The following is a 43707-nucleotide window of genomic DNA, read 5'->3' on the forward strand; positions in this document are numbered from 1 at the left end:
AGGCGTATTCACCTTTGCTCAGCGACAACGGTGCGCCGGTGGGATCCAGCAGCCTACGACGGCGGCACTCGAGCTGCCAGCCCCCGAATCGGTAGCCGCCCCGTTCGGGGACGCGCACACGCGCGACGCGCCCCATTTCCTGTCGCCTCCACACAGCCCGCACCCGCGCCAGCACTTCTCTCAAGCTGAAAGGCTTGAGGATGTAATCGTCCGCTCCGAGTTCGAGACCCGTGATGCGATCCATTTCATCTAGGTGGCCATCCGCTGTGATGATCACGGGAACGTCGGAGTGCGAGCGGATGGCCCTAAGGAGATCGAGGCCATCATCCTGTCCGAGCCTCCTGGCCAGTATGATCAGGCTAGGATCGGAGCGGGTACAATGTCGGTTCAGTTCCGTGCGATTCGATGCAGAGTAAGTGGGGACGCCGTGATCCGCGAAATAGCCGGCCACCATCTGCCGCATCACCGCGTCATCATTGGCCACAAGGATATAGCCCGACTTACAGATGTCGTCACTAAAGTCATCACCGCCCCTTGCACACAAGCTGAGAGCAGCACTCCTCCGTCCGGCCAAGTCGCCGAGGTTGTTGAACTGATCTTTCATGCTGGGTCCAGTTCGATCTTACAGTTCTCGTCCTAGGTGCTTTCCCGCACGCAGATCGCAAATGCGGCCGGATTGTCCAGCGCCCTTTCGCCGGTGGCTTATAAAGCAATGATTCCAAGCGACGGACGGCCGGAAGCTGACCGACTGCTGAGGCAAGCGGCGTACGATGGTGATTTGTGGGCAATTTGTCGCGGTGTCTATCGTTTGACCTGCGGGCCGGCAAAGCCATTCCCGCGGCGGCGAGCGACGCCACCGCGGGAATCCCGATCTACTCGACGATCAACTTTGGTCGGAGCGTGACGGGCTTGGTAAGGTTGTAGAAATTCGGCGAGGTCGCCATCACAGCCTCATGAACTTCTGCAAACTGCTCCGGCGTGCCATCACCCTTGACGCGAACGATGTAGTCGATGTTCTCGTATCCGGCGCGAACTGCAGGATCCACGCCCAGGAAGCCGCGCAGATCGATCTCGCCACGGGTCTCGATCTCGAGACTTTCCAACTTGATCCTGCGGATCGAACACTGTGCGACATAGTCGATCATCATGCAGGCGTTCAACGCGGCCAGGAGATGATCTTGCGGATTGGCGTGATCGTCCGCACCCAACAATTCCGGCGGCTCGTCGATATCGATCGAAAAGCCGCGTTTGGACGACTTGCCGCCCATCGAGAAGCTGTCCACTTTAGCGTGGATATGGGCTTGGCCTTCCCAGCTGCTGGTGACCTGCCATTTGGTGATCGCGGCCGTCGGGTCGGCCTTGGCTCGATTGATCAGGCTCTCGAGGCCTCCCACATCGAGCCCGTTGACGATCTCAAGGTTGGGGATATTGCGCGCAACAGTCATACCTTCTTCTCCGTTTCTGAAATAACGCTGCTGTGATCGGAAGACATTCCGTCCTTCGGGGCAATGCGATCCCAAGAGAGGAACATCGCGCCTTCTTGATCAACAGAGCGTGGGGGGAGATTGATATGCCGCAGCCATTGCACGATCTATGATTGGTCCACCCGATCTCATGATTGAGACGCCAAATCCGCCGACGATGATTGAAGGAGCCTGTGATGGAGGAGTTGCCCGACATCGTGCCTTTGTCGAAAATCACTGGCGCGATCTATCTTCATGCGCAATTCAACGCGCCTTGGTGCTTGACTTCGCAGGTGCTGCCCGAAATCTGCGCACCTTTGCTCGGTGCGAACTCATATCTCATTCCGTATCATTATATCATGGAGGGCAGCGTACGCTTTCGCATTGACGACGATGCGCAACACGAGGTGTTTCTGAGGCAAGGCGACGTCATCATGCTTCCGCACAATCAGCTGCATCGGATGGGGAGTGATCTCGATCTCCCGCCGGTGGCGGTTCGCGATATCATCGAGGCTTCGCCCGGTAAACGCTCGTTTTCGATTAGGCATGGTGGGCAGGGCGCAACCGCGCGAATGGTATGCGGCTTCCTAGGCTGTGCTGACGTTCATAGTAATCCCCTCATATCGTTGCTACCTTCATATTTGAAGCTCAACTTCAACGACAGCGGCAGAGCGGATTGGATACGTTCAACGTTCGAATATGCCGCAGACGAGGTTGATGCGGGGCGGCTAGGCACAAGAACCATGCTGACGAAGCTGTCCGAACTGTTGTTCAGCGAGGCGCTCCGACAGTATGCTGGGAACTATCAGGAGGGGCGCGGATGGGTCGCCGCTCTGCGCGATCCTTATATCGCGAGATCACTGGCTATGTTTCATTCCAATGTGGCGCACCCCTGGACCGTCGAAAAGCTCGCACGAGGAGTCGGTCTTTCGCGGTCGGCGGTAGCGGGCCGCTTCGTGCGACTCATTGGCATGGCACCGATGCGTTACCTTGCATACTGTCGCATGCAAGTTGCTGCTGGCAAACTGGCCGAGGGTCGAGACTCGCTTTCGCAAATCGCCGACGCCGTCGGCTACGGATCCGAAGCTGCTTTCTCGCGCGCATTCAAGAGCGCCTTCGGATCAGCGCCAGCGAGGTGGCGGCAGAGGTCGGCCAGCATCAGCGTCGAGAATACCCATCCTCGGTTCGCGGGCTAGACGTACCTTCTTTGCTTCGTAACGCGATCAGCGCGGTCGCAGACGCCAATTCTCCGCGTTGTCGCCGGGCAGGCCTAGGCACTGTCACGGTAAAGCATATGGGGACTCCGATCCGGGAAGTACGAACGACCGGGCTCCCGCCTTAGGAAGCAAGGGAGATGAACTTGGTAGACGCTTTCGGTGCCGCGCCCAGTTGAGCCGAATTCATTCTTTCAATATTCGGCGATAACCACCATTTCTTCAGCGCGTCTATTGCACGACACGTGAGGAGAGTTGGGGTCGGCTCGGTGTCACCGCAAGGTAGCTCAACGTTTAACGTTTCCAGTGCGGCGGCAGCAGACGTAATCTGCCGTGAAATCGCTTTTAAGCTACAGCGGAAATATTCCGATAGAAATTGTTTTGCTATCACGCATCCCCGGCCTATCGTCGAGAGCACCTAAGAGCGCTTAGGCCCGCGCCAGGGCGAGGAGTTTTGGTTTATGGGGCGTCAGAACAAAATCGTCGTTAGAGCGGGGCAACACATTGCGCCGGTGGAGGTGGAGAATGCGCTCATAGCCGCCAGTCCTGCCGTCCTGCGGGCTGCAGTTGTAGGTTTGCCAGATGGCGCGATGGGACATCGCGTCGTCGGCTTTCTTCAGCTTGCGTACTGGCAAAGTGAAGAGCTTCTCGTTTTCATTCTCTCGACAATCGCCAATAATCTTGCAGACTACAAAGTCCCGGAAAGGCTGATCGTCATCGATGCTTTGCCTCTCGATGCGCTCGGAAACGTCGACCGCGAGGCGCTCGCTCATATTGCGTTGGAAGACAATTCAACCGGCTTATATGCCATCAACAAATCGTCGCGGTCGCGCCCGTCTTCATACAGGAAGGGATCTCACTTCTTGCCGCGCTCACAGCAACCACCTCGCCGGGCCTGAGCAGAAATGATGATCGCGGAAAATCAATCCTCAGGACGATGTGTTGCAGAGATCCTGCAAGAGACAGATCGCCTACTATATTGACCGACCAATTGCTGCGCTGTTTACCGCCAAATATTCTGCTATCCGGTCCTACCGTGTGATCAATGCAGGCTACTGCGCACGACAAGTGGTTACGTCTCATGAAGATTACCCTCTATCATTACCCTGGGACCAGAAGCGCCCGTGTCGCCTGGTTGCTCTACGAGCTCGGGGCGGATGTCGATCCCGAGGTCGTGCGGGTCGACCTCTATCGGGGAGATCAGTATCACGCCGATTACATAGCGCGCTCTCCTCTTCACGCCGTGCCTGCTGTTGAGGTCGTGATGGATAACGGATCTAAACTCTCGATGACAGAAAGTGGCGCGATCATTGTGATGCTTGCCGATGCGTTCCCATCCGCAGATCTAGCACCGCCCCCGGCGCCGCTTACGCCGGCACGCGCAGATTATCTTTCGGTAATCCACGCATGTGGAGCATCGTTTGACATGATGCTTTGGCAAATCCGCATTCATAAGCACGTTCTCAATGCGGATCAGCGCGATGTACGCACAATCGAGCGATATCGTAAGAAGTTCGCCACGGAAGCACTGCCAATGATCGCGCGACGGCTCGCGGAACAGCCATTCATATGCGGTAGCCGCTTCACTGCTGCTGACTGCATGGTTGCGCATGCTCTCCTTTGGGCGCGTAGCTATGGCCTGGATGATAACCAGAGCGTCAAAGCATATCTTTCCCGCATAGCGCAGCGGCCGGCCTTCCAGAGGGCCTTCGCTGATGCGCAACAGTTCGAGCCGCTCGTCCCTCAAGACTCCCTGGCGAGGGTGCTATTTACCGGGTAACTGCTCAGTTCAAGGGATCAGACAGCCGCGTCAGCGCCTGAAAAACGAGCTCAGATAGTTTTGTGTTTTTGGAGCACTTCCGAAGCCTTATCCCGGCATGAACATCGGTCGCGCGGTGCCGATCTTCCAGAACATGCGGGCACTATCGGCTCCTGGCTTGGCCGCCGTGGGCAAGCTGCCCTCCGCGTTTGCAGCCGGATTACCCGGTCGATACCACGATCACATCCGCGGGCCGCAGCTTACCGTCCGAGGTGACGATGCCATTTCGGGTAAAATGGTCGATCGGATCGGTGACAGTTCGACATGGGCTTGGTCAGGGCCTTGAACCAGCCATTGTCGAGCAGGATGCGCTTGCCACAGGGCGGGTAGCTCGGAACGCATTTTTCGATTGAGTTGGGCCGGTCCTTCAATTCGGACTGGATGAACTCCGTAAGTTCCAGACGATGCCGGTCATTGCTCTTGCTGACGGCGCGATCGGGGTGCGGCCAGTTAGGGTCCTTGCGTAGGAACGGCAGCACCTCTGTATCCCTCCATTGAAGGCCGCCTTGTTTGATGAACGGGATCGCTGCAGGTCCTAGGGGTAATCCCAGGAGAAGCGCTATGACGATTTCGAGGACGGAGGTAATCACATTGGTCGAGCGGCGGTGCCGGTGGTCGCAGGACGAGAAAGAACGGCTTGTTGCAGCATCGCTCGAGCCCGGCGCCAGTGTTTCCGAGGTGGCTCGCGCGGCCGGGCTTCATGTGAGCCAGCTGTTCAGGTGGCGCAAAGGAGCTTTGCACGGCGAAGCGAGCATGGCTCCGTTTGTCTCGGTGGAGATTGGGCCGCCTGCGTCGCCGCGGGAGCTGGCCGGAGCGCCGTTGACGACGATGGCGCGGCGACGCAAGAGCGATGGCATCATCGAGATCGATCTTGGTAGCGGGCATCGCATCCGGGTCGATGGCGACGTTGATGGAGCCGCGCTACGTCGCGTTCTCGATGCTTTGGCCTACCGATGATTCCGGTTTCAACGGGCGCGCGAGTGTGGCTCGCGACAGGCCGCACGGATATGCGCCGGGGCTTTCCGTCGTTAGGACTCCAGGTGCAGGAGGTGCTGCGCAAGGATCCGCTCAGCGGTCATTTGTTTGTCTTCCGGGGTCGCCGCAGCGATCTTGTGAAGGTGATCTGGCACGATGGCCAGGGGCAATGCCTGTTCACCAAGAGACTGGAGAGAGGAAGGTTCATATGGCCATCGCCCTCGGCAATGGCCGAAGACAGATCGAGCTTTTTGCGCGGCGTCTCGATGTTCATGATTCTTGCGCTCCCGGCACTTCCCGCATTCCGCCATAAGCGTCCCAGGTTGAGCCTGCGATAAAGCCGGCATCGACCGGCAGATTGATCCCGGTTACGCCGCTGCTCAGCGGTCCGAGCAGCCACGCAATCGCCTGGGCGACTTCGGATGGTTCGACCAGACGGTTCATCGCGGTGTTGCGGGAGAGCCGGTCCTTGTCCAGCGCGCCCGATGCTATTCCAGCCTCCAGCGCGACGGTGCGGGTAAAGCCGGGAGACACGGCATTGACCCGCACTCCGGCGCGGCCCCATTCGGCGGCGAGGGTCTGGGTGATCTGGATGACGCCGGCCTTGGCCGCGGTATAAGCGTGGATCGGGCCGGAGGTCATGCCCGCGACGGAGGCGACATTGACGATGGAGCCCTGCCGCCGTTTTGTCATTTGCACGCCGATGCTGCGCGCAACGAGAAATGTGCCGCGCAAATCGATGTTAATTTCGCGATCCCAATTGTCCATTCGCACGCGCTCGGCCGCATGCATCTTGCCGAATACCCCGGCCGCATTGACCAGTCCCGATATCGGTCCATGGGCGGCTTCGATGGCAGCGATGCCGCTGATAACAGCATTGTCGCTGGCGACATCGAATGGATCGGGCCATAATATCGCCTGCGTTCCCGGCATGGCGTCGGGCGCGATGTCGACAACGACCACGCGCTGGCCCTGCTCGGCGAGCAGCGTCGCGGTCGCGGCCCCGATGCCACGGCAGCCGCCGGTCACCAGCACAATGCCGTCATGCGCGGTCATGGTCGCTTGTCCCGTTGCCAAGAGTCTGACTCAATTTTCAAGCCCACCGGTGACGTAAACGATACCAGCGATCCGGCGGCCAGAAATTGCAAGCTGCAGGCCAAGGCAATTCTAAGCCGAAATTGGCGCGTGGACGAGATAACTCCTGACAATCTAAACATTCTCAGCGGTTCCAAGCTTGCTATCATCTATCAAGATTGTTCGCGTCATCTAGCCACTAGTCGATGACGCAAAGAGCTGCAAAATTCGAACTCAACGTCCCGATCATTGGACGATGGTGCCCTAAGCCGGACTATCCGAACAGCCGGCGCTCGTGTCAAAGAGGCGGCGGGTCGAAGTTCCTTGATGGTTGGTGCTTTATCCAACTGAAGTATTGGGACTCTACGCCGCCCAACGCTGATGATCACGTCCGGCATGGCGGCGAGATTGTCCTCGACTTTGCGCTGGCCACGCTGCCTTTGCCGCGGATCAGACATTTGCCCGAAAATGTTTATCGGGCGGCGCTTGCGATGGTTCTCGCATCGTCACGAACTCCTCGGCGGAGCTAGGATGAATGCCGACGGTGCGGTCGAACTGCGTCTTCGTGGCGCCGCACTCAAGCGCGATTGCCAGCCCTTGCATGATCTCCGCCGCATCCGCACCGACCATATGGCAACCCAGGACCATGTCGCTTGCCCGGTCAACCACCAGCTTCATCATCACGCGGCGGTTGCTGCCGCTCAGCGTGTGCTTCAGCGGGCGGAAGCAGTTGTGGTAGACGTCGATCGCATGGCCCCGCTGCCGTGATTCCGTCTCGCTCAGGCCCACCGTGGCGACCGGCGGCATGCTGAACACAGCGGTAGGCGCGCGTGACGGATCAAAACGTGTCGGATTGTCGTTGAATGCGGTTTCCGCGAAGGCGCGGGCCTCCGCGATCGCGACGGGCGTGAGGTTCTTCCGGTTCGTGACGTCGCCGACCGCGTAGATGCCATCGACGTTCGTGCGCGACCATTCATCGACGGCGACCGCGTCAAGCGGCCCGAGTTCGACTCCGACATCTCGCAGACCGAGCCCACCGGTGTTGGGGATGCGGCCCACCGCGTACAGGATATGGTCCGCCTCGAGAACCTTCACCGAATTGTGGAGATGGGCGCGGATATCGGTGCCGGCTCTCTCGATCCTATCGACCGCGGCGCCGGCGAGAATGGTCATGCCGGATCGGACCATCTCCTGTGTCAGATGCGAGCGGACGTCATGATCGAAGCCCTTCAGCACGGCATCGCCGCGAATGACGAGCGTCACCTTGCCGCCGAGCGCCTGGAAGATGCCCGCGAACTCGACGGCGATGTACCCTCCACCGACGATGACGAGCCGCTTCGGCAGCGCCGGGAGGTTAAGCGCCTCTTCCGAAGTGATCGCGTGCTCGATGCCAGGTATCGGTGGCAGGACGGGCCGGCTGCCAGTCGCGATCAGGATGCGTTGGGCGGTGACGATGCGGTCGCCGACCTGAACGGCGTGGGGGCCGACCATCCGGCCACGACCCTCCAAAAGCTCCACGCCGGCACCATCCAACATCTGAAGATAGATGGCGTTCAGCCGATCGATCTCTCGGTTCTTCGCCGCGATGAGGTCCGGCCATGAGAAAGTCGGCACGGGAATCGTCCAGCCGAAACCGGCGGCTTCCTCGATCTCCTCGGCGACGTGCGCGCCATGCACGAGTAGCTTCTTGGGGATGCATCCGCGGATCACGCAGGTTCCGCCCACCCGGCTGTTCTCACAGATGCCGACCCGGCCGCCGTAGGAGGCAGCACGCCTCGAACCCGCTATGCCACCCGATCCCGCACCGATCGTGAAGAGATCGAATTCGAATTGCTGTGCCATCGTTCAACCACTCTCGGGAGAATAGGAGATCGCGAGGACCGATCGGCGGGTGCGCCGTCGCCGACAGGGGAGGGCGGCCGGGCGAGGTCCGACCGATACGTTCAGCCAATCATGCAAATACGTTGGTATCCGCCATTGACGGATAGTCGATGTAACCTTCCGCCCCCTGAGTGTAGAGCGTGTCGTTCTGCACTTCGTTGAGTGGCAAGTTTCCAATCAATCGCTCGACAAGATCCGGATTCGCTAAGAAGGGACGCCCGAAGCTGATCGCATCAGCAAGCCCGCTGTCGAGATCGACCTGCGCGCGTGCAAGGTCATAGTCGCTGTTGAGGATCATCGGGCCCGCGAAATGGGCTCGCATCATAGGCGACTGTCGTGGGACGTCAGTCGAAATAAACGTCCCGTTGGGGCTGGCCTCCTTTAATTCCAGAAACGCAATTCCGATGTCGTTAAGCACGCGGGCCGCGGCGATGAACAGCGGCGTTGGATCGCTGTCGTCGACGCCGTAGGTTTCGCCGTTGGGAGACAGGCGGACCGACGTGCGATCCGCGCCCACCGCGTCTGCAACCGCGCGTGTCACCTGCTGCAGTAGACGCAAGCGATTGCCGATGCTGCCACCATACTCGTCCGTTCGCGCGTTGCCGTTGTTCCGGAGGAATTGGTCGATCAACTGGCCGTTTCCCGCGTGAATCTGAACTCCATCAAATCCTGCGGTGATCGCATTACGCGCGGCCCTAACGTAATGCGAAATGACGCCGGGTATCTCACCGACCTCCAGCGGACGAGCAACTTCATAAGGCTGCTTGCCGTCATAGGTGTGTGCCTCTCCTGGTGTAGCAGTCGCGCTGGAGGATACCGGCTGCTCGCCGGTCAAAGACGAGTGCGCCATCCGCCCCATATGCCATAGCTGCGCTACGATTAAGCCGCCTTTTTGATGCACGTCTCGCGTGACAGGCCTCCACGCCTCAACTTGCTCGTCCGACCAAAGCCCCGGCGCATATGGCCAGCCTAGTCCTTGACGCGAAATTCCAACTGCCTCGCTGATGATAAGTCCAGCCGCAGCGCGCTGCGCGTAGTAGTCAGCCATCATCGCGGTCGGAATGTGGTCACGCGTAGCACGTCCCCTGGTCATCGGCGCCATTAGAACGCGGTTGGTGAGGTTCATCGCACCAAGAGTTAGCGGATTGAAAAGCGTCGGCATGGAACCTCCTTAGTCACTAGTCAGCGTTGCGGCTTGCATGGCGATGTAACTAAGGGGGGCCTACTGCCTGTTAAACAAGCTCTTCTTCCGAACATTGCGGACGAAACAGAATTCATGTGTGCAAAGAAGCAACCACGGGTTCGATGAGGCTACTCGAAGCAATACGGACGGCGGTGTTGCATGTCGCAGCCGCGAGCGACGTCCCCAGTTCTGCAGTAGTACAGGACAGATTCCCGATCAGGCCGACGGACAATCGGTTGCTCCGAGCCGTGCTTCTCACAACGCTTAAAGCGGCCCATTGAAGGTCGGTCAGCCGTCCAATGCCAAAGAGTGCAGGACCCGCGTGGAGCGGTGCTCGCATAACGAAAGGTTGAGAGGTCGCGAAGGTATCAAGTCGGCGCAAGAAACGTATGTGGGGTATGTGAATGTGCGGCGCCGAACCGCCTGTATAAAGCGGGATACACAGCACAGGTTATAAACGTAGCAAGTTACCAACGTAACAGGGAGAAAACGCGGCATTCGTATTGCGACGACGGATGGCGGAATAGAGTTGAAAATGAGTGAGATATCGACAAGCCAGCGGGTAACGTTCAAATTTGGACCCTACCGGCTGTCGCCCGAACAACGGCGCCTCTGGCGAGGCAACGACGAGGTGAAGCTGGTGGGCCGCGCGTTCGACGTATTAGTCGCGCTCGTCAAAAATGCCGGCAGCGTCGTGACGCATAAACAGCTGATGGATCTGGCGTGGCCGGGAGTTTATATTGACGATAGCAATCTGAGGGTGCAAGTCGCGGCATTGCGGAATCTGCTGGGGGATTGTAACCGCAACCAGACTTACATTAGGACCGTTCCGCGACGTGGTTATTGCTTTGTTGCGCCGGTCGAGGCGGAAGAAGTGTTCGACAAAGAGCCCCCCTCTCTGCCTGCCGAACCGAAATCGTTGGTCGCTTCGTCCCTTCCTCCAAAACTACGGAGAATGATTGGGCGAGCCGACGACGTGAAATGTATATGCAAAGCACTTTATGACACGCGTTTCGTAAGCATCGTAGGAGATGGCGGAGTTGGCAAGACTGTCGTTGCGTTAGCCGTCGCTCACGCGGTTATGGAAAAACTCGATGGGGTGGCTACGTTCGTCGATCTTAGTGCAGTGATTAGCGGGGAGCAGGTTGACGCTGCAGTGGCGACGGCGATGGGTCTCGCGCCGCAATCGGAAAATGACATTTCCGATGTGTTGGACTATGCCCGGGACTGCCGAGGATTGATCATCTTGGACAATTGTGAGCACGTCATCGAAGCCGCGTCGGCAGTGGCCGAACGGCTTTCCGTGGTCGCGCCAGGCATGTTCATTCTCACGACGAGTCGTGAAGCATTGCGAGCGGAGGGCGAGAACGTATACCTGCTTCCCGGGCTTGCCACGCCTCCGTCTGAAGCGTGTCTGAGTGCCGAAGAAGCACTGACATGGGCCTCCGTAGAACTCTTCATGGAACGCGCGGCCGCCAACGGTCATCGGGTTCCGCTTCTCGACGATCAAGTCCCAACGGTTGTGTCGATCTGCCAACGACTCGATGGAATAGCGATGGCCATAGAGCTTGCTGCTGGCCGAGTCGTCGCTCACGGCATCGACGGAACCAATGAACTCCTGAACCACAGGTTGAAGTTGATGTGGCAGGGGCGTCGGGGGGCCGACCGGCGACAGCAGACGATGAACGCGATGTTGGACTGGAGCTACAATCTTCTTGGCGATCTTGAAAAAAAAGTCCTCGTGCGCTTATCCGTGTTTGTCGGTACGTTTTCAGTAGTGGCGGCGGAAGAAGTTGTCGGGGACAGCCTTGTCGATCCATCACAGGTGGCTGGCTTGCTGTCGGGTCTCGTGGAAAAGTCCTTAGTTCGAACCGAGGTGAATCAGGGGACGGTACTCTTCCGGGTCCTCGATATGACAAGAACGTATGCCGCGGCAAAGCTTGAGGAAAGCGGCGAAAATACTGACGTTGCCAGACGTCATGCCCGGTACGTCGCGGCCTGTCTCGTCGCCGCCGTACGGTCGGCCCGATCCCCAGCAGAAGCGATGCACGAGACGGCCGCCGGCTTGGTGGGTAACTTGCGCGCAGCTCTCCAATGGAGCGCTTCAAGCGAAGCAGATTCCGGTAAATTTGTCGAACTTGTTGGCTATTCTGTCCCTTTGATGCTGAGTCTTTCCCTTCTAAGGGAATGCGGTCGGTGGTGTGAACTGGCGCTAGCCGAACTTGATCCCTCGCAACACGGTTCAGAAGTAGAACTGATCCTGTGGGAGGGGCTTGCTGCGTCAACGATGTTTACTCGCGGGAATCGCCACGAAGCCGAGTCTTCGATCGAGCGCGGCCTGTCGCTTGCCAAGGCGTTGGGAAGCGACGAGCAGGAAATCCGTCTGTTGTCGGCGCTCCACATCTTCAAGGCGCGTATTTGTGACATCCACGGAATGTCGGAAGTGTCGCGTCGAGCGACGGAACTGGCCGCCCGTACGTCCCGCGACGATCTGCTCGCCATGACCGAATGGATGCAGGCTACGACATACCACCTTGGCGGCGATCAACTGAGTGCGCAGAGGTCTTGCGAGTCGGCTCTGGAGCGTGCTGCGCGAGTAGAGCCGTCCCGCTTTAATGCATTCGGTTACGATCATCGGGTACGCGGCAATATTGTACTAATGCGAGCGCTTTGGCTGCGCGGATTGTTCGACCAAGCTGCGCATCTCGCCGAGGAAGTATTGGTGGATGCTGCGAACAAGCGTCAGCCGGTGGCTCTATGCATCGCCTTGATTTATACGAGCACGATTGCCATTTGGTCGCACGACATCAAGACAGCGGAAAATCGCATTGCCCGTCTAATGTCTTACGCGACGGAGCACTCGCTTGAGCCGTATTCTGCCGTGGCCGTTGCGATGCGAGGTCAAACAGCAGTGCTGCGCGGCGACTTAGCCAGCGGGATTTCGGATATCCGATCGGCTACGGCAGAGCTTCGGAAAGAACGGCACCGGGTGCTTTTGACGGGGCACCTGTGCTCGCTTGCTGAAGCTCTGGGCGAAACGGGGGAGGGCGGAGAGGCGCTTGCCATTCTGGACGAGGCCGCGTCCCGCGCGGAATGCGACGGGGAAGGATATTTGTTGCCTGATCTACACCGGGCACGCGGAGAAATCCTAAGCAAGGCTGCGACCCCGGACTTGGCATTGGCGGAGCGCCATTTGCTTGAGGCGATTGCAGTAGCGCGACAGCAGTCGGCTAAAGGTTGGGAGTTGCGGGCAGCGATATCGATGGCAAGGCTTCTGATTAATCAGGGGCGAACTAAAGAGGCTGCGTCGACTATCGAAAGCGCATGGAGCGGAATGTCGGAAGGATCCGATCATCCGATTATGCGCACTGCCATTGAACTGCATTCCAAAGCGATCGCAGCGAATATGCCCGGGTAGACTGTTAAGTTTAACTCGATTGCGCTGCACGTAGCTGGTCGTCCTACGGCTTCGATTGGAACGATTTGTAGGTATTTGCAAGCATTTGCGAGTTTTGACCCCGCTGAATTTAGTTGGGGTGTAACCTGACATGAAAGGCGCCCGTGACGATTATGTTGCGGAGTCCAGGCGTTGTTCGCTGCATCTGCAGAACGCCTCGTATCGTCGCCGACAGAAAGGATACGACGATGAATAAGCTGAACTATTTCGGTATGAGAGATGGTGGGGCGTTTCACGACGCGGGCCTTGCTCCTGCGTCACGGAAAGTCTCGACAGATGCGGTACTGCTCACAAGGCTAATGCGGGCGGAGCGAGAATTCGATAACGCCGTAGGAGCCCTAAGCAAACTTAGCGATGACACGTTGCGCCGGCTCGGTATCCCGCACCGTTCACTTATAGAGGAGACGGTGCGATTTTGCCACGAGTGCTGAGGAGCAGGAGGAGATTCGGCGTTAGGAGCCGGGCTTCTATCGCCTTCAACAGAACATTCCAGTTTGTCTCAAAATCAGGAGCACGTGATGTACGTCGATAAGAAAGACTTTTGGGTCCAAACTTGCAAGTCTGGCGCTCGGCCAACGCAGGGTATGGAAGGAAAGTGTCGAGGCCGTGATCCGCGCGCTTCCCGGAACACGAACGCAGTCCACGACCTGAGAAGAGAGATTGATCGATTATCGGATGATTGCGAGATTAGATCAATTCGATCGCCAACGTGCGGTTCTCTCCGTCCCGTTGGAGCCGCAAAGGTCATCCTGCCGATCAGCGGCAGAACGTGGGGCACGTTTCGGTCCGATGCAGTCACGGCGAAGCGATATGTCCATAGCTATCGTGGTTGCCTCGTAGACGACCTTCTCCGATCAATGGCAAATGCCATCTTGTGGATATTGACGCACATTCTTGCGGGCTATTTCGCGTATGTGCAGGCAATGCACCCTGTTGTTAGAAGCGATCCTCCGGGCCCGGACCGCGACGATCAAACGGGCCCTTGCAAGGCGCCCAGGACTTCGTCGTAATGAATCGTCGGCCTTCAACTCTCCGAAACACGCAAAGAACTGGATGCAACAAGGTCGTCTCTTTCGATCCAAGTTCGTCACGATTGCGGCTTAGGTATAGATAGGCGGCGTAGGCATACGGTCCGTGAGCGAGCGGGCTTACCAGAGGCGGATAGCCGACTTCACCTACATCTTGACGGCGAGGGCTGGCTCTACGTGTCAACCGTGATCGACCTGTTCTCGCGCCGGGTAGTCGGCTGGTCGATGAGCGCCAGCATGACAGCGCAGTTGGTTGCGAACGCCCTGCTGATGGCAATCAGGCGCCGCGGCAAGCCGGATGCCCTGATGCATCACTCGGATCGGGTCAGCCAATACGTCAGCGAACAGTTCCAGCGTCTCATCGGCAATGTTGAGCCGGAGGGCTGCCGCACAACGCCGAGCTTGCTGAATTCCGGCAGGCAGCCCTCCAGCAAACTGAATACGGATTCGTAAAGTGCTACATCGACCACGCGTCCCCTCCCGGTGCCGGAGACATCGCGCTCGTAGACCGCAGCCATCAATCCGAAGACGGCATAGAGCCCGGCTAGGCTGTCGCCGAGGCTGATGCCGTACGAACGGGTGGAAGATCCGTTTCGTCGGCGGGATAGGCCGTGAGGTAGTGGCCCGGGAGTGGGTGGTGATAGAGCTTCGGTTGATGTCCTCAAAATCGTGGTCGGATCGATTCTCGATCCGCAGAGGCGGGTTGCTCGAACATTCACTCGCCGAGAACGCTCGGTCTGCGCATTTCATTATTGCAGGTGACGAAATCGTCCTGGTCGGCGGAACGGGCACCGGCAAGACCCATCTGGCCATCGCTATCGCGCGAAGCTGCATCCGATCCGGCGCCCGTGGCCGCTTCTATAACGTGGTCGACCTCGTCAACCGCCTCGAGACCGAGACCCGCAACGGGCGACAGGGCCGGCTTGCCGAGCACCTAACCCGCATGGACTTCATTGTCCTGGACGAGCTCGGATATGCCCTTTGCCCAGTCCGGCGGTCAGCTTCTCTCCCACCTCGTCAGCCGGCTTTATGAGCGCGCCTCCGTCCTCGTCACCACCAATCTGGCATTCGGCGAGTGGCCGAGCGTGTTCGGCGATGCCAAGATGACGACCGCGCTGCTCGACAGTCTGACTCATCACTGCGACATCGTCGAGACCGGTAACGACAGCTGGCGCTTTAAAAGCCGCGACGGCAATCAAACAACCCGCGCTCGCGCCGTCTCCGCAACCCCGGCCAGCTCCGACGCCGCGAGCGCTACCATCATGACACGCCGATCAAAGGGGTCCCCTTTGGATGCCGATCGGGGGTCCCAGTCCAAAGCCGATTGACAATTTCGACATATTGGAATCACTGGCCAATCCCTACGGACCCGCCGGGCGAACGATTGCAGAGCTCTTGCGGCCGTCCGCATAATTCAAGTACTTGCACATTTGCCTCGCGGCATCGAGATGCTTAGGATCTTGCCCCTTCAGTGATCCTGCATTGTATAGGGGGTGAAAATCGGCTTCAGTGCATGTTCTGCAAGACTTTTGGATTTGACGATTCGAACGCCGCCCGGCCGCTTGCAGGGCTGACATACCGCACACCGACCAGCGAGGCGCTTCGGCGGCGCGCGCTTTGAATTACGTCGGATCGGCAAACATGATTCGTGACCGGGCCGACTTCTGTTCAAAGCAGACCTTGTCTCCTGCGCGTTACTTGGCAACTTCGCTCAACGAGCTTCTGAGGGATTCTGTCATGAATTTGACGAACGCAGAGACTTTTGGCAGCGGGAAGTTGCTGCGCGGCCATAGCAGACGGAGCGCACGGTTTTTCTTCTTGGCGCCGGGAAGTACCTCGCGGAGAGTCCCGGCAGTCATCAGATCGGCGACAGCAAAATAAGGTACCGATGCGACTCCGTAGCCCGCCTCCGCAAGGCGGATCAACGGTTCTAATGAGGTGGTCGCGAGCGCCACTGGCAAAGCCGTGCCCTCTGGAAGGGTCAAGTCCCAGTCGACGAGCTTTCCGGTTTCATAGATGCGATGATGCAGCAGGCGGTGCTTGATCAAATCCGAGGCCTTTCGGGGTACGCCTGCTTTTGCGAGGTAGCCGGGTGAAGCGACCAGCCGAGACGAGAAGTCGCCCAGCTTCACGTGCATAAGGCGGCTATCGCTCACTTCGCCTGTACGGATGACCGCGTCGAAACCGTCTTCGATCACGTCGACGAGCCTATCGTTGTAGTCGAGGTCAAGTTCGATATCCGGAAATCGCGCCGAGAATTCTCCGAATAGCGGCGTTAGCAGGTCGCCAGCGAACGGAACACCGACGCGAAGTCGTCCTCGGGGAGACGCCGTTGTTTGCGCCAACTCGGCTTCGGCTGCTTCCAGTTCCGACAGGACCCGGCGGCAGCGATCGAGGAATATCTCGCCTTCCTGAGTCAGCGCGATGGCCCGGGTCGAACGATGAAAAAGCCGGACGCCCAGCTGATCTTCCAGCTTGGCAATGGTCTTGCCGATCGCGGAGGATGACAGTCCGAACTGTTGCCCCGCCAGCTTGAAACTCCGCAATTCGGCGGCCTGCACAAATGCCGACATGGCGCCGACGCTCTCGGTACGGATGCTCATAAAGTCACTTTTTTCCGCAATGTTCGGAATAACGGCTTATTTATTTGGTGTGTGAAGTTCTCTAGTCAAGTCGGCATCGCCCCCCGCCGCGAGTTTCTCATGCCGTTTTCGGACCTATTCAAACCGCTGAGCTTTCTGCACGGCCCGGAAATGAGGAATCGCTTCATGCTCGCGCCCCTCACCAATCAGCAAAGTGAACTGGACGGGGTGGCGTCCGAGTCCGACCGAGATTGGACCCGGCAGCTTTCGCGAGGCGGCTACGGGCTAATCCAGACCTGCGCGGCGACCGTCGAAGCGAGCGGCATAGCGTTCGAGCGTCAATTGGGCATTCACAGCGATGTCCATTTAGCAGGCCTAACGGAGATGGCAAACTCAATCCGGGAAGGCGGCGGTCTATCCGCGGTGCAGTTACATCACGCAGGACATCGCGCGGATCCGCGATTGGGAGGAATTCCTTCACCTGCCTCCAGCCGGACATTGCCAGGCATCAAGGCGTTGACGACGGAACAGGTCGAGCGGATTCGCGACAGCTTCATCACGGCCGCGAGGCGGGCGGAGCGTTCAGGCTTCGATGGCGTCGCGATCCACGGCGCTTTCGGCTGGATATTGTCGGAGTTCATGTCCCCTTTGTTGAACGATCGCACCGACAGGTATGGCGGTAGCATCGAGAATCGAGCCCGGCTCACCATCGAAGTCATCGAAGGCATTCGCCGAACGTGCGGCCACGATTTCCAAATCGGCTGGCGCTTGTCGATCGAGCGCTATGGGCTGCTCCTGGAAGAGCTGCGTGAAATCACTGCGGCGATCCTTGACCGGGAGCTGATCGATTATCTCGACCTGGCCCTTTGGGATTCCGCTCAGGTCGTTCGCGAAGGTGCGTTCCAAGGACGCACCATGCTCAGCGTTTTCACGAGTCTCTCTCGAAAGGGAGTGCGGTTAGGAGCCGCAGGAAAGATCATGAGCGCCCAGCGTGCAGCGCAAGTTCTCGACGAAGGATGCGACTTCGTATTGATCGGTAGGGCGGGCATCCTTCGGCGGGACTTCCCCCTCCAGGTAATGACAGACGACCAGTATGAAAGCCCGAGGCTGCCCGTGACGGCCCAGTACCTGAGGACGGGTGGACTGAGCGAGCGCTTCATCGACCACATGCGGGGATGGCCCGCATTTGTCCACCCCGCGAGCAGGTGAGCGCAGCTTCCTTCCGACGCTTGTCGGAAGCGGGACGCTGCCACCTGCACCACCGGTCTCCTCTTTGTGCTTCCGGGCCCATCGATGATGCGATGTTCGGGGGGCAATATCGTCGATCTCTAGATGGACAGGTCGACGAGATGCCCAGCGTGCGAAATGCGGGAATCGGCGCCCTGCCATTTCATGTAAACTTGGCGACACACATTAGGATAAATTCCATTCTGTCCGCAATGTTCGGAAAAGCGGCCTGTTTATCACTAGTTGGTTCTTCATTAGATCAGTGAAGTCGCCTTTGGCGTCACGAGTGTCATGAAGGAAATTACCATGCCCACGCTTTTCGATCCGATCGTGCTCGGCGCGCTGAACGCTCCCAACCGCATCATCATGGCGCCGCTGACTCGCAGTCGCGCGACCCGGGACTATGTCCCGACTAAGATGATGGTGGAGTATTACGCGCAGCGCGCTTCCGCCGGGCTCATCATCAGCGAGGCCACCGGCGTCTCACGCCAAGGCAACGGCTTCACTTACACGCCGGGGCTCTGGTCCGACGAGCAGGTGCGCGCCTGGAAACCCGTGACCCGCGCCGTGCATGACAAAGGTGGCCTGATCGTTGCACAACTCGGACACACGGGCCGCGCGGGGCATCCGTCCGTGATCGGCGAGCAGCCGGTGTCGTCGAGCGCAACCATCTCGCCGGTCGATGCTTGGACCTACGACGGACCGAAGCCTTCAGAACTCGCGCGTCCGCTGACCGTTGCGGAGATCTCCGGCGTCATCGCCGACTTCGCTCGCGCGGCGCACAATGCAATGGCCGCCGGCTTCGATGGGGTACAGATTCACGCCGCGAACGGGATGCTGATTGACCAATTCCTGCGCAACAGCAGCAACCTGCGTACAGACGAGTACGGCGGCAGCATCGAGAACCGCGTGCGCCTGCTGGAGCAGGTGACGCGGGCCGTGGCCGGTGCCGTCGGAGCGGACCGCACGTCCGTCCGCCTATCACCAAACGGCGAGACCTGGGGCGTGGACGATAGCAATCCGACGCCCTTGTTTATCACTGCGGCGAAGACCCTGAACGCTATCGGCATCGCGTTCCTGGAATTGAAGGAGGCCAATCCTGACGGCACGTTCGTGTCCAGCGATGTCCCGCACCAGTCGCCGATGATGCGCCCGCACTTCGAGGGGCCTCTGATCCTCAACAGCGACTACGACCTCGCACGCGCCCAGACCGATCTCCGCAGCGGGCTCGCCGACGCAATCAGTTTCGGGCGCGCCTTCCTAGCCAATCCCGACCTGGTCGAGCGGCTGCGCGGCCGTGCGCCACTGAACGAAGCCCAGCGGGAGACCTTTTACAGCCAGGGGGCGGAAGGCTACACCGACTACCCCGTGCTGGCGGACGTGAAAGCTGTCGCCTGAGCGTCCAGACGAGAACGGTCGGACCTAGTTGTCCGACCTCGACCCACCTTCTCGAAGATACCCCCTTCGCCTCGACGCCGTATCGACGGCTCTCCCATGGAGTTTGAAATGGACTGGAATGCCAATCGCGATGATCTCATGACCAACGTCGGCAAGCTGCAGCAGCTTTCCCCCGACACCCTCAAGGGCTATCTGACCGCCTCCGGCGCGGGCCGAAAGACCGCGCGTCTGGACGAAAGGACGCGCCAGCTCATCTCGCTCGCGGTCGCCGTGACTACGCGATGCGACGGTTGCATCTCGATCCACAGCAACGAGGCTTTGAAGGCCGGTGCTACACGCGAGCAGTTGGCTGAAGCTCTCGGCGTCGCCGTCGCGATGAATGCGGGCGCCGCTCTCGTCTATTCGACGCGTGCGCTGGAGGCGTTCGACGACTCGACGGGCGCGTAGGCACTTTGGGCGGTCCACGACTGACGCTCGGCCGCGATCGCATCCGGGCGTCACCACTTTAATCGGAGGTTCCAATGAAACTGTACTACTCGGCCGGATCCTGCGGGCTCGCTCCGCAGATCGCATTGCGGGAGGCCGGGCAATCGTTCGATCTGGTCGCGGTCGACTTCAAGACGAAGACAACGGCCGAAGGCGACTACCGTCAGGTGACGCCGAAGGGATTCGTACCTGCCTTGAAGCTCGACGATGGCGACGTCATCACGGAAGGCGCGGTCATCCTTCAATGGATCGCCGACCACAATACGGACCACGATCTGCTTCCGCCCTTCGGCAGCCGGCAGCGCTACGAAGCCCTCGAGTGGCTGAATTTCGTCGCGACCGACCTTCACAAGAACTTCGCGGTCATGTTCTCGCCGGTCTTGGATACGGAAACGAAGGCGAAGTTTGCCGAGAAGAATCTGATCGGAAAATTCGATTACGTGGACCGGCACCTCTCCACGCACGACTATGTCCTGGGCGCAAAGTTCACCGTCGCGGACACCTACCTTTACAACGTGCTCTGCTGGCCCGAGCGCGTGGGCCTCGATATCTCCAGCTACGCATCGATCCGCGACTTCATGGCTCGCATGGAGCAGAGGCCGAGCGTGCGCGCATCCTTGAAGGCGGAAGGATTGCTGTCGTGATCGAGCTCCTGTGCGCCATCAGGCACGCTGTCTGTCACACGGTACAGAAATTGAAAGCCAAGGCTTCGGGAGCCGGGGCTTCCGATCCTCCGATGCGATCGCATTCCCGATATACTGATTTCGGCCCGGAGTGACACATGAACGATCCCATGAACAACCAGCCTCCCGGTTACGTCCCGCCCAAAGTATGGACCCAGCATAAGGTCTACGGCGGTGCGTTCGGACGTTCGAACCGCCCCGTATCGGGCGCCACTTTCGAGCAAGATCTGCCGGTGGGCAGGCATCCGCTGCAGCTCTATTCGCAGGGGACGCCCAACGGCCAGAAAGTCACGATCATGCTCGAAGAATTGCTGGCGGCTGGGCATTCGGACGCCGAATACGACGCTTGGCTGATTGACATCTTCAAGGGCGACCAGTTCGGGAGCGGCTTCACGGAGGTCAACCCGAATTCGAAGATTCCCGCGCTCGTCGACCGCTTGATGGATCCCGCCATCCGCGTGTTCGAGAGCGGCTCGATCCTCGTCCACCTGGCGGAGCGGTTCGGCGCGTTCCTGCCGACCGAGCGCCACGCGCGGACCGAAACCTTCAACTGGCTGATGTGGCAGATGGGAACGGCGCCGTTCGTCGGGGGCGGCCTGGGACACTTCTACGCCTATGCGCCGCTCAAGATCGAATATGCGATCGACCGCTACGCCATGGAAGTGAAGCGCCAGTTGCACGTCCTGGACACGCATCTCGCGAAGCACGAATTCCTCGCCGGCGACCAGTACACAATCGCGGACATGGCGGTCTGGCCCTGGCATCCCGGCAGCCTCTACGGCGTCTACAACACGCACGAATTCCTCGCAGTTGAGAAATACCCGAATTTGCTACGCTGGTACCGGTCAATTGCCTCCCGGCCGGCTGTAGCGCGGGGGCGCATTGTCAACCGCACCGGCGGGACGCCGGGCGAATTCTTGCTCGAACGCCATGACGCATCCGACTTCGATCACTTGGCGATCCGGCAGGATGCCTTAGGCAAGGTTTAGCGGTTTGTTCGCCCGTATTCGGTGGAACGGCGATGCGATGCCGGTAAAGGCCCATGCTTGGCCTGATCCTAAGCACCCGAGATCCCGAATTCAGTTCCATGCGACAAGTTGCAGTGGCTTCAGTTCAGCAGCCTGTTCCCCCTTAGGCGCGCAACCGCAATATCGGTAAAGGCCCGCACCTTCGCCGGCGCGTGGCGCCCTTCCGGATAGATGACGTAGATTGGCAGAGACGGCTCCTCGAACTCGCTGAGCACAACCTGTAGGTGGCCGTCGAGCAGTGCCTGGCCGATCTGATAATGCAGCACTCTGGTCAGCGCCCATCCCGACTTTGCGGTCGCTATCACGGCTTCGTTCGTGTTGCTCTGCAGTGCGGGATGGATAGTCACTCGCTCTTCCTGCGCGAAGCGCCATTCCGGCGAGGCCCATGCGCTGGTCGATACAGCGATCCGGTGCCCCTTCAGGTCGCCCGGCGTCTTCGGTATGCCGTGCTTGGCGAAGTACGAAGGTGCTCCGCAGATGACGCGGCGGACGGAGCCCACCTTGGTTGCGACGAAGCCGGAATCCGCGAGGTTTCCGATGCGGACCGCGACATCGATGCCTTCCTCAACGATGTTTACCGAACGGTCGACGAAGAATGTCCTGGCTGCCATCGTCGGATGCGCGTCCAGATATTCGGTCACGATCGGCAGCACGAACAACTGTCCAAAGAGGGCCGGCGCGGTCACCGACAGGGTGCCGGAGGGCTTCGCATAGGAACCGGCGGCCGCCGCTTCGGCCTCGGTGATATCAGTCAGTATTCGTCGGCAATCCTCGAAGTAGCGCGCCCCGCCTTCCGTGAGCTTCACCGATCGCGTCGTCCGAACGAAGAGACGGGTGCCAATGGTTTCCTCAAGTGCGGCGACTGCCCGCGTGACGGCAGGTGCGCTCATGTGCAGGTCTCGCGCGCTTTCCGCGAAGCTCCCGGTCTCCGCGACCCTCACGAATATACGCATCGCCTGCCAGCGGTCCATGCCGTGTTCCTGCCATCTGCTAAAGTTGTCTCGCCTGGCCGAAGCGCGTTCGCCCCGGCGGTCGCGTACAATCGGAAAATAAGCCGCGGGCGCGTCGCGGGCGAGGGGGCGGAGTTATCCGCTAGAATCGAATGGTGGAATGGTAAATGCCTGAATTTGGAGACAGATCTCTTCGGAGATGCCGGCCCGCAGCGCCCTCTCGCGTGCGATCGCGAGATGCCCAGCACCCTGCCGGGACGCGAGCGCCAGAGCTACCGCTATCGACGTCATTGCGTCGAAGCTTGAGCCCCGACGGGCGACGTCGACCTCGGCGCCGGTCATCCCGAGGCTTTTTGCGGTGTCATTCTGCTGCTGTCGCCGTAGCGGGTCCAGGGCACCGGCCGTCAACGCCAGCTCGATCGAAAGACGCACTCGTTCGCTGATGGCGAAGTTCGACATCGACCTCTCCCTGTTGCTCCTGGCTCGGCGCGGGGGGCGTTTCGCTGCGATGCGGTCGTTAGATGGCAAGCTGGATCCGATCGTTTTCGTCGCCCTCACGGGCCGCCGGGACCGCGCAGCAGATCAGGATCTCGTCGTCCGCTACCGCGACGGCTGGCTCCTTCAGATAGGTGATTACGCCGGTCAGGAGTTTTGTCCGGCAGGTGCCGCAACGTCCTTCCCTGCAACTGAACTCGGGACTGAGCCCCCGGGATTCCGCGAGGTCGAGCAGAGTGCCGACTTCCGGCGTCCATCTGGCTTCCTTTAAGGACTCCGTAAATACGACATGCACAGGCCTGGTTGACGGCGGCCAGCGCGCCGGGGCGGCTGCAGGACCATCGACCGTCCGGACAAGCGACGCGGGCCCAAACGCCTCGGCATGAATTCGGGAGTCGGGGACTTCCCGTCCACGGAGGCCGTTGTAGATCGACTGCATGAACTGCGGCGGTCCACAGAGATAGTAGTCGTAGTCGGCAATCGGCATAAACCGTGAGAGGAGCTCCATGTCGATGCGGCCGGCCGCGTCGTAGTCGGCGCCTTCCTCGGCTTCCGCGACATCGCTCAGGATTCGAAGGAGGCGGACTTCGCCTTTCGCCGCTTCGACGAGTTCGTCCAGTTCGTTCCCGAAAGCGCGCTCGGCCTTCGAGTGGGCCGCTTGGACCAGAACGATCGGTCGCATCCTCAGCGTCCGGAGCCTCTCGTAGACGACGTGTCGCAGCATCGCCAGGATGGGCGTGATGCCGATGCCGCCCGCCAAAAGGATAGCCGGCCGCTCCTCGGAGATATCGATCTTGAATTCTCCGGCCGGCGCCCTGGCTTCGATGATATCGCCGGCGCGGACGCGGTCGTGCAGTCGCTGCGAAACCAGGCCGTCGCGCTTCACGCTGATGCGGTAGACGTGATCCGAAGGCGCGACGGAGAGCGTGTACGTTCGGATCGCCGCTCTCTCGACCCCTTCTACCGGCATTCTGATCGTGAGGTATTGTCCCGGCTCATGCGGCAGCAGCCCTGCACCGTCGTCCGGCTGTAGGTGGAGCGAGCGGATCGAAGAACTCTCGTCGACGACTTTGACGACCTTGAACGGCCTCCATCCAATGGCGAGTTCCGCTGCCCGCAGGCGACCCGCCGCCTGCTCCCAGTCGCCGGTCATCAGCGTCGTAGGAGCCCAGCCGTCCCGTTGCAGCGCCCACCGTAGCGGCATCGCACCGCGCCTGAGCACGACGCGACGCGGTTTGAACTGCCACAGTCGCTCAGCGCCCTGGAAGGCAGCGATCTCCGGCGAGTCCAGGATCACGACCGCGTCGCCGGTCATCTGGATCACGTCGCCGGTATCGAAATCGACGAAGAGCAGCCCGGCCTTCCCGTTCACCAGGATGTTGCCCAGCGTGGCAAAGAACAGATTGCCGGCGAAATCGGGAATGGTGAGAGTGCCGTCGTCGCTGATCCGGACGAAGCCGGGCCTGCCGCCACGGTTCGATACGTCCACCTGTAGGCGGTTCTCGCGCTCGACATAGGAGGCCACGAAAAAGGTATCGGCGGCTTCGATCATATGGCGCGCGGCACGATCGAGTTCCGCCCGCTCCTCGACATCTCCAGAGAAGGGCTCGCGCGGATCGCGGACTAACCGGTAGTCGCGTAGCTGGATGTATCGCGGGCAGTTGCCGAAGCTCTGATCCACCTCGAAATGGATGACGTGGTCGTCTGACGGTCCGACGAGGCCGTTTACGCGGTTGCGGCGGCGCGAGTCAAATCCGATCCCGAGCAGACCAATCGCGTTGCCTTCGGCGATGCCTTCGCTCGCCGGGTCACTAGGGTCCCTTACGACATCGATATCAAGCGTGCGGGCCGTCGGCGATGAGATGAAGCCCGGCTTGCCAACGGCGAGCGTGGCCCATGCGTCGCCTTTGAAATCGACGCTGCCCAACGCGATGAACGGGATCTGCGAGTAAAAGTCTCGGTGCTGGGTCGGCATATGATCGCGTACCACGCGCTTGCCAAATTCATCCATGTGGGCCGACACCCCCACCTTTTCCTGGATCGTCTTTTCGCCGAGGTGCCATAGTGCCAGCTTCGTCTGCAATCGCTTGTCGGTCATCCGTCCATCCTCGTTGGAAGGCTGGGGCGCACACTTAGGTACGCCCCAAGGTGTAGGATCAGGCCGCTGACGCAAGGCCGGCGGGCGTCTTCGCGAAAGGTACGAAGCCAGGCAGCGCCTCGATTCGGCGCAGAAAGGCGTTGACCCTCGGATAGCCGGACAGATCGACGTTTCCTTCCGGGGCACGTGCGACGTAGCTGTAGAGCGCGACGTCCGCGATCGTCGGACCATTGCCGACGAGCCAATCGCGATCGGCCAGATGGGATTCAATATGCCCGAGCAACGCATGAGCGCGGGAGATCACTTCATTCGGATCGAAGCTTGCGCCGAACACGGTGATCAACCGCGCCGCGGCGGGGCCGTAGGCCACTTCGCCGGCAGCTACCGAGAGCCAGCGCTGTACGTCGGCGCTCCCTTTCGCATCGTCCGGCAGCCATTCCGTGCGGCCCGCCTTCTTCGCGAGATAGACCAGGATCGCATTGGAATCCGGAACGATGTTGCCATCGTCTTCAAGTACCGGGACCTGGCCAAACGGATTGAGCGCGAGGAAATCTGGCTTCTTGTGGGCGCCGGACATCAGGTCAACTTCAACCAGTTCGTGCGGAAGGCCGAGCAGCGATGCAAAAAGACGAGTGCGGTGTGAGTGGCCCGACAATGGATGGTGATAGAGCTTCATGATCTTTTCCCGAATTCGCGGTCGGGTCGATTCCCGATCGGCGACCTCAGGTTGCTCCAAGATGGAGCAAAGGAGAACGCACACTCTGCGCACTTCATTGTTGCGCAGAACGAAATGTCAGCCACGCCGTTTCAAAACAGCGCGCTCGCTTCGTGGGTAAAGCTGACTTGGTGGTGGGCTCGGTTGAACAGCGCAACAACCTAGTCTTTTGGCAAAGATGGATTATGGATATGAAAAAGCGACATCGCATTTATTACCCGCTGGCCTTCGCCTCGTTCATATCTCGCGGCGATTCGGCCGCGCGGGCGGCGTAAATTGTTATATAGGCGGGTCTCGCCCCCGCAACGTCAGAGCTTGAGGCTCAACTTCGCTGTCATAAACCTGAAGGCCGGCTTCGATGGCCTCGATCGAATCGGCGTAACCGACCATTCCGTGAACGCTGAGCGGTGTCGCCCACTCGGTTGGCGACATTTATCGGTCGCAGTGACAACAATCGCGCTCTTGAAGCTTTCAAACAAGCGAAGTTGGCGAATTGATACGGTTCGCCTATCAGTTGGCTTTCGCTGCTCCACGAGATAAGTGACCGGCGGCCGTTGCGTCCCGCCGCGATGCTGTCCCAGTTGAATTCGTTGACGCGGAACCACTTCGTACGGCTTCTAAATTCTCGAGTTCAGCGCGTTGAACTTAGCATAGATCTGCTCTGCGGCCTCGAATGCTGCGTTTTAGTAGATAGAAGCGCTTGACCGCGACCAGGCGCTTCGCCTCGATTGGATTGTCATGATCGCATTTTGCAAGGGTCCATGAATTGACGGTAGCTTTCGCGGCTTCGCTCACCGCCTGTGCGGAATTTCAGGCATTTGAGATCATCGAGGGCTTTGATCTCTTTGCGAAACGAGCCGGCGCATCTGTGCGCCGGTGTTGCCACAGGGAAAAGCCCAGGGGCGAGATCGTGTTTCGGGCCGAACCCTCAACTGCTCCGCATCTCAGCCAACAGGCTGGGATCGAGATAAGTCGAATAGTCCGGGATAACGGAATCAGCTCTCGCGACACCTTCCGCGATCGCCCATTGGGCCTGCTCGGACATCTTGTTGGAAAGGGCAGGAACGTCGAGCTGAAGACCAAAGCGCATTCGTTTGATGGCCGCGGCTGCGACTTCGGTATCCATCTTCGAATATTCGGCGCCGATCCGCAGGGCTTCCTGCGGGTCCGTGTCGATAAATTTGCACCCTTGTTCGGGCGCACGCAGAGCTGGCGATTGCTGAACCTTCCATGAAAGCGGCTCTGGAAGCGTGGGGCGCAGACAGCAACCTCTTCCACCAGGGCGCGGCGAAGGAAAGCGACGATCCGGACGTTATCGCAGCGGCCATGGCAAAGCCCGGCGTCGTTCTAAGGCGCCCGGTCGGAACCGACCGACCTTTCAGCGAGCATGCCGAGCTGCCCACCTATCTTCGCGACGGCGGACCAACGAAAGTCGCCCGCAAGTTGAAAGGCCCAAAGGCAAAGAACCTTTCCTCTCGCCCCGTCGACAAGGCTGCCGAACGAAAGGCCGCTCTCGCCTTCGAAAAGGAGCAGAAGCGGCGCCAGCTTGAACAGGCAAAGGAAGAGGCTGCCAGGCAGAAGGACCGTGAACGCCGTCAGCAGGCTGTCGACAAGGCGCAGGCTGCGCTAGACAAGGCTGAGCAAGAGCATGCGAAGCGGGCCGCCGCCATCGAGGCCGAGCTTGAGGCTATCGAGGAGAGATCGCAAGCCGAACAAGCCCGCTGGCATAAGGAGAAGGAGCAATTGGAAGCTACGCTGCGGCGCGCCCGGGGTTAGTTTCGGTCGTGCTCGGCGCCCGTCCTTCTAATCAGGAGGGCATTCTGGGCAGGTATCACCAATCGAGTTCAGCACGTCGTGAACTTCGGCCGCCGCTGCATCGGGGGAGACGCCTGCTGGCGGGTCTCCACGGGCGATATCGAAGGCCCGCTCTCTTGCATGCGGATCGGCGCGGTCCTGCATCCAGCTGTGTTCCTCGCACTCGCGGATGGCGCCCGCTTCCTGGAGAACGTGGATCGCCCACCCGCGCAGCGTCCGTATCGGCGGCCTTCGTTCACGCGTCATCAGCATCGAAATGGCTCCTGATAGGACGAATCGTTGTGTCCGCCATTCGTTCCGGCTGGCAGGATTTCGCAATGGCAGGAACTCAGGGTTTGGAGTGCTAGCGCAGTGTGGGCGACTCACGCTACCCATCATTCTCAACCACCTCACTGCACAATGGGAATGATATGGTTGCTGCCACCCGTGAACTGCCTGCTTCTGGTTATGCGCTTGAAGTGGACGGCCGACTGAAAGCCGAATTTGCAACCAGAGACGGCGCCAGGGCAGGTGGAGAAGAGCTCAAGAAACGTTTTCCCATGCTTCAGATCAGGATCTATGACGCGCAGACGAATGCGCGCGAGGAAATCTAGTTCCTCCGCTCAAGTCTTCGCGCCCCTTCTTGCGCGCGTGCGGCTTCCGCCGCACCGGGCTCTCGTGAACCGAGCCGCTCCGCGTCTCGGCCATCCGGCTTCGATCCCTCGCGCGATCATGAGTCGCTCGCCGTAGGCACTCGCGTTAGGGGCCGCCGTCATTTCATGCCGGCGCCGCTATCACTGCCCCGCGCCGGGTGCCTTTGCCTTCCCTTCGCTCCGCGCTCTTCGGGCTTCCATCACTTTTGCGAAAGAAGGCTGCGGTGCCGCGAAAACCATTCTCTCAGAGAATCGTGGCGTCACCGTCGCAGGAAGTGGCGGTATTGATGCTTCGCGCAAGAGCAGATCATGCCCTCGCCGGGCAGAAACGAAAAACCGGCCCTTTATGCAGTAGCTAGCTGCACAAAGGGCCGGCCTTATGTTGCCTTGCCGCGCCAGAGAAACGGATGCAAAGGACATTTCAGATCCTTTGGACAGGCTCGCTTTGCGTCCGGGTTGCGGCGACCCGCAGGCGGCAATCTCTCAGTCGCGGATAGGACTACTTCTTTTTCTTTGAAGTCTTCTTTGCCACCTTCTTGGTGGCTGCCTTGGCGGTCTTCTTTGCCTTCTTCGCTTTCTTGGCCATGTCGTCCTCTGTAAAAAACTGGCTCAGTGAACATGCGCACGCCGTGAATCGACGTGCGCAACATTGAGACGATATCACAAATGCAAAATTGATACCAACGAGTGGTGAGATCGCTCTTGAGCCGCTCGCCGGGCTTCCATCCCTAACGCCAAGACGCCGCGCGACCGCGAACCCGCTTCTCAAAGAGCGCGTGGCGTCACCGTCACTGAGAGTGAGAGTGCGGGCCGGGTCTGCCGCGACGGGTTGAAGATCGGAGGAGAGGCTTCCGGTGCCCGTCGCGGAGAACCGCGATGCCTGGACATACCGCCCGAGTTCGCGCCGGCAAAGACCGCGCGAGCCTTTACACCGAAATCACCGACAAGATCATCGCCGAGCTGGAGGCCGGCCGTATCCCGTGGGTGCAGCCATGGGGGACGGCGGCGATCAAGGCGCCGCTCGCCATGCCGCGCAACGCGTCGACGCAGCGCGTATATTCCGGGATCAATGTGCTGATCCTGTGGGGCGCCGTTATCGAGCACGGCTTTTCCGGACAGAGCTGGCTCACCTTTCGCCAGGCGCTCGCGCTTGGCGGCAACGTCAGGAAGGGCGAACGTGGAACAACCGTCGTCTATGCCGATCGCTTCACCCCGGACGACGAACGTCGGCGCGCCGCTGAGGCCGGTAAAGAGCCGGGCGCCATCCCGTTTCTCAAGCGTTTTACCGTCTTCAACACGGACCAGTGCGATGGCTTGCCCGAGGGGGTCGTTGCCTCGGTCGTCCCGGCGCCACCAGATCAGATTGAGCCCCGAGCCGAGGCGTTGATCGCCGCCACCGGCGCGGATTTCCGTATCGGCGGTGCGCGCGCCTACTACAACATGGTGCGCGATTTCGTGCAGGTTCCACCGCCGGCTGTCTATTTCGAGCCGATCAATTGGCACCGGACCGCATTTCATGAGCTCGGTCATTGGACCGGGCAGGCGTCCCGCCTCAACCGCGACCACTCCGGTTCGTTCGGCTCAAAATCGTACGCGCGAGAAGAACTGGTCGCCGAAATGGCGGGTGCCTTCGTTTGTGCCTCGCTCGGTATCGTGCCGACCGTGCGCCACGCCGACTACATCGGTTCCTGGCTGGAGGTGCTGCGCGAGGATAATCGCGCCGTCGTGCGTGCCGCGAGCGCGGCATCGAAGGCCGCTGATTTCCTGCTCGCCTTTCTGCCGCCCGCGATCGATTCCATCGTTGAGGGCAATGAGGAGGCCGCGTGATGCATCCGCACGTCGTCTCAGTGTCCGCCTACAGTTGGTGCTGCGCGTCAGAGAGTGAGAGGAGCGCCGGTTTGCCTGTGACGGGTAGGAGGTCGAGAGAGAGTCTTTCGGCCGCCCGTCGGAGAATCCGACATGGCAAGCGTTCAGAAAATCAAACTCAGTCCCTCCCGCGATATCCCCTTCAACAAACTGGTGCTCAGCCAGTCCAACGTCCGCCGCGTGAAGGCCGGCGTCTCGATCGAGCAACTGGCGGAGAGCATCGCTCAGCGCACGCTGTTACAAAGCCTGAGCGTCCGTGCGGTCGCCGATGCCGACGGCCAGGAGACTGGTATGTTCGAGGTGCCGGCTGGTGGACGCCGCTACCGCGCGCTCGAACTGCTGGTCAAGCAGAAGCGTATGGCGAGGACGCAACCTGTCCCCTGCGTTATCAGGGATGGTGGCATCGCCGAGGACGATTCCCTCGCGGAGAATGACGAGCGGGTCGGCCTGCACCCGCTGGATCAGTTCCGCGCTTTCAAGGTGTTGCATGACGGTGGCATGAGTGAAGAGGATATCGCCGCGCGGCACTTCGTCCCGCCAGCGATCGTCAAGCAGCGCCTGCGTCTGGCATCGGTGTCGCCGAAGTTACACGACGTCTATGCCGAAGATGGCATGACGCTCGAGCAGTTGATGGCCTTTTCCGTCACGGCCGACCAGGCGCGTCAGGAGCAGGTCTGGGATAATGCCAGCAGATCCGGCAACGACGAGCCATATCAGATCCGGCGGATGCTGACGGAGAATACCGTGCGCGCTTCCGACCGTCGCGCCCAGTTCGTCGGACTTGACGCTTACGAGCAGGCCGACGGCACCGTTTTGCGGGACCTTTTCGAGCACGATGACGGCGGCTGGCTTCAAGATGTCCCTTTGCTCGACCGCCTTGTGACAGAAAGGCTCAAGGCCGAAGCCGAGACCATTGCCGCCGAGGGTTGGAAGTGGATTTCCGTGGCCGTCGATTTCCCCTACGGCCATGCGACAGGCCTGCGCGAACTGGAGGGCAAACCTGTCGACCTGTCCCCTGACGAGCAGGTCACCATCGACGTGCTGGTCGCCGAGCAGGGCAAGCTTGAATCTGACTACCAGGATGCCGACGAATTGCCCGACGACGTCGATCAGCGTCTCGGTCAGATCGAGGCTGCACTGACTGCGCTCGAAGACAGGCCGGTGCTCTACGATCCGACCGAGATCGCCCGAGCTGGCGTCTTCGTTAGCATAGATTCCGAGGGCCGCCTTTCCGTGGACCGGGGTTACGTCCGGGCAGAGGACGATAAACCAGCAACCGATGCTGATGGCGGGCAGGCCGCCGATCCGTTGTCGACCGAAGGGCAAGAGGCAAGCACGTCCGTCCAGCGCACGGTGATCGCAGTCGCCGGTCAATCGGTCGATCCCGAAGAAGATGATGACGATGCGGCCAAACCTCTGCCGGATCGGCTCATCACCGAGCTGACGGCGCATCGCACGCTGGCATTGCGGGATGCACTGGCGGAAAATCCCGCCATCGCGTTCCAGGCGGTATTGCACAACTTCGTGCTGACCGCATTTTACCGGTTCTCGTCTTCTGGAAGCTCTCTTGAGATCGGACTTCGTACGCCGACCCTTCCCGCTCAAGCCCCCGGCCTGAGGGAGAGCGCGTCCGCGAAGGCCGTTGAGGTTCGGCACGAGTCCTGGAAAGCACGGTTGCCGAAGGCCGAGACCGATCTTTGGGATGCGCTCACAGCTCTCGATGGTGACGCGCAAGCATCCCTGTTCGCTCACTGTGCGTCATTTGCGGTCAACGCCGTCTATGAGCCGGCCAATCGCTACAATCAGGGCCGTGTCTCCGCCCACGGCGTCCAGACGCGTCTTGATCAGGCCGATGTGCTGGCGCGCGCCGTCGGGCTCGACATGGTGCAGGCCGGCTGGCGCCCCACCGTCGACAACTATCTCGGCCGGGTCACCAAGCCTCGCATTCTGGAGGCGGTGCGGGAAGCAAGAGGCGAGTCTTCCGCGCAACTGATCGACCACCTGAAGAAGACCGACATGGCCAAGGAGGCTGAGCGGCTTCTCGATGGTTCGGGTTGGTTGCCGGAACCGCTGCGTCTCGTCGATCCCAGCGTGTCGTCGGTGGAGCAGGAGGGTGAAGCCAGCCCTCTGCCCGAATTCCTCGCCGACGATGAGGATCGGGAGAACGCGGGCGACGACGACCCGCAACAGCTCGACGCGGCTGAGTAACGTAGAGCGGGATGGCTCCGGCCGTCCCGCAGTTGCTTGGGGACCGGCGTGCCGCGCCGGTCCCCATTTTTGTGGGCGAGCGCCGAGAGGGAGAGCCGGGCCGGGAAGGGTTTGAGCCGTCGGGTCAACGGAGAGCGCCTGATGGTTCGACCTGTTCCCGCTCTCCGAAAGAAATCCTGCCATGACCGAATCTCTCGCCGGCGGCGCTGCAGTCGCGCCGCTCTCGATGCGCGCCGCTGCCACTCTCACCTCTGCCGCCGTCAGGGCCGCCCGCCGGCTCCTAACGGATCTCGAACGCGGCCGTCGCATCGATGCCGCCGTCCTGCGAAGCGCCATGGAGGCTGCATTCGGTGGCTCGGACGCGGCCGGCGCCTGGAATTGGAAGACTGCCTATGACGTCTGCGAGGCGGCAACAGTTCTCTTCCTGCGCAAGTTCGGCCCGGCCATCCGGGCGAAGGCAGGCTCGACGGCCGCCATGCTGCCGATGCTCGCGAGAATCGCGAGCTGTCTGCCGACCCATACGCGGCGTTCCGAGGACAGTCAGGCGCTTCAGCAATTCTCGACGCCGATCCCGCTTGGGCTGGCCGCATGCACCGCAGCCGGTATTACGCCTGCCGACCGCGTTTTGGAGCCCTCCGCGGGGAGCGGCTTGCTCGCTATCTTCGTCGAGCTCGCTGGCGGCTCTCTGATGTTGAACGAGTTGGCCGAAGGCCGCGCGGCGCTGCTCGATCATCTGTTCACCAACGTTGAGGTCACGCGGTTCGACGCCGCGCAGATCGATGATCACCTCGACGCGAGCGTTGTGCCGAGCGTCGTTCTGATGAACCCGCCGTTCTCCGCGGTGGCGAATGTCGATCGACGCATGGCGGATGCCGCCTTCCGACACATCGCTTCGGCGCTCGCGCGCCTTTGCGACGGTGGACGCCTCGTCGCCATCGCTGGCGCGGGCCTTGCGCCGGATAACCCGGCGTGGCTAGAGGCCTTTGTTCGCCTCCAGGAGCGTGGACGGATCGTGTTTTCTGCCGCAATCGACGGCGCAGTCTACGCCAAGCACGGCACCCAGATGGACACGAGGCTGCTCGTGATCGACAAGCGGCCCGCCGCCGATCCGAAGGCGTTTCCTGCCTCGCAAGACATGGCCGGCGATGTCGCCACCTTGCTCAACTGGGTGACCCAGCACGTACCTCCGAGGCTACCCGTCGCCGCGCCGGTCGTGGCCGACATCGTTAGGCGCCCTGCAATGCCCCGATCGGCCGGCGGCATTGCACCAAGCCGCTCGTCGACTTCGCGGAGCGCGCCAGAAGGTGTGGAACTTGCGTACGAGACCGTAGAATGGTCGCCGCCGGAAGGCGCCCGCCTCACCGATGCGCTGTATGAGGAGTACGGATTGCAGTCGATCCGTATTCCCGGATCATGCGCACATCCGACCAAGCTCGTGCAGTCCGCGGCGATGGCCTCCGTTGCGCCACCGAAGCCCTCCTATCGTCCGCATCTGCATCCAAATCTGGTGGCAGATGGAGTTCTCTCGGACGCCCAGATCGAGAGCATCATCTATGCCGGCGAGGCGCATTCCGAGTTTCTCGCGGGCTCCTGGACGGTCGATGCGACCTTTGACGTTGTGGCGGCCGCACGCGACGACGCCGAGACTGCCGTCCGCTTTCGCTGCGGCTGGTTCTTGGGTGATGGCACCGGCGCTGGCAAGGGACGGCAGGTCGCTGGGATCCTGCTCGACAATTGGCTCAAGGGCCGCCGCCGGGCGGTCTGGATCAGCAAATCCGACAAGCTGATTGAGGACGCCCAGCGCGACTGGTCCGCGCTCGGCATGGAGCGACTGCTCGTTACGCCTCTGTCCCGGTTTCGCCAGGGCACACCGATCCGGCTTTCGGAAGGCATCCTTTTCGTCACCTACGCCACGCTACGCACCGACGAGCGTGGCGAGAAGCTGTCGCGTGTCAGGCAGATCGTTGAATGGTTGGGCTCCGACTTCGACGGAGTAATCGTCTTCGACGAGAGCCACGCCATGCAGAATGCGGTCGGGGGCAAGGGCGAGCGCGGCGACCAGGCGGCCTCTCAGCAGGGGCGCGCGGGCCTGAGGCTCCAGCACGCCTTGCCCAATGCTCGCGTGGTTTATGTGTCGGCGACGGGCGCCACCACGGTCCACAACCTCGCTTATGTTCAACGCCTCGGCCTTTGGGGCGGTGCCGACTTCCCATTCGCCACACGTGCCGAGTTCGTCGAGGCAATCGAGCAGGGTGGGGTCGCGGCAATGGAGGTGCTGGCGCGCGACCTCAAGGCGCTCGGCCTCTACGCCGCCCGCTCATTGTCCTATGAGGGCGTCGAGTACGAGCTCGTGGAGCACCAACTCACGCCGGAGCAGGTTCGCATCTACGACGCCTATGCAGATGCGTTCAGCATCATCCATAACAATCTCGACGCAGCGATGCGGGCCGCCAACATCACCGGCGAAACCGGAACGCTGAACGGGCAGGCAAAATCTGCGGCCCGATCCGCCTTCGAGAGCGCCAAACAGCGCTTCTTCGGTCATCTGCTGACCTCGATGAAGACGCCGTCGCTCGTCCGATCGATCGAGCGCGATCTCGACGCCGGCCATGCCGCTGTCATCCAGATTGTCTCAACGGGCGAAGCACTGATGGAGCGCCGGCTCGCCGAGATCCCGACCGAAGACTGGGGCGACGTCCAGGTCGACATCACCCCGCGCGAGTATGTGCTCGACTATCTCGCCCATTCCTTCCCGGTTCAGCTCTACGAGCCCTTTACAGACTCGGAGGGTAACCTCTGCTCTCGGCCGGTCTATCGCGATGGCCAGCCAGTTGAGAGCCGGGAAGCCGTAGCACGGCGCGGCCGCCTCATCGAGAAACTCGCTTCGCTGCCTCCGGTACCCGGCGCGCTGGATCAAATCGTGCAGCGCTTCGGCACCGACATGGTCGCCGAAGTGACCGGCCGCTCGCGCCGTATCATTCGTAAGGGCGACCGATTGGTGGTCGAAAATCGCGCCGGTTCGGCCAATCTCGCTGAGACCTCTGCCTTCATGGACGACGTCAAGCGCATCCTCGTGTTCTCCGACGCAGGCGGCACGGGGAGGAGCTACCATGCCGAACTGTCGGCTCGAAATCGGCGCTTGCGCGTCCACTATCTGCTCGAACCCGGCTGGAAGGCGGATGCTGCGATCCAGGGCCTCGGCCGGACCAACCGGACCAACCAGGCGCAGCCGCCGCTGTTTCGGCCCATCACAACCGATGTGAAGGCCGAAAAGCGCTTCCTCAGCACCATCGCGCGCCGGCTCGACACATTGGGGGCCATTACGCGCGGCCAGCGCCAGTCGGGCCGGACTCTAACTCCTTCTGGAGGAAATACGCAGTGGCAGGTCAACCTCACTACACAATGGGAATGAAATGGTTGCAGCTACCCGTGAACCGCCGGCCTCTGGTTACGCACTCGAAGTGGATGGCCGACTCAAAGCCGAATTTGCAACCAGAGACGGCGCCAGGGCAGGTGGAGAAGAACTAAAGAAACGTTTTCCCATGCTTCAAATCAGGATCTATGACGCGCAGACGCATGCGCGCGAGGAAATCTAGATCTTCAGACTAGCGGAATTTTCCGCTTTGCGCGTGCGGCTTCCGCCGCACCGGGCTCTCGTGAACCGAGCCGCTTTGCGTCTCGGCCATCCGGCTTCGATCCCTCGCGCAGGACTGGGGAGTTCCTCGCCGGGGGCACTCGGGAAAGGGGCTCGCCTCTCGGCGATCGCTATCGCTGCCCCGTTCCCGGGTGCCGCTATTGAACCGGTCTCGTCGCTGCACTCGGACCCGCGTGCCCCTTCGGGTCGCTATGCTCACGCTCTCCGGGTGCCATTTTGCGTTGAGGCGATGCGCCCTTGGCGCGCGCCGGGTGGGGCCTGCGGCCCCTAAAGCACCTCGAGGCCATCCCGAAGAATGGAACGAAAGACGGAGCGCGTCGCAGATTTCGCATTCTGTCATCTGTGTGCGTGAGGAGCTCTCGCAAATCACGCGCCCTCGATTTCCCCTAAAAAAGCTTAAAGTGAGAGTGCCGGCCGGGTTTTGCCGTGACGGGTTACAGGCTGCGAGAGAGGCTCGCGGCGCCCGTCGCGGAGATCCGTTATGTCCAGACACTATCTTCGGGCACGCGCCGGCGAGGACCGGACCAGCCTTTATGACGAAATCACCAACAAAATTATCGGCGAGCTTGAAGTCGGCCGCGTCCCGTGGGTACAGCCTTGGGGTTCGACGGCGGCGGCGTCATTGGCCATGCCGAAAAGCGCCGCCACTGGCCGTCAATACAGCGGCATCAACGTCCTAATCCTTTGGGGGGCTGCCACCGAACACGCATTCACCGGTCAGAGCTGGCTCACCTTCCGCCAGGCGCTCTCGCTTGGCGGTCACGTCCGCAAGGGCGAGCGCGGCACGAGCGTCGTCTATGCGGACCGCTTTGTGCCGGCCGACGAAAAGCGGCGCGCCCGCGAAACAGGTGACGAAGCCCAGGCCATCCCGTTCCTCAAGCGGTTCACGGTCTTCAATATCGACCAGTGCGAGGGCTTGCCTTCGGAGATCGCAACGACGCCACCTCCGCCGCCTGGCCTGATCGAGCCAAAGATTGAATACCTGATCAAGGCGACCGGGATCGACTTCCGCATTGGCGGCAACCGCGCCTTCTATATGCCGGCAGAAGATTATGTGCAGGTACCGCCACCACAAGCCTATTTCGAGCCGATCAACTGGCATCGGACGGCCCTTCACGAGCTGGCGCATGCTAGCGGCCATACATCGCGTCTGAATCGCGATTTGTCGGGAAGCTACGGAAGCAAGAAGTATGCCTTTGAGGAATTGATCGCGGAGATATCGTCCGCATTCGGATGCGCCTCGCTCGGCATCGTGCCGACGGTGCGGCACGCCGACTATATCGGCTCCTGGCTTGAGGTGCTGCGAGAGGACAATCGTGCCATTGTGCGAGCTGCCTCGCAAGCCAGCAAGGTTGCGGACTATCTCCTTGGGTTCTTGCCGGAGGAGGTTGGCGACATGACGACGGAGAGAGCGGAACAGGAGGCAGCGTGAGGGTCTCCTCGGCCACCGCGAGTAAGCGAGTGAGAGGGCAGGGTCGTTTTTCGCGACGGGTTGAAGGCCGAGAGAGAGGCTCACGGCTGCCCGTCGTGGAAGAATCGACATGACGAAGGCTGTCCAAAAGATCACCCTGTCGCCCTCACGCGACATTCCGTTCAACAAGCTGGTGCTGAGCCAATCCAATGTTCGCCATGTGAAGGCGGGCATTTCGATCGAGCAACTCGCCGAAAGCATCGCGGCGCGCACGCTCCTGCAGAGCCTCAACGTCCGTGCCGTCGTTGATGCCGAAGGGAACGAGACGGGCATGTTCGAAGTGCCTGCAGGCGGCAGGCGCTATCGCGCCCTCGAACTGCTGGTGAAACGAAAGAGCATGGCGGAAACGCAAGCGGTTCCGTGCGTCGTCCGGGACCAGGGTATCGCGGAAGACGACTCGCTCGCGGAGAATGACGAGCGAGTCGGCCTCCACCCCCTCGATCAGTTCCGCGCGTTCCAGCGCCTCCAGCAAGGTGGCATGAGCGAGGAAGACATCGCTGCCAGGCATTTTGTGACGCCGGCTATCGTGAAGCAGCGACTTCGACTGGCCTCGGTTTCCAACAAGCTGCACGAGATCTATGCCGAGGACGGTATGACGCTCGAGCAACTGATGGCGTTCTCGGTGACAGCCGATCATGCTCGCCAGGAGCAAGTCTGGGAGCAGGTCAGTCGTTCGGGTTACGACGAGCCATACCAGATCCGGCGCTTGCTGACAGAACAAACGGTCCGTGCGTCCGATCGCCGCGCTCGGTTCGTGGGCCTTGAGGCTTACGAACAGGCAGGCGGCGGCGTTTTGCGTGATCTGTTCGAGCATGACGATGGCGGATATTTGCAGGACCTTGCCTTGTTGGACCGTCTTGTTACCGACAAGCTGAAGCTCGAGGCGGAAAGGATCGCGACCGAGGGTTGGAAGTGGATCTCAGTGGCGGTCGATTTCCCCTACGGCCATACCAACGGCCTCCGCGAACTCGAGGGCAAACCTGTGGATCTCACCCCGGAGGAGCAGGCCACCATCGACGCACTCAACGGCGAGCATACTAAGCTTGAATCGGATTATCAGGATGCCGACGAACTGCCCGATGAGGTCGACCAGCGGCTCGGCGAGATCGAAGCGGCACTGCTCGCATTCGAAGACCGATCGATGATCTACGAGCCGGCCGAGATCGTCCGCGCTGGCGTCTTCGTCAGCATCGATTCCGAAGGGCGCCTATCGGTGGATCGGGGTTATGTCCGGTCGGAGGACGACATGTCCGCGATCGATCCTGAAGTCGAGCAGGGCACCGATGCGCAGCCGGTCGAGGGGAAGGAGGCAGGTCGCTCTATTCAGCGCACGGTCATCGCGGTCGCAAGTAGCGCTGCTGACGCTGCAGAAGATGATGAGGACGCGGCCAAACCTTTGCCGGATCGGCTGATGATAGAGCTGACGGCGCATCGCACGCTCGCATTGCGGGATGCGCTGGCGGAAAATCCGGCGATCGCGTTCCAGGCGGTGCTGCACAATTTCGTGCTGACCGCCTTTTACCGGTTCTCGTCGACGGGGAGTTCCCTTGAGATCGGACTTCGCACGCCGACCTTTCCCGCTCAAGCCCCCGGCCTGAGGGAGAGCGCGTCCGCGAAGACCGTCGAGGCGCGGCATGAATCCTGGAAAGCACGGTTGCCGAAAGGTGAGAAGGACCTGTGGGATGCGCTCACAGCTCTCGACGGTGCCGCTCAGGCGTCCCTGTTCGCTCACTGTGCGTCATTTGCGGTCAACGCTCTCTACGAGCCAGCCAGCCGCTACGATCAGGGCCGTGTCTCCGCCCATGGTGTTCGCGCGCGTCTCGACCAGGCCAATGTGCTGGCGCGCGCGGTCGGGCTGGACATGGTGCAGGCCGGCTGGCGACCCACCGTCGACAACTATCTTGGCCGGGTCACCAAGCCTCGCATTCTGGAAGCTGTGCGAGAAGCAAGGGGCGAATCTTCCGCGCAGTTGATCGACCACTTGAAGAAGGCCGACATGGCCAAAGAGGCCGAGCGTCTTCTTGATGGTTCAGGCTGGTTGCCGGAACCGCTGCGTCTCGTCGATCCCAATGCGGCGCCAGTGGAGCGGGAGGTTGAAGCAGGCCCGCTACCCGAATTCCTCGCCGACGATGAGGATCGGGAGAACGCCGGCGACGATGACCCGCAACAGCTCGACGCGGCTGAGTGACACAGAGCGGGATGGCTCGGGCCATCCCGCAGTTGCCTGGGGACCGGTGTGCAACGCCGGTCCCCATTTTTATGGGCGAGCGCTGAGAGGGAGAGCAGGGCCGGCGAGGTTTGAATTGCCGTGGTCTTAAGGGGAGCGCCGCGCGGTTCGACCTGTTCCTGCTCTCCCGAGAAATCCTGCCATGACCGAATTTCTTGCGGGCGGCGCTGCCGCCGCGCCGCTCTCGATGCGTGCCGCTGCTACTGTCACCTCTGCCGCCCTCAAGGCCGCCCGACAGATCTTGACTGATCTTGAACGCGGCGGTCGCATCGATGCGGCTGTCCTGCGTAGTGCCATGGAAGCTGCCTTCGGCGCCTCGGACGCGGCCGGCGCATGGAACTGGAAGACCGCCTATGACGTCTGCGAGGCGGCAACCGTTCTCTTCCTGCGCAAGTTCGGTCCGGCCATGCGCGCCAAGGCTGGCTCGACGGCTGCCATGCTGCCAATGCTCGCGAGAATCGCGAGCTGTCTGCCGACCCATACGCGGCGTTCCGAGGACAGTCAGGGGCTCCAGCAATTTTCGACGCCGATCCCGCTTGGGCTGGCCGCATGCACCGCAGCAGGCATTACGCCTGCCGACCGCGTTCTGGAGCCATCCGCGGGGACCGGCTTGCTCGCCATCCTGGCCGAGCTCGCCGGCGGCTCTTTGATGTTGAACGAGTTGGCCGAAGGCCGCGCGGCGCTGCTCGATCATCTGTTTGCCAAAGTTGAGGTTACGCGGTTCGACGCCGCGCAGATCGACGATCACCTCGACGCGAGCCTTGTGCCGAGCGTCGTTCTGATGAACCCGCCGTTCTCCGCGGTGGCGAATGTCGATCGACGAATGGTGGACGCCGCTTTCCGGCATATCGCTTCGGCGCTCGCGCGTCTTTGCGATGGTGGGCGCCTCGTCGCCATCGCCGGCGCGGGCCTTGCGCCGGATAACCCGGCGTGGACCGGTGCCTTTGTTCGGCTCCAGCAGCGGGGACGGGTCGTGTTTTCTGCCGCGATCGAGGGCGCCGTCTACGCCAAGCACGGGACTCACACGGACACGAGGCTGCTCGTTATCGACAAGTGGCCCGCTGCCGATCCAAAGGCTTTTCCCGCCTCGCAGGGCATGGCCGGCGATGTCGCCACCTTGCTCAACTGGGTGACCCAGCACGTGCCTCCAAGGCTACCTGTCGCCGCGCCGGTCGTGGCCGACATCGTTAGGCGTCCTGCAACGCCCCGACCGGCCGGCGCCATTACACCAAGCCCGTCGTCCAGTTCGGAGAGCGCGCCCGAAGGTGTGGAACTTGCGTACGAGACCGTCGACTGGTCGCCGCCTGAAGGCGTCCGTCTCACCGATGCGCTCTATGAGGAGTACGGATTGCAGTCGGTCCGTATTCCCGGATCGTGCGCACATCCGACCAAGCTCGTGCAGTCCGCTGCGATGGCGTCCGTTGCGCCACCGAAGCCATCCTACCGTCCGCATCTGCCTTCAAGTCTGCTGGCAAAGGGAGTTCTGTCGGACGCCCAGCTCGAGAGCGTCATTTATGCGGGCGAGGCGCATTCCGAATTCCTGGCGGGCTCCTGGGCCGTCGATGCGACCTCTGACGTTGTGGCCGCCGCGAGCGACGACGCAGAGAATGCCGTCCGCTTTCGTCGCGGCTGGTTCTTGGGCGATGGCACCGGTGCGGGCAAGGGACGGCAGGTCGCAGGGATCCTGCTCGACAATTGGCTCAAGGGCCGCCGCCGTGCGGTCTGGATCAGCAAATCCGACAAGCTAATCGAAGATGCCCAGCGCGACTGGTCCGCGCTCGGCATGGAGCGGCTGCTCGTTACGCCCCTGTCCCGGTTTCGCCAGGGTACCGCGATCCTGCTTTCGGAAGGCATCCTTTTTGCCACCTATGCCACGCTACGCACCGACGAGCGTGGCGAGAAGCTTTCGCGTGTCAGGCAGATCGTTGAATGGTTGGGCTCCGACTTCGACGGAGTGATCGTCTTCGATGAGAGCCATGCCATGCAGAATGCGGTCGGGGGCAAAGGCGAGCGCGGCGACCAAGTGGCCTCTCAGCAGGGGCGCGCGGGCCTGAGGCTCCAGCACGCCCTGCCCAATGCTCGCGTGGTTTATGTGTCGGCGACGGGCGCTACCACGGTCCACAACCTAGCTTATGCCCAACGCCTGGGCCTTTGGGGCGGCGCCGACTTCCCATTCGCCACGCGCGCCGAGTTTGTCGAGGCAATCGAGGAGGGTGGAGTCGCGGCGATGGAGGTGCTGGCGCGCGACCTCAAGGCGCTCGGTCTCTATGCCGCCCGCTCATTGTCCTATGAGGGCGTCGAGTACGAACTCGTTGAACACCAGCTTACGCCGGAGCAAGTTCGCATCTACGACGCTTATGCAGAAGCGTTCAGCATCATCCATAACAACCTCGACGCGGCGATGCGGGCCGCCAACATCACCGGCGAAACCGGAACGCTGAACGGGCAGGCAAAATCCGCGGCCCGATCCGCCTTCGAGAGCGCCAAGCAGCGGTTCTTCGGTCATCTGCTGACCTCGATGAAGACGCCGTCGCTCATCCAATCGATCGACCGCGATCTCGACGCCGGCCATGCCGCTGTCATCCAGATTGTCTCAACGGGCGAAGCGCTGATGGAGCGCCGGCTCGCCGAGATCCCGACCGAAGATTGGGGCGACGTCCAGGTCGACATCACTCCGCGCGAGTATGTGCTCGACTATCTCGCCCATTCCTTCCCGGTTCAGCTCTACGAGCCCTTTACCGACTCGGAGGGCAATCTCTGCTCTCGGCCTGTCTATCGCGATGGCCAGCCGGTCGAGAGCCGGGAGGCCGTCGCACGACGCGGTCGCCTCATCGAGAAACTCGCCTCGCTGCCTCCAGTACCTGGCGCGCTGGATCAAATCGTCCAGCGCTTCGGCACCGACATGGTCGCCGAAGTGACCGGCCGCTCGCGCCGCGTCATCCGCAGCGGCGATCGGCTGACGGTCGAAAACCGCGCCGGCTTGGCCAATCTCGCTGAGACCTCGGCCTTCATGGACGACGTTAAGCGCATCCTCGTGTTCTCCGACGCCGGCGGCACGGGGAGGAGCTACCATGCTGAACTATCGTCCCGGAACCGCCGTTTGCGAGTCCACTATCTGCTCGAGCCCGGATGGAAGGCGGATGCAGCGATCCAAGGGCTCGGCCGGACCAACCGCACCAATCAGGCTCAGCCGCCGTTGTTCCGGCCCATCGCGACCGACGTGAAGGCGGAAAAGCGCTTCCTCAGCACCATCGCGCGCCGGCTCGACACATTGGGGGCCATTACGCGCGGCCAGCGCCAGACCGGAGGGCAGGGGCTGTTTCGGCCCGAGGACAATCTCGAAAGCCAGTACGGGCGTGATGCGTTGCGTCAACTCTACACGTTGCTCGCCCGAGGCAAGGTCGACGGCTGCTCGCTCGAGAGGTTCGAGGATGCCACTGGCCTGAAGCTGACAGATGCCAATGGGCTCAGAGATGACCTGCCGCCGATCACGACATTCCTGAACAGGTTGTTGGCGCTCACCATCGACCTGCAGAATGTCCTGTTTACCGCCTTCGAGCAGCTCTTGACCGCTCGAATCGAGGGCGCGGTAGCATCTGGCACCTATGACCTCGGACTGGAAACGCTCCGCGCTGAAAGCTTTGTGGTCAGCGGCCGGCGGACGATCTATCTCCATCCGCGCACAGGCGCCGAGACACGGCTGCTCACCATCACCCAGCGCCAGCGCAACCATCCTGTTGGTTTGGATGACGCCCTTGCTCGTCTTTCCAATCATGCTGTCCTGCTGATCAACGAGCGCTCGGGACGGGCCGCCGTGCAGGTTTCGGCCCCGAGCGTCATGCTCGACGACGGCGAGATCGAGCGCCGCGTCCGCCTGATCCGGCCCATGGAACAGCACCAGGTCCCCTTGAACATGATGGTGGAGAGCCACTGGATTGAAGCGGATCGCGAACGCTTCGCCGCGGCCTGGCTGGAGGAGTTTGCCGAGGTCCCCAAGTTCACGGAAAGCACGATCCACGTCGTGGCCGGCTTGCTGTTACCCATCTGGAAACGATTGCCGAACGAATCGACCCGCGT

The 43707-nt window shown here is 61.1% G+C and carries 33 protein-coding genes and 3 pseudogenes (1 of these 36 cut by a window edge); 22 read left to right on the forward strand and 14 right to left on the reverse strand.

Going from position 1 to position 43707, the window contains the following annotated elements; translation table 11 throughout:
• Positions 1-604, reverse strand: partial view of a winged helix-turn-helix domain-containing protein gene (locus ACM42_RS11940; RefSeq protein WP_271528101.1) — the 5' portion only. 215 nt of this gene lie to the left of the window's left edge; 604 of the gene's 819 nt are visible here — the first part of the coding sequence; its start codon is at positions 602-604; its stop codon lies off the left edge, out of view.
• Between the two features lie 268 nt (positions 605-872).
• Positions 873-1520: an OsmC family protein gene (locus tag ACM42_RS11945; protein ID WP_271528102.1), complete on the reverse strand. Its 648-nt coding sequence runs from the start codon at positions 1518-1520 to the stop codon at positions 873-875.
• Positions 1521-1660: 140 nt separating this feature from the next.
• Between ACM42_RS11945 and ACM42_RS11950 the strand changes: the two genes are divergently transcribed.
• From ACM42_RS11950 to ACM42_RS11960, 3 genes are all read left to right on the forward strand, one after another.
• Positions 1661-2659, forward strand: a complete 999-nt coding sequence (locus ACM42_RS11950) for an AraC family transcriptional regulator (protein WP_271528103.1) — start codon at positions 1661-1663, stop codon at positions 2657-2659.
• A 479-nt stretch (positions 2660-3138) separates the two neighbouring features.
• Positions 3139-3576 carry an AMP-binding enzyme gene (locus ACM42_RS11955; protein ID WP_271528104.1) on the forward strand — a complete coding sequence of 146 codons (438 nt, stop codon included), beginning with the start codon at positions 3139-3141 and terminating at the stop codon, positions 3574-3576.
• A 182-nt stretch (positions 3577-3758) separates the two neighbouring features.
• Complete coding sequence (locus ACM42_RS11960) at positions 3759-4457, forward strand: glutathione S-transferase family protein (RefSeq protein ID WP_271528105.1); 699 nt, start codon at positions 3759-3761, stop codon at positions 4455-4457.
• Between the two features lie 239 nt (positions 4458-4696).
• Here the strand turns inward: ACM42_RS11960 and ACM42_RS11965 are convergent, their stop codons facing one another.
• The gene (locus ACM42_RS11965; RefSeq protein ID WP_271528106.1) at positions 4697-4975 is read right to left on the reverse strand and encodes a hypothetical protein; all 279 of its coding nucleotides are present in this window, start codon (positions 4973-4975) and stop codon (positions 4697-4699) included.
• 82 nt (positions 4976-5057) lie between these two features.
• Here ACM42_RS11965 and tnpA point away from each other — a divergent pair, with 82 nt between their 5' ends.
• Together tnpA and tnpB are read left to right on the forward strand one after the other, a co-directional pair.
• Positions 5058-5453: an IS66-like element accessory protein TnpA gene (gene tnpA, locus ACM42_RS11970; protein ID WP_271528107.1), complete on the forward strand. Its 396-nt coding sequence runs from the start codon at positions 5058-5060 to the stop codon at positions 5451-5453.
• Positions 5450-5809 carry an IS66 family insertion sequence element accessory protein TnpB gene (gene tnpB, locus ACM42_RS11975; protein ID WP_442868922.1) on the forward strand — a complete coding sequence of 120 codons (360 nt, stop codon included), beginning with the start codon at positions 5450-5452 and terminating at the stop codon, positions 5807-5809. Before tnpA ends, tnpB begins: the two co-directional genes overlap by 4 nt.
• On the opposite strand, the gene ACM42_RS11980 is transcribed toward tnpB, so the two are convergent.
• The 3 genes from ACM42_RS11980 to ACM42_RS11990 form a co-directional block, all read right to left on the reverse strand.
• Positions 5742-6527, reverse strand: a complete 786-nt coding sequence (locus ACM42_RS11980; RefSeq protein WP_271528108.1) for an SDR family NAD(P)-dependent oxidoreductase — start codon at positions 6525-6527, stop codon at positions 5742-5744. The two genes, tnpB and ACM42_RS11980, sit on opposite strands and share 68 nt — an antisense overlap.
• A gap of 468 nt (positions 6528-6995) precedes the next feature.
• Entirely contained in the window at positions 6996-8387 is a 1392-nt protein-coding gene (gene gor, locus ACM42_RS11985) for a glutathione-disulfide reductase (RefSeq protein WP_271528109.1), read from the reverse strand.
• A gap of 109 nt (positions 8388-8496) precedes the next feature.
• Entirely contained in the window at positions 8497-9588 is a 1092-nt protein-coding gene (locus tag ACM42_RS11990) for an alkene reductase (protein WP_271528110.1), read from the reverse strand.
• Positions 9589-10144: 556 nt separating this feature from the next.
• Here ACM42_RS11990 and ACM42_RS11995 point away from each other — a divergent pair.
• Positions 10145-13027, forward strand: coding sequence for an ATP-binding protein (locus ACM42_RS11995; protein WP_271528137.1), 2883 nt, complete (start codon positions 10145-10147; stop codon positions 13025-13027).
• Between the two features lie 1197 nt (positions 13028-14224).
• Positions 14225-14463 (forward strand): annotated as a pseudogene (locus ACM42_RS12000) (DDE-type integrase/transposase/recombinase); the annotation flags it as partial.
• On the opposite strand, the gene ACM42_RS12005 reads toward ACM42_RS12000, so the two are convergent.
• Positions 14406-14612 (reverse strand): hypothetical protein, encoded by a 207-nt coding sequence (locus tag ACM42_RS12005; RefSeq protein ID WP_271528138.1) that lies wholly within the window; start codon positions 14610-14612, stop codon positions 14406-14408. The pseudogene ACM42_RS12000 and the gene ACM42_RS12005 overlap by 58 nt on opposite strands.
• A gap of 248 nt (positions 14613-14860) precedes the next feature.
• On the opposite strand from ACM42_RS12005, the pseudogene ACM42_RS12010 reads away from it, so the two are divergent.
• Positions 14861-15422, forward strand: a pseudogene (locus ACM42_RS12010) (ATP-binding protein); the annotation flags it as partial.
• A gap of 366 nt (positions 15423-15788) precedes the next feature.
• Here ACM42_RS12010 and ACM42_RS12015 read toward each other — a convergent pair.
• Complete coding sequence (locus ACM42_RS12015) at positions 15789-16697, reverse strand: LysR family transcriptional regulator (protein ID WP_271528111.1); 909 nt, start codon at positions 16695-16697, stop codon at positions 15789-15791.
• Between the two features lie 99 nt (positions 16698-16796).
• Here ACM42_RS12015 and ACM42_RS12020 point away from each other — a divergent pair, with 99 nt between their 5' ends.
• From ACM42_RS12020 to yghU, 5 genes are all read left to right on the forward strand, one after another.
• On the forward strand, positions 16797-17885 hold the full coding sequence (locus tag ACM42_RS12020; protein WP_271528112.1) for an NADH:flavin oxidoreductase: 1089 nt from the start codon (positions 16797-16799) through the stop codon (positions 17883-17885).
• Between the two features lie 324 nt (positions 17886-18209).
• Entirely contained in the window at positions 18210-19301 is a 1092-nt protein-coding gene (locus ACM42_RS12025; RefSeq protein WP_271528113.1) for an alkene reductase, read from the forward strand.
• A gap of 138 nt (positions 19302-19439) precedes the next feature.
• A complete protein-coding gene (locus ACM42_RS12030) occupies positions 19440-19748 on the forward strand; it encodes a carboxymuconolactone decarboxylase family protein (RefSeq protein ID WP_271528114.1) in 309 nt (102 codons plus the stop codon).
• 74 nt (positions 19749-19822) lie between these two features.
• A complete protein-coding gene (gene gstA, locus ACM42_RS12035) occupies positions 19823-20431 on the forward strand; it encodes a glutathione transferase GstA (protein ID WP_271528115.1) in 609 nt (202 codons plus the stop codon).
• 137 nt (positions 20432-20568) lie between these two features.
• A complete protein-coding gene (yghU, locus tag ACM42_RS12040; RefSeq protein WP_271528116.1) occupies positions 20569-21459 on the forward strand; it encodes a glutathione-dependent disulfide-bond oxidoreductase in 891 nt (296 codons plus the stop codon).
• Between the two features lie 119 nt (positions 21460-21578).
• Here the strand turns inward: yghU and ACM42_RS12045 are convergent, their stop codons facing one another.
• The 4 genes from ACM42_RS12045 to ACM42_RS12060 all read right to left on the reverse strand — a co-directional run bounded on the left by ACM42_RS12045 (position 21579) and on the right by ACM42_RS12060 (position 25717).
• Complete coding sequence (locus ACM42_RS12045) at positions 21579-22469, reverse strand: LysR family transcriptional regulator (protein ID WP_271528117.1); 891 nt, start codon at positions 22467-22469, stop codon at positions 21579-21581.
• A gap of 114 nt (positions 22470-22583) precedes the next feature.
• Positions 22584-22907: a hypothetical protein gene (locus tag ACM42_RS12050; RefSeq protein ID WP_271528118.1), complete on the reverse strand. Its 324-nt coding sequence runs from the start codon at positions 22905-22907 to the stop codon at positions 22584-22586.
• A 58-nt stretch (positions 22908-22965) separates the two neighbouring features.
• On the reverse strand, positions 22966-25041 hold the full coding sequence (locus tag ACM42_RS12055) for a 2Fe-2S iron-sulfur cluster-binding protein (protein WP_271528119.1): 2076 nt from the start codon (positions 25039-25041) through the stop codon (positions 22966-22968).
• A 58-nt stretch (positions 25042-25099) separates the two neighbouring features.
• Positions 25100-25717, reverse strand: coding sequence for a glutathione S-transferase family protein (locus tag ACM42_RS12060; protein WP_271528120.1), 618 nt, complete (start codon positions 25715-25717; stop codon positions 25100-25102).
• Positions 25718-26522: 805 nt separating this feature from the next.
• Here ACM42_RS12060 and ACM42_RS12065 point away from each other — a divergent pair.
• Entirely contained in the window at positions 26523-26990 is a 468-nt protein-coding gene (locus ACM42_RS12065) for a hypothetical protein (RefSeq protein ID WP_271528121.1), read from the forward strand.
• Entirely contained in the window at positions 26987-27532 is a 546-nt protein-coding gene (locus tag ACM42_RS12070) for a cell envelope biogenesis protein TolA (RefSeq protein ID WP_333921683.1), read from the forward strand. Before ACM42_RS12065 ends, ACM42_RS12070 begins: the two co-directional genes overlap by 4 nt.
• A 27-nt stretch (positions 27533-27559) precedes the next feature.
• Here ACM42_RS12070 and ACM42_RS12075 read toward each other — a convergent pair whose 3' ends face one another.
• Positions 27560-27823 (reverse strand): hypothetical protein, encoded by a 264-nt coding sequence (locus tag ACM42_RS12075; RefSeq protein ID WP_271528122.1) that lies wholly within the window; start codon positions 27821-27823, stop codon positions 27560-27562.
• A 158-nt stretch (positions 27824-27981) separates the two neighbouring features.
• Between ACM42_RS12075 and ACM42_RS12080 the strand changes: the two genes are divergently transcribed.
• Positions 27982-28164: a hypothetical protein gene (locus tag ACM42_RS12080; protein ID WP_028153819.1), complete on the forward strand. Its 183-nt coding sequence runs from the start codon at positions 27982-27984 to the stop codon at positions 28162-28164.
• Between the two features lie 416 nt (positions 28165-28580).
• Here ACM42_RS12080 and ACM42_RS12085 read toward each other — a convergent pair whose 3' ends face one another.
• The gene (locus ACM42_RS12085) at positions 28581-28853 is read right to left on the reverse strand and encodes a hypothetical protein (RefSeq protein ID WP_271528123.1); all 273 of its coding nucleotides are present in this window, start codon (positions 28851-28853) and stop codon (positions 28581-28583) included.
• Positions 28854-29079: 226 nt separating this feature from the next.
• Between ACM42_RS12085 and ACM42_RS12090 the strand changes: the two genes are divergently transcribed.
• From ACM42_RS12090 to ACM42_RS12115, 6 genes and pseudogenes are all read left to right on the forward strand, one after another.
• Positions 29080-30030, forward strand: coding sequence for an ArdC family protein (locus ACM42_RS12090; RefSeq protein WP_271528124.1), 951 nt, complete (start codon positions 29080-29082; stop codon positions 30028-30030).
• 132 nt (positions 30031-30162) lie between these two features.
• Positions 30163-32277 (forward strand): ParB/RepB/Spo0J family partition protein, encoded by a 2115-nt coding sequence (locus tag ACM42_RS12095; protein WP_271528125.1) that lies wholly within the window; start codon positions 30163-30165, stop codon positions 32275-32277.
• A gap of 181 nt (positions 32278-32458) precedes the next feature.
• Positions 32459-35623 (forward strand): annotated as a pseudogene (locus tag ACM42_RS12100) (strawberry notch-like NTP hydrolase domain-containing protein); the annotation flags it as partial.
• Positions 35624-36413: 790 nt separating this feature from the next.
• Positions 36414-37364, forward strand: a complete 951-nt coding sequence (locus ACM42_RS12105; RefSeq protein WP_128948353.1) for an ArdC family protein — start codon at positions 36414-36416, stop codon at positions 37362-37364.
• A gap of 109 nt (positions 37365-37473) precedes the next feature.
• Positions 37474-39591: a ParB/RepB/Spo0J family partition protein gene (locus ACM42_RS12110; protein WP_128948354.1), complete on the forward strand. Its 2118-nt coding sequence runs from the start codon at positions 37474-37476 to the stop codon at positions 39589-39591.
• A 181-nt stretch (positions 39592-39772) separates the two neighbouring features.
• On the forward strand, positions 39773-43707 hold a 3935-nt coding region (locus tag ACM42_RS12115), incomplete at its 3' end, for a strawberry notch-like NTP hydrolase domain-containing protein (protein ID WP_271528127.1).

The organism is Bradyrhizobium sp. CCBAU 25338, from assembly GCF_028128965.1.
In the GTDB taxonomy this organism is placed as follows: domain Bacteria; phylum Pseudomonadota; class Alphaproteobacteria; order Rhizobiales; family Xanthobacteraceae; genus Bradyrhizobium; species Bradyrhizobium liaoningense.

What these genes read in the sequence shown, in the direction of transcription:
- ACM42_RS12070 (WP_333921683.1), top strand. Translation starts at nt 26,987, where the DNA reads ATGAAAGCGGCTCTGGAAGCGTGGGGCGCAGACAGCAACCTCTTCCAC.
- ACM42_RS12090 (WP_271528124.1), top strand. Translation starts at nt 29,080, where the DNA reads ATGCCTGGACATACCGCCCGAGTTCGCGCCGGCAAAGACCGCGCGAGC.
- ACM42_RS11960 (WP_271528105.1), top strand. Translation starts at nt 3,759, where the DNA reads ATGAAGATTACCCTCTATCATTACCCTGGGACCAGAAGCGCCCGTGTC.
- ACM42_RS12005 (WP_271528138.1), bottom strand. Translation starts at nt 14,612, where the DNA reads ATGGCTGCGGTCTACGAGCGCGATGTCTCCGGCACCGGGAGGGGACGC.
- ACM42_RS11995 (WP_271528137.1), top strand. Translation starts at nt 10,145, where the DNA reads ATGAGTGAGATATCGACAAGCCAGCGGGTAACGTTCAAATTTGGACCC.
- gstA (WP_271528115.1), top strand. Translation starts at nt 19,823, where the DNA reads ATGAAACTGTACTACTCGGCCGGATCCTGCGGGCTCGCTCCGCAGATC.
- ACM42_RS11990 (WP_271528110.1), bottom strand. Translation starts at nt 9,588, where the DNA reads ATGCCGACGCTTTTCAATCCGCTAACTCTTGGTGCGATGAACCTCACC.
- tnpA (WP_271528107.1), top strand. Translation starts at nt 5,058, where the DNA reads ATGACGATTTCGAGGACGGAGGTAATCACATTGGTCGAGCGGCGGTGC.
- ACM42_RS11980 (WP_271528108.1), bottom strand. Translation starts at nt 6,527, where the DNA reads ATGACCGCGCATGACGGCATTGTGCTGGTGACCGGCGGCTGCCGTGGC.
- ACM42_RS12080 (WP_028153819.1), top strand. Translation starts at nt 27,982, where the DNA reads ATGGTTGCTGCCACCCGTGAACTGCCTGCTTCTGGTTATGCGCTTGAA.
- ACM42_RS12075 (WP_271528122.1), bottom strand. Translation starts at nt 27,823, where the DNA reads ATGCTGATGACGCGTGAACGAAGGCCGCCGATACGGACGCTGCGCGGG.
- ACM42_RS12020 (WP_271528112.1), top strand. Translation starts at nt 16,797, where the DNA reads ATGCCGTTTTCGGACCTATTCAAACCGCTGAGCTTTCTGCACGGCCCG.
- ACM42_RS12030 (WP_271528114.1), top strand. Translation starts at nt 19,440, where the DNA reads ATGACCAACGTCGGCAAGCTGCAGCAGCTTTCCCCCGACACCCTCAAG.
- ACM42_RS12055 (WP_271528119.1), bottom strand. Translation starts at nt 25,041, where the DNA reads ATGACCGACAAGCGATTGCAGACGAAGCTGGCACTATGGCACCTCGGC.
- ACM42_RS11950 (WP_271528103.1), top strand. Translation starts at nt 1,661, where the DNA reads ATGGAGGAGTTGCCCGACATCGTGCCTTTGTCGAAAATCACTGGCGCG.
- ACM42_RS12045 (WP_271528117.1), bottom strand. Translation starts at nt 22,469, where the DNA reads ATGGACCGCTGGCAGGCGATGCGTATATTCGTGAGGGTCGCGGAGACC.
- ACM42_RS11955 (WP_271528104.1), top strand. Translation starts at nt 3,139, where the DNA reads ATGGGGCGTCAGAACAAAATCGTCGTTAGAGCGGGGCAACACATTGCG.
- ACM42_RS12095 (WP_271528125.1), top strand. Translation starts at nt 30,163, where the DNA reads ATGGCAAGCGTTCAGAAAATCAAACTCAGTCCCTCCCGCGATATCCCC.
- ACM42_RS12015 (WP_271528111.1), bottom strand. Translation starts at nt 16,697, where the DNA reads ATGAGCATCCGTACCGAGAGCGTCGGCGCCATGTCGGCATTTGTGCAG.
- tnpB (WP_442868922.1), top strand. Translation starts at nt 5,450, where the DNA reads ATGATTCCGGTTTCAACGGGCGCGCGAGTGTGGCTCGCGACAGGCCGC.
- gor (WP_271528109.1), bottom strand. Translation starts at nt 8,387, where the DNA reads ATGGCACAGCAATTCGAATTCGATCTCTTCACGATCGGTGCGGGATCG.
- ACM42_RS12025 (WP_271528113.1), top strand. Translation starts at nt 18,210, where the DNA reads ATGCCCACGCTTTTCGATCCGATCGTGCTCGGCGCGCTGAACGCTCCC.
- yghU (WP_271528116.1), top strand. Translation starts at nt 20,569, where the DNA reads ATGAACGATCCCATGAACAACCAGCCTCCCGGTTACGTCCCGCCCAAA.
- ACM42_RS12050 (WP_271528118.1), bottom strand. Translation starts at nt 22,907, where the DNA reads ATGTCGAACTTCGCCATCAGCGAACGAGTGCGTCTTTCGATCGAGCTG.
- ACM42_RS12060 (WP_271528120.1), bottom strand. Translation starts at nt 25,717, where the DNA reads ATGAAGCTCTATCACCATCCATTGTCGGGCCACTCACACCGCACTCGT.
- ACM42_RS12105 (WP_128948353.1), top strand. Translation starts at nt 36,414, where the DNA reads ATGTCCAGACACTATCTTCGGGCACGCGCCGGCGAGGACCGGACCAGC.
- ACM42_RS12085 (WP_271528123.1), bottom strand. Translation starts at nt 28,853, where the DNA reads ATGTTGCGCACGTCGATTCACGGCGTGCGCATGTTCACTGAGCCAGTT.
- ACM42_RS12110 (WP_128948354.1), top strand. Translation starts at nt 37,474, where the DNA reads ATGACGAAGGCTGTCCAAAAGATCACCCTGTCGCCCTCACGCGACATT.